The sequence below is a fragment of the Selenomonadales bacterium genome, from assembly GCA_018335585.1.
Lineage (GTDB): Bacteria > Bacillota > UBA994 > UBA994 > UBA994 > UBA994.
In genome coordinates, this window is record JAGXRZ010000010.1 from 1 (window position 1) to 56,516 (window position 56,516).

General features: G+C 57.2%; 67 protein-coding genes (1 of these 67 running past the window's edge). All 67 read left to right on the forward strand.

Features of this window, described 5'->3' with window-relative positions; all coding sequences use genetic code 11:
* The coding region (locus KGZ66_00935; GenBank protein ID MBS3984162.1) for a hypothetical protein at positions 1-304 on the forward strand (304 nt) is incomplete at its 5' end.
* A gap of 200 nt (positions 305-504) precedes the next feature.
* Positions 505-1,236 (forward strand): prepilin peptidase, encoded by a 732-nt coding sequence (locus KGZ66_00940; GenBank protein ID MBS3984163.1) that lies wholly within the window; start codon positions 505-507, stop codon positions 1,234-1,236.
* A 251-nt stretch (positions 1,237-1,487) separates the two neighbouring features.
* Entirely contained in the window at positions 1,488-1,862 is a 375-nt protein-coding gene (locus KGZ66_00945) for a prepilin-type N-terminal cleavage/methylation domain-containing protein (GenBank protein ID MBS3984164.1), read from the forward strand.
* Positions 1,849-2,334 (forward strand): prepilin-type N-terminal cleavage/methylation domain-containing protein, encoded by a 486-nt coding sequence (locus tag KGZ66_00950; GenBank protein ID MBS3984165.1) that lies wholly within the window; start codon positions 1,849-1,851, stop codon positions 2,332-2,334. The genes KGZ66_00945 and KGZ66_00950 overlap by 14 nt, the downstream gene beginning before the upstream one ends.
* Before the next feature lie 240 nt (positions 2,335-2,574).
* Complete coding sequence (locus KGZ66_00955) at positions 2,575-3,816, forward strand: pilus assembly PilX N-terminal domain-containing protein (GenBank protein ID MBS3984166.1); 1,242 nt, start codon at positions 2,575-2,577, stop codon at positions 3,814-3,816.
* Positions 3,817-3,875: 59 nt separating this feature from the next.
* A complete protein-coding gene (pilM, locus tag KGZ66_00960; GenBank protein ID MBS3984167.1) occupies positions 3,876-5,390 on the forward strand; it encodes a type IV pilus assembly protein PilM in 1,515 nt (504 codons plus the stop codon).
* A complete protein-coding gene (locus tag KGZ66_00965) occupies positions 5,387-5,908 on the forward strand; it encodes a PilN domain-containing protein (GenBank protein MBS3984168.1) in 522 nt (173 codons plus the stop codon). The genes pilM and KGZ66_00965 overlap by 4 nt, the downstream gene beginning before the upstream one ends.
* Positions 5,905-6,477, forward strand: a complete 573-nt coding sequence (locus KGZ66_00970; protein MBS3984169.1) for a type II secretion system protein M — start codon at positions 5,905-5,907, stop codon at positions 6,475-6,477. Before KGZ66_00965 ends, KGZ66_00970 begins: the two co-directional genes overlap by 4 nt.
* 11 nt (positions 6,478-6,488) lie before the next feature.
* Positions 6,489-6,959, forward strand: a complete 471-nt coding sequence (locus KGZ66_00975; GenBank protein ID MBS3984170.1) for a type II secretion system protein — start codon at positions 6,489-6,491, stop codon at positions 6,957-6,959.
* Between the two features lie 24 nt (positions 6,960-6,983).
* Positions 6,984-7,514 carry a shikimate kinase gene (locus KGZ66_00980; protein ID MBS3984171.1) on the forward strand — a complete coding sequence of 177 codons (531 nt, stop codon included), beginning with the start codon at positions 6,984-6,986 and terminating at the stop codon, positions 7,512-7,514.
* A gap of 3 nt (positions 7,515-7,517) precedes the next feature.
* Positions 7,518-8,579 (forward strand): aminopeptidase P family protein, encoded by a 1,062-nt coding sequence (locus tag KGZ66_00985; GenBank protein ID MBS3984172.1) that lies wholly within the window; start codon positions 7,518-7,520, stop codon positions 8,577-8,579.
* A gap of 250 nt (positions 8,580-8,829) precedes the next feature.
* Positions 8,830-9,387, forward strand: a complete 558-nt coding sequence (gene efp / locus KGZ66_00990) for an elongation factor P (protein MBS3984173.1) — start codon at positions 8,830-8,832, stop codon at positions 9,385-9,387.
* A 24-nt stretch (positions 9,388-9,411) separates the two neighbouring features.
* Positions 9,412-10,710 carry a class II fructose-bisphosphate aldolase gene (locus KGZ66_00995; protein ID MBS3984174.1) on the forward strand — a complete coding sequence of 433 codons (1,299 nt, stop codon included), beginning with the start codon at positions 9,412-9,414 and terminating at the stop codon, positions 10,708-10,710.
* A 24-nt stretch (positions 10,711-10,734) separates the two neighbouring features.
* Positions 10,735-11,364, forward strand: a complete 630-nt coding sequence (locus KGZ66_01000; GenBank protein MBS3984175.1) for a redox-sensing transcriptional repressor Rex — start codon at positions 10,735-10,737, stop codon at positions 11,362-11,364.
* Between the two features lie 350 nt (positions 11,365-11,714).
* Complete coding sequence (locus KGZ66_01005) at positions 11,715-12,056, forward strand: hypothetical protein (GenBank protein MBS3984176.1); 342 nt, start codon at positions 11,715-11,717, stop codon at positions 12,054-12,056.
* A 23-nt stretch (positions 12,057-12,079) separates the two neighbouring features.
* Positions 12,080-13,870: an NADH-quinone oxidoreductase subunit NuoF gene (gene nuoF, locus KGZ66_01010; protein MBS3984177.1), complete on the forward strand. Its 1,791-nt coding sequence runs from the start codon at positions 12,080-12,082 to the stop codon at positions 13,868-13,870.
* Between the two features lie 20 nt (positions 13,871-13,890).
* Positions 13,891-15,615 (forward strand): [FeFe] hydrogenase, group A, encoded by a 1,725-nt coding sequence (locus tag KGZ66_01015; protein MBS3984178.1) that lies wholly within the window; start codon positions 13,891-13,893, stop codon positions 15,613-15,615.
* A gap of 14 nt (positions 15,616-15,629) precedes the next feature.
* Positions 15,630-16,148 (forward strand): NAD(P)H-dependent oxidoreductase subunit E, encoded by a 519-nt coding sequence (locus KGZ66_01020; GenBank protein ID MBS3984179.1) that lies wholly within the window; start codon positions 15,630-15,632, stop codon positions 16,146-16,148.
* A 45-nt stretch (positions 16,149-16,193) separates the two neighbouring features.
* A complete protein-coding gene (locus KGZ66_01025; protein ID MBS3984180.1) occupies positions 16,194-16,478 on the forward strand; it encodes a (2Fe-2S) ferredoxin domain-containing protein in 285 nt (94 codons plus the stop codon).
* Positions 16,444-18,066, forward strand: a complete 1,623-nt coding sequence (locus KGZ66_01030; protein ID MBS3984181.1) for a PAS domain-containing protein — start codon at positions 16,444-16,446, stop codon at positions 18,064-18,066. The genes KGZ66_01025 and KGZ66_01030 overlap by 35 nt, the downstream gene beginning before the upstream one ends.
* A complete protein-coding gene (locus tag KGZ66_01035) occupies positions 18,063-19,232 on the forward strand; it encodes a serine/threonine-protein phosphatase (protein MBS3984182.1) in 1,170 nt (389 codons plus the stop codon). Before KGZ66_01030 ends, KGZ66_01035 begins: the two co-directional genes overlap by 4 nt.
* 275 nt (positions 19,233-19,507) lie before the next feature.
* Positions 19,508-20,407, forward strand: coding sequence for a stage III sporulation protein AA (gene spoIIIAA, locus KGZ66_01040; protein ID MBS3984183.1), 900 nt, complete (start codon positions 19,508-19,510; stop codon positions 20,405-20,407).
* On the forward strand, positions 20,391-20,906 hold the full coding sequence (locus KGZ66_01045; GenBank protein ID MBS3984184.1) for a hypothetical protein: 516 nt from the start codon (positions 20,391-20,393) through the stop codon (positions 20,904-20,906). Before spoIIIAA ends, KGZ66_01045 begins: the two co-directional genes overlap by 17 nt.
* 15 nt (positions 20,907-20,921) lie before the next feature.
* Complete coding sequence (locus KGZ66_01050) at positions 20,922-21,122, forward strand: hypothetical protein (GenBank protein ID MBS3984185.1); 201 nt, start codon at positions 20,922-20,924, stop codon at positions 21,120-21,122.
* Positions 21,123-21,125: 3 nt separating this feature from the next.
* Positions 21,126-21,512 (forward strand): stage III sporulation protein AD, encoded by a 387-nt coding sequence (gene spoIIIAD, locus KGZ66_01055; protein ID MBS3984186.1) that lies wholly within the window; start codon positions 21,126-21,128, stop codon positions 21,510-21,512.
* Between the two features lie 18 nt (positions 21,513-21,530).
* A complete protein-coding gene (spoIIIAE, locus tag KGZ66_01060) occupies positions 21,531-22,697 on the forward strand; it encodes a stage III sporulation protein AE (GenBank protein MBS3984187.1) in 1,167 nt (388 codons plus the stop codon).
* A gap of 4 nt (positions 22,698-22,701) precedes the next feature.
* Complete coding sequence (locus tag KGZ66_01065) at positions 22,702-23,241, forward strand: stage III sporulation protein AF (protein MBS3984188.1); 540 nt, start codon at positions 22,702-22,704, stop codon at positions 23,239-23,241.
* Between the two features lie 12 nt (positions 23,242-23,253).
* Positions 23,254-23,811: a hypothetical protein gene (locus KGZ66_01070; protein ID MBS3984189.1), complete on the forward strand. Its 558-nt coding sequence runs from the start codon at positions 23,254-23,256 to the stop codon at positions 23,809-23,811.
* A gap of 40 nt (positions 23,812-23,851) precedes the next feature.
* Positions 23,852-24,364: a SpoIIIAH-like family protein gene (locus KGZ66_01075; protein MBS3984190.1), complete on the forward strand. Its 513-nt coding sequence runs from the start codon at positions 23,852-23,854 to the stop codon at positions 24,362-24,364.
* 54 nt (positions 24,365-24,418) lie between these two features.
* Positions 24,419-24,811 (forward strand): Asp23/Gls24 family envelope stress response protein, encoded by a 393-nt coding sequence (locus tag KGZ66_01080; protein ID MBS3984191.1) that lies wholly within the window; start codon positions 24,419-24,421, stop codon positions 24,809-24,811.
* 104 nt (positions 24,812-24,915) lie between these two features.
* Entirely contained in the window at positions 24,916-25,452 is a 537-nt protein-coding gene (gene amaP / locus KGZ66_01085; protein ID MBS3984192.1) for an alkaline shock response membrane anchor protein AmaP, read from the forward strand.
* Positions 25,453-25,460: 8 nt separating this feature from the next.
* Positions 25,461-25,679 carry a DUF2273 domain-containing protein gene (locus tag KGZ66_01090; protein ID MBS3984193.1) on the forward strand — a complete coding sequence of 73 codons (219 nt, stop codon included), beginning with the start codon at positions 25,461-25,463 and terminating at the stop codon, positions 25,677-25,679.
* A 27-nt stretch (positions 25,680-25,706) separates the two neighbouring features.
* The gene (gene nusB / locus KGZ66_01095; protein MBS3984194.1) at positions 25,707-26,123 is read left to right on the forward strand and encodes a transcription antitermination factor NusB; all 417 of its coding nucleotides are present in this window, start codon (positions 25,707-25,709) and stop codon (positions 26,121-26,123) included.
* Positions 26,120-27,100: an O-sialoglycoprotein endopeptidase gene (locus KGZ66_01100; protein ID MBS3984195.1), complete on the forward strand. Its 981-nt coding sequence runs from the start codon at positions 26,120-26,122 to the stop codon at positions 27,098-27,100. Before nusB ends, KGZ66_01100 begins: the two co-directional genes overlap by 4 nt.
* Complete coding sequence (locus tag KGZ66_01105) at positions 27,078-27,917, forward strand: bifunctional 5,10-methylenetetrahydrofolate dehydrogenase/5,10-methenyltetrahydrofolate cyclohydrolase (protein MBS3984196.1); 840 nt, start codon at positions 27,078-27,080, stop codon at positions 27,915-27,917. Before KGZ66_01100 ends, KGZ66_01105 begins: the two co-directional genes overlap by 23 nt.
* The gene (gene xseA / locus KGZ66_01110) at positions 27,910-29,154 is read left to right on the forward strand and encodes an exodeoxyribonuclease VII large subunit (protein ID MBS3984197.1); all 1,245 of its coding nucleotides are present in this window, start codon (positions 27,910-27,912) and stop codon (positions 29,152-29,154) included. Before KGZ66_01105 ends, xseA begins: the two co-directional genes overlap by 8 nt.
* The gene (xseB, locus tag KGZ66_01115) at positions 29,108-29,317 is read left to right on the forward strand and encodes an exodeoxyribonuclease VII small subunit (GenBank protein MBS3984198.1); all 210 of its coding nucleotides are present in this window, start codon (positions 29,108-29,110) and stop codon (positions 29,315-29,317) included. The genes xseA and xseB overlap by 47 nt, the downstream gene beginning before the upstream one ends.
* On the forward strand, positions 29,314-30,165 hold the full coding sequence (locus tag KGZ66_01120; protein MBS3984199.1) for a polyprenyl synthetase family protein: 852 nt from the start codon (positions 29,314-29,316) through the stop codon (positions 30,163-30,165). Before xseB ends, KGZ66_01120 begins: the two co-directional genes overlap by 4 nt.
* A 16-nt stretch (positions 30,166-30,181) precedes the next feature.
* Complete coding sequence (locus KGZ66_01125) at positions 30,182-30,619, forward strand: divergent PAP2 family protein (GenBank protein ID MBS3984200.1); 438 nt, start codon at positions 30,182-30,184, stop codon at positions 30,617-30,619.
* 5 nt (positions 30,620-30,624) lie between these two features.
* Complete coding sequence (gene dxs / locus KGZ66_01130; GenBank protein ID MBS3984201.1) at positions 30,625-32,487, forward strand: 1-deoxy-D-xylulose-5-phosphate synthase; 1,863 nt, start codon at positions 30,625-30,627, stop codon at positions 32,485-32,487.
* Positions 32,474-33,280: a TlyA family RNA methyltransferase gene (locus KGZ66_01135; protein ID MBS3984202.1), complete on the forward strand. Its 807-nt coding sequence runs from the start codon at positions 32,474-32,476 to the stop codon at positions 33,278-33,280. Before dxs ends, KGZ66_01135 begins: the two co-directional genes overlap by 14 nt.
* Before the next feature lie 27 nt (positions 33,281-33,307).
* Entirely contained in the window at positions 33,308-34,174 is an 867-nt protein-coding gene (locus KGZ66_01140; protein ID MBS3984203.1) for an NAD(+)/NADH kinase, read from the forward strand.
* A complete protein-coding gene (gene recN, locus KGZ66_01145; GenBank protein MBS3984204.1) occupies positions 34,167-35,846 on the forward strand; it encodes a DNA repair protein RecN in 1,680 nt (559 codons plus the stop codon). The genes KGZ66_01140 and recN overlap by 8 nt, the downstream gene beginning before the upstream one ends.
* Positions 35,847-35,965: 119 nt before the next feature.
* Positions 35,966-37,315 carry a SpoIVB peptidase gene (gene spoIVB / locus KGZ66_01150; protein MBS3984205.1) on the forward strand — a complete coding sequence of 450 codons (1,350 nt, stop codon included), beginning with the start codon at positions 35,966-35,968 and terminating at the stop codon, positions 37,313-37,315.
* A 91-nt stretch (positions 37,316-37,406) separates the two neighbouring features.
* Entirely contained in the window at positions 37,407-38,186 is a 780-nt protein-coding gene (gene spo0A, locus KGZ66_01155; GenBank protein ID MBS3984206.1) for a sporulation transcription factor Spo0A, read from the forward strand.
* Positions 38,187-38,687: 501 nt separating this feature from the next.
* Entirely contained in the window at positions 38,688-39,758 is a 1,071-nt protein-coding gene (gene buk, locus KGZ66_01160) for a butyrate kinase (GenBank protein MBS3984207.1), read from the forward strand.
* Between the two features lie 211 nt (positions 39,759-39,969).
* Complete coding sequence (locus tag KGZ66_01165) at positions 39,970-40,899, forward strand: phosphate butyryltransferase (GenBank protein MBS3984208.1); 930 nt, start codon at positions 39,970-39,972, stop codon at positions 40,897-40,899.
* Complete coding sequence (gene buk, locus KGZ66_01170) at positions 40,896-41,972, forward strand: butyrate kinase (protein MBS3984209.1); 1,077 nt, start codon at positions 40,896-40,898, stop codon at positions 41,970-41,972. Before KGZ66_01165 ends, buk (KGZ66_01170) begins: the two co-directional genes overlap by 4 nt.
* Entirely contained in the window at positions 41,965-42,648 is a 684-nt protein-coding gene (locus KGZ66_01175; GenBank protein ID MBS3984210.1) for a hypothetical protein, read from the forward strand. The genes buk (KGZ66_01170) and KGZ66_01175 overlap by 8 nt, the downstream gene beginning before the upstream one ends.
* Before the next feature lie 21 nt (positions 42,649-42,669).
* Positions 42,670-42,873 (forward strand): 4Fe-4S binding protein, encoded by a 204-nt coding sequence (locus tag KGZ66_01180; GenBank protein ID MBS3984211.1) that lies wholly within the window; start codon positions 42,670-42,672, stop codon positions 42,871-42,873.
* A 10-nt stretch (positions 42,874-42,883) separates the two neighbouring features.
* Entirely contained in the window at positions 42,884-43,948 is a 1,065-nt protein-coding gene (locus tag KGZ66_01185; protein MBS3984212.1) for a 3-methyl-2-oxobutanoate dehydrogenase subunit VorB, read from the forward strand.
* 38 nt (positions 43,949-43,986) lie between these two features.
* Positions 43,987-44,700, forward strand: coding sequence for a 2-oxoglutarate oxidoreductase (locus KGZ66_01190; protein MBS3984213.1), 714 nt, complete (start codon positions 43,987-43,989; stop codon positions 44,698-44,700).
* On the forward strand, positions 44,697-45,236 hold the full coding sequence (locus KGZ66_01195) for a 2-oxoacid:acceptor oxidoreductase family protein (protein MBS3984214.1): 540 nt from the start codon (positions 44,697-44,699) through the stop codon (positions 45,234-45,236). The genes KGZ66_01190 and KGZ66_01195 overlap by 4 nt, the downstream gene beginning before the upstream one ends.
* Positions 45,237-45,296: 60 nt before the next feature.
* Positions 45,297-45,911 carry a stage II sporulation protein M gene (gene spoIIM, locus KGZ66_01200; GenBank protein ID MBS3984215.1) on the forward strand — a complete coding sequence of 205 codons (615 nt, stop codon included), beginning with the start codon at positions 45,297-45,299 and terminating at the stop codon, positions 45,909-45,911.
* A gap of 24 nt (positions 45,912-45,935) precedes the next feature.
* A complete protein-coding gene (locus KGZ66_01205; protein MBS3984216.1) occupies positions 45,936-47,123 on the forward strand; it encodes a D-alanyl-D-alanine carboxypeptidase in 1,188 nt (395 codons plus the stop codon).
* Positions 47,111-48,166 carry a D-alanine--D-alanine ligase gene (locus KGZ66_01210; GenBank protein MBS3984217.1) on the forward strand — a complete coding sequence of 352 codons (1,056 nt, stop codon included), beginning with the start codon at positions 47,111-47,113 and terminating at the stop codon, positions 48,164-48,166. Before KGZ66_01205 ends, KGZ66_01210 begins: the two co-directional genes overlap by 13 nt.
* Positions 48,167-48,197: 31 nt before the next feature.
* On the forward strand, positions 48,198-49,409 hold the full coding sequence (locus KGZ66_01215) for a pyridoxal phosphate-dependent aminotransferase (protein ID MBS3984218.1): 1,212 nt from the start codon (positions 48,198-48,200) through the stop codon (positions 49,407-49,409).
* A 69-nt stretch (positions 49,410-49,478) separates the two neighbouring features.
* Entirely contained in the window at positions 49,479-49,724 is a 246-nt protein-coding gene (locus KGZ66_01220) for a hypothetical protein (GenBank protein MBS3984219.1), read from the forward strand.
* Positions 49,725-49,816: 92 nt separating this feature from the next.
* Positions 49,817-50,704, forward strand: coding sequence for a site-specific tyrosine recombinase XerD (gene xerD, locus KGZ66_01225; protein MBS3984220.1), 888 nt, complete (start codon positions 49,817-49,819; stop codon positions 50,702-50,704).
* A gap of 16 nt (positions 50,705-50,720) precedes the next feature.
* A complete protein-coding gene (locus KGZ66_01230; GenBank protein ID MBS3984221.1) occupies positions 50,721-51,896 on the forward strand; it encodes a phosphopentomutase in 1,176 nt (391 codons plus the stop codon).
* On the forward strand, positions 51,893-53,179 hold the full coding sequence (locus KGZ66_01235; protein ID MBS3984222.1) for a thymidine phosphorylase: 1,287 nt from the start codon (positions 51,893-51,895) through the stop codon (positions 53,177-53,179). The genes KGZ66_01230 and KGZ66_01235 overlap by 4 nt, the downstream gene beginning before the upstream one ends.
* 214 nt (positions 53,180-53,393) lie before the next feature.
* Positions 53,394-54,557: a D-alanyl-D-alanine carboxypeptidase gene (locus tag KGZ66_01240; protein MBS3984223.1), complete on the forward strand. Its 1,164-nt coding sequence runs from the start codon at positions 53,394-53,396 to the stop codon at positions 54,555-54,557.
* 84 nt (positions 54,558-54,641) lie between these two features.
* The gene (locus KGZ66_01245; protein MBS3984224.1) at positions 54,642-55,001 is read left to right on the forward strand and encodes an anti-sigma factor antagonist; all 360 of its coding nucleotides are present in this window, start codon (positions 54,642-54,644) and stop codon (positions 54,999-55,001) included.
* The gene (gene spoIIAB / locus KGZ66_01250) at positions 54,998-55,438 is read left to right on the forward strand and encodes an anti-sigma F factor (GenBank protein MBS3984225.1); all 441 of its coding nucleotides are present in this window, start codon (positions 54,998-55,000) and stop codon (positions 55,436-55,438) included. The genes KGZ66_01245 and spoIIAB overlap by 4 nt, the downstream gene beginning before the upstream one ends.
* On the forward strand, positions 55,438-56,202 hold the full coding sequence (locus KGZ66_01255) for a SigF/SigG family RNA polymerase sporulation sigma factor (protein MBS3984226.1): 765 nt from the start codon (positions 55,438-55,440) through the stop codon (positions 56,200-56,202). The genes spoIIAB and KGZ66_01255 overlap by 1 nt, the downstream gene beginning before the upstream one ends.
* 61 nt (positions 56,203-56,263) lie before the next feature.
* Positions 56,264-56,446 carry a hypothetical protein gene (locus KGZ66_01260; protein ID MBS3984227.1) on the forward strand — a complete coding sequence of 61 codons (183 nt, stop codon included), beginning with the start codon at positions 56,264-56,266 and terminating at the stop codon, positions 56,444-56,446.
* Positions 56,430-56,516, forward strand: the 5' portion of a protein-coding gene (locus tag KGZ66_01265; protein MBS3984228.1) for a dodecin domain-containing protein. It continues 126 nt past the right edge of the window; the window shows 87 of its 213 coding nt (coding positions 1-87); it begins with the start codon at positions 56,430-56,432; the stop codon falls past the right edge of the window. The genes KGZ66_01260 and KGZ66_01265 overlap by 17 nt, the downstream gene beginning before the upstream one ends.

Below are 56,516 nucleotides of genomic sequence, written 5' to 3' on the forward strand. Positions count from 1 at the left end.
TATCGCCAACCGGACGATTCTGCAGTCGGCTGTCGAGCGGTACAACATTGACAACGGTAATTGGCCGGTAACAGGGCGGGCTCTGCCAACGGGAGCCACTGTAGTGCCATTGGTCGGCCCAGATTTAGCCAATTATCTACAAGGGGGTGTGTTGCCTCCCGTGAACGTTGCAAGTATGGGTGATCCTGATGGGACGGGCCCGTTGACAGGAGATACACTCACTACTCACCGTTGGGGCATTAACGCTGCTGGTGTGGTCATAATTGTGAACGCCGCCGGTGATGCAGTCGTGTGGCATCCTTAACTGCTACGAAGACCCCGACCCTGCCATGGGGCAGGGCTTTCTTTATTATGGAGCCACCTGCCTGCGGGGATGCCGTGCGTCTTACGCAGGTCTTTGTTTTGGGTCGATTCTTGGTTAGGAGGAAATGCAGGAACCTTGTCAAGCGGTGTCGAAGATTGACGATAGCGTGAAAACGCATTGCCAGGGCGGGAGTTGAGTTTGTGCCTTTTGTGTTTGCCGCAGTAGGGTCGTTTCTTAATGTGGTTATCTACCGCTTGCCGCGCGGCCAAAGCGTGGTTACGCCGCGCTCGCAGTGCCCAAACTGCGGGCATATGCTGAATTGGGTCGATTTAGTGCCCATACTTTCGTATCTGATGCTTAGAGCGCGTTGCCGCTACTGCAGGGCTAGGATTCCGCTCCGCTACGCAGCTATCGAGGCACTAAGCATGGTTAGTTTAAGTCTGGTCTGGTACAATACGGGCAATATCCTGCGCTGGCCTTATGTGGTGTTGGCGGCGCTCTTGATTGCCATCACCTTTATTGACTACGACCACTACTATATACCAGATAAGCTGCTGCTTGTCGGTGGGGGTGCGTGGGTTGGCTTACGCGCATTCCTCCCGTTTATTGACCCCCCGCGCGCATTGCTTGGGCTTGCCCTCGGCTTCGCCGTGATGTTGGTGATTTACTTGTTGGCGCGCGGCGGCATGGGCTTTGGCGATGTTAAGCTGACTGCGTTGCTCGGGTTGTACCTTGGCCCGGCACCTGTCATGCTTACGCTTCTTCTGTCATTTGTTGTCGGAGCGACAGCAGGGATTTTGCTTATGATATTGAAATTAAAGGGCAGAAAGGATATGCTCCCTTTCGGCCCCTTTCTTGCTTTAGGTGCCTTTTTCACAATGTTGTGTGGCCCTGCCATTATTTTGTGGTATACTCAAGTGATAGGGTTGTAGTGAGGGTCGCTTGTCCCTTGTCGCTTGTCGCTTGTGGGTGCCGCTAGTGAGCTGTGAGCTTTGAGCGGTGAGCGAAGAGGGGTGGACAGGTGAAAGGTGGAAAGGTCAAAGGGAAACCGGGCACCATCGCGACACCGCTCCACTAAGCACTAGGCACTGGGCACTAGGCACGCGCGCCACTCTTGCCTCTTGCTTCTCATATCTTGCCTCTTGCTTCTCATATCTTGCCTCTTGTAGAAAGGAGCCTTACCATGTCGGCATGCACGCGCTTGCGCCGCAGGAATGGTTTTACGCTGGTGGAAGTGCTGGTATCCGTGGCGATGCTTGGTATACTCGTATTGCCGCTTATGGGCATCTTTACGCAGAGCCTGCGCTCGGTGCACGCTGGCAGGGCACAGGTGACGGCGGCCTTTCACGCGCAACGGCTGATGGACGACTTTGTTTTGGCCGATGCCGCAGGACGCGTGCCGCTTGGCCGCACTGCCATTGACGGTACCTTTTCGTTTGAGCGCGCCGTGCGCACGCACCCGGGAACGGGACTAACCGAAGTAGTGATTACAGTGTTTTGGCAACAGGGAGCGATAGCGAGAACGCTGAGGGTGGTGAGCCTAGTTGCGCCGCGCTGAAGCAGGCTTGACCTTAATTGAGATGTTAGTGGCGGTCGGCACGATGGGGCTTGTGGCTGTAATTGTGGCCTCGCTCTTTGCCCAAGGGATGCACACCTACAGCGCCGGACAGGCCGCGGGCTTAGTAATTGCCGATGTGCGTTTTGCCGTCGAGCAAATCGCCACGCGCTTGAGAGAGGCTCGGCCCGATCATGTTGTGGTCGCCGACGCCGGACGTCAGATAACTTTTCAGGTGTGGGACAGAACGCTTCTTCCCCCCGGTTGGCGCACGCTGACCTATCGCTTGTCCGGGAACGATATTCGACTCAACGACCAACCTATGGCGTCTTACGTGCAGAGCTTGCAGTTTATGCTTACGGACGGAGGCCGCGCCGTAACTATCACCGTTACTACAGTAAGCTCCGTCTCCGGCGCTCGCCCCGGCACGGGTCTGCCGTTTACGTTTACGACGCGGGCGGTGCTCAGGAACTGAGGGCTGTCAGCTGTCAGCAATCAGCGAGCAGCTATCAGCTATGAGCGCTGAGCTTGAAGGCTTTAGGCGTTAGGCTCTAGGCGTTAGAAGTGCGGTGGAGCTGAGCTATCGTCCCCCTCCACTAAGTGCGAAGTGCAAAGTGCGAAGTGCGTCCACTGTTCCCCTCTGCCAGGAGCTAGGAGCCAGGAGCTAGCAGCCTCCCACCCCCCGCCCCCACCATCTCGCGAAAGGAGGCCCCCCATGCATTCGCAGCGCGGTAGCATACTCGTATTCGTCACTTTGACGGTCGCCATTCTCATGATTGTCGGCGCTACTTTTGCGACGGCTACAACCGCGGAGTACCGTTCTGCCATGCACCACACGCAGGGGACGCAGGCCTTTTATATTGCCGAGGCGGGGTTGAACTGGGCGCGTCATGGCCTTGGGAACGGCAGCATTGTGCTACCATCGATTGGCATAGAGCAGACGCATATACTGTATCGCAGCGCTGCTTTCGGCACGCCGGTGGGCACGCAGGTGCTGGCAGACATTGGCGAAATTGAGGTTGTGGTGCGGCGTCTAACCGCCTCGCGCATAGAACTGGTAGTCCAGGGGAGGCAGCAACTTGCGCGTCGCACGCTATCCATCCAAGCCGATGAAACAACCGACGTGGACGTTGAAAATGTGCTTGCTAGGCACCAAGTCGTTGGCGAAGTAAATCTCGGTGAAGAAGCTGAAATCCGCGGGGATATTTCTGCCGGTTCGTTTGTATGGGGGGAGGATGCTAGGATTATAGATGGGAAGGCCATTATTGGCCCGCCCTTGGCGTCGTTTCGACCGCCTACGTTTGTTTTCCCCAGCGGCCTTACGTCACGGGGAGCGGTGACAGTGCGCGAAGGAAGGTCGGCAAGCCTGTCGGTCAATAGCAGTTATACCGACGTGACGGTGCAGGAGGACGGCGTGTTGATAATTAACGTACCGGATGCCCGCGACGTGGTATTGAGTATCGAAAACCTTACCCTGCACGAGGACGCGCAGATAAACCGTACCGGTGACGGTACAGGGCGTGTTTTGTTGCATATCAGGCAGAGAATGATCATCGGTGAAGAAGCCCGTATCAACGGCCATATCGAGCGCATGATTGTGTACTATCACGGCACGACACGGTTAACGCTAGGTGAGGACTCTTCGCTGACGGGGATACTGGTGACCAACAACGCACCGGTAACACTGGCGGAAGGTGCGAGATTAGATGGGCATCTTATTACCGGGGCGACCGAGGTGCGTGTCAGTGAGGACGCAAGACTCGTCGGTGTGCTCTACGCGCCGCACGCGCGAGTCGATATAGGAGAGGGAGCTCTAGTAGAAGGCGTCTTGATTGCTGACCGCTTGTTTGTCGGCGAAGAGGGGAAAGTCAACCGCGCAGCCGGCGGTATAGAGAGTTTTACGCCTGCGCTTGGGCTGTGGTCGACTTATAGCTTTCACACTTGGGGCAGCAGATAATATCAACAGGCATGTAGATAGAGCATGTAGATAGAGATAGAGAGAGGGGGCCTGTGCGCTTGCACCCGGTGACACAAGAAAACCAAGAGCTAGCTAAAGTTATCACGCGGAGTGAACGCAACCGGGCCGCTCGCGTCAGGCGCAGCCGTAAGGCATGGGGAGTGGCGGGAATTGTGACCCTCGCTCTCGTCGCCGCCGTAGTCTACGCGGGCACAGAGCTAGAGAGGCTTTGGCACGCGAGCGCGCTATGGCTAACCGAGATGTGGAACAACTATGCGCACCGCTTAGACGTCTCTGTCGCGCAAAACGTTTCTGTCGCCTGGTTATGGGTATTTGCACCCCTGGCACTTATCGCCTCACTGACCCTAGGTGTGCGGTACTGGCGTCGCGTCAGGACACGCTCGGTACCTAGAGCGAGTGTTGCGTCACAAGAACCCGCACCTACTGCAGTTGCGCGCACTCGACCGGAACCCGTGCCGTCATCTCCCGCACTTACTCCTAAGAAACCGCCGCAGCGCGGTCTGTTTGCGCGACCGGTGCTAGGCATTGATGTCGGAAACTCGCAGATTAAGATGGTTGAGGTCGTGCCGGGTCAACCGCCGCGCGTCTTACGCTACGCGGTGGTGCCAACGCCGCGGGGCAGCGTAGAAAATGGTTTAATTAGGGACGCCGGAGCCTTAAGCGCCGCCATTTCCGAGGCCGTAAGTCGCGGCGGCTTCACGACACGCCGCGCCGCGACTACGCTCACGGGACAGAATTTGATGCTAAGGAAGCTCACTCTGCCCCCGATGCCCAAGCAAGAGCTGCGGGCGGCGATTGACTGGCAAATCGAGCAAGTGCTACAGCTAAACCGCGAGGATACTCTGACGGATTTTGCCGTCATGCCAGCTCGCGCGGGCGAACCTAATACCGTAATCTTAGTCGCCATGCAGCGCGAGCCCATCATTAACTTCGTAGATTTTATGGCTAACGCGGGATTTGAGATTATCCGCGTCGACATTGAGCCTTTGGCCATGTTTCGCTCCGCCCTCCTAGCGACGCAGTCTAATGTTAAGCGCGGCACGCACGTCGTCCTAGATTTTGGCGCGGGCACCACTAATCTAAGTGTGTTTCGTGAAGGTGTGCTGCAGACGGCGCGCGTGATTGCCATAGGCGGTAACCAGCTGACGCGCGCCATTATGCTGGAGCACCAGTTAGACTTCGAGCAGGCCGAGAAGGAAAAGATTGAGCATGGGCTTACGCCCGACAGACCACATTTTGCGCTGCTGGCCCCCGTGCGCGACCGTCTGTTTGGGGAAATAAACACTACGGTTAACTTCTATCTCACAGAAAATAAAGGCGTAACCATTGACACAGTGCAGGTGGCCGGGGGCAATAGTTTGCTCCCCTTCTTCACGGCCCAACTTGAGGAAAGTATCCGCCATGCGGTGCGCAGTGACCAGAAGGACTTTCGCGTGAACATCACTAATCCACTTACGCGTATGGCTCACGGCGTCTCGGCGGAAGACCTCGACTGGTACGGGGCTTCCCTGTGTGTCGCGATTGGCCTAGCGCTAGGGGAGGTTGTGCCGTGAAAATCAACCTGCTGCCGCTCGCACGGCAGAGGCAACCGTTTCCCTACCGTGCTATTCTCATTGCGGTGGTATGCGTGTTGTGTGTGGCGGCACCTGTTACTGCCTATAGCTATCGCCTGCTGCAAAACGTGCAGAGCCTCCGGAATGAGGTCGCCGGCCTGAAAGCGCGGTCAGATGCATTAGGGACGCTTGAGCCCCTGCTCTTGGAGTATGCGCGCTTGGAGCAAGAACTGCGGCGTGTGCGCGGCGAAGCTGTCCCCGAAAATGTCAAGCTGGTACCTTTCCTGGACGAGCTGGCGCGGCTTCTACCTGATCGCGTCTTTGTCACCGACTTAAGTATCGACGAAACGGGTATGCGGCTGAGTGGCGTAACGCCGTCTTACGCTTTGGCGGCAGAGTTTCTGCGAGTCTTAGCCGGCTCAGATTTGTTCGCGGAACCGGTGCTTAGCGTATTGCAGGCAGATGATCTGGGGCACCGCTTCGAGCTTACGGTAGAGATTAGGGCGGGGGAACAATGAAGCTTAACCGGCGTGAGGGCATACTGCTAGGGTTCCTGTTGGTCGTGTTAACTGGGGCATTGATTTACTTGTACTTGTGGCAGCCCCTGCTCTCCGAGCAGGCTGCTTTGCGTCACCAGCTAGAGACGCTGACAGGCACGCTCGACAGGCTGGAGCCTTGGGAAGACAAAGAGTCGGAACTTGCGGCGAGGATTGAAAATCTACGTGCGCAAATTCGCACGGTGACCGAAGAGCGTGAGCTCGGCATTCCCCTACCCGAATTCTTGACTATGCTCGAAAACGCAGCCGCCGCGACTGTCGTTAACCTTGAAAGCACGAGCATTGCGGTGGAAGACGTGGGCGCTGTTACGAACATGCAGGTTGCCGGCACCTACCATGACCTCTATCGTTTTCTCATGCTGCTGGAGGAGCAGGACGAAGCCTTAGTGCTGGAGGCACTGCAGTTTACCGGCACGGGACAGTCTCTGCAAGGGACGCTACAGGTTCGCTTGTTTAGCGGCGCGGTTATCGGTGAGCCCAAGGTGGGCGGGTTCCCCGGACGCTCGCCTTTTGCGGCGCGTCGGCAGTAGTGAGGTGCGAAGTGCGGAGCAGAGGAAGCGGCTTCACCATAATAGAACTCCTGGCTGTAGTCGGCATTATGGGGGTTCTGGCTCTGCTGGCGGTGCCGAGAGTCAGCGATGCGTTAATTAACGCAGAACTGCAGTCGACGGTGCGGCAGTTAGCATCGGATGCACACCACGTGCGCCAGCTTGCCATTATGCGAGGCGCTAATACGCGCATGGATTTTCTTAGGCTCTCCGGACACCCGCATCAAGTGAGGGTGTTTAACGAGCTCTCGCAGGAGATGAGAGAGTACCGTCGCGTATTGCCGGCAAGGATTACATTTGTTACTGCCGACGAGAACTTTGCCTTTAACTACTTAGGCGAGCCTATCGCTTTCGGCAATCCGACACCGAACTCTACTATTTGGATTCAGGCGTCTAATGGGCGCAGTATGTACCTTATCTTAAGCATTACCGGCCGCATCCGCATCTCGACTACACCGCCCTAACCAACTTGTAGGGACGTGACAACCATGATTGTGCTAATCGGCATGATGGGGAGCGGCAAGAGCAGCGTAGGTAGGGTCATCGCCCGCTCGCTCAACCTCTTGACCATCGACCTCGACCGAGAAATAGAGCGCCGCACCGGGCTGTCTGTGGCCGAGATTTTTGCTATCCATGGCGAGCCTTACTTCCGCCAAGTGGAGGAGGAAGCGCTGCTACGCTTGGCCCAGGCAGGGAAGCCGCTGGTGTTGTCGCTAGGCGGCGGGGCTGTGTTATCCGAGCGCGGTATGGAGGCGCTTAAACACAAGGCGCGAGCTGTCATCTATTTGCAGGCCTCCGTGCCGGAGCTACTCGCCCGCCTTAAGCGCAGCCGCATCAAGCGACCGCTACTTGAGAACGCGGCAGACCCCCATGCGCGCTTGGTGGAGCTATTGCACGTGCGCCGTCCGCTCTATGAGCGTTACGCCGACTTCACAGTCGATACGGACGGCAAGCTCTTGGCGGATGTAGCACAGGAAATCCTAGGGGTATTAGAATCTTACTCAAAGGGGTGTAGATAACTAATGGAAAGTAGACTAAACCGCCTGCGCGCGGGCCTGCCCGAGGGGCTTGACGCCTGTCTTATCGTCAAGCCTGAGAACAGGGCATATCTCACCGGCTTTACCGGTTCTAATGGCTATGCGCTCGTCAGCCGGGATGCGGCCTGGCTCCTTACAGATTTTCGCTATGTGGAACAGGCGGCTGTAGAGGCCCCGGAATTTACGGTGCAGGACTATCAGGCCTCGCTCTACGATTTTCTGCAGCAGTTACTCGCGGAGCACAAGCTGCAAAGGGTAGGCTTTGAGAGCGACTATATTACCTTTAGCATCTATCAGGCGCTAAAGGAGAAGCTACAGGCGGAGCTTGTGCCGCAGACCGGGCTAGTCGAAAAGCTGCGTATGGTCAAGGACGCGGCCGAGTTGTCTGCCATGCGGCAAGCTGCGGCCATAGCCGAGGAAGCGCTGCGACAGACTCTGCCTAAAATCAAGGTCGGTGTATCCGAAGCCTATATTGCACTGGAACTAGAAATAGCTATGCGCAGGCTAGGAGCCGACCGCGCTTCGTTTGACTTTATCGCGGCTTCCGGCCCGCGTTCGAGCTTGCCGCATGGCCGTGCAAGCAGCCGCCTTATTGAAGCGGGCGATTTCTTGACTCTGGACTTTGGGGCTGTATACAATGGATACTGCAGCGATATGACGCGCACCTTCGTACTTGGCCAGCCAAGTGCCAAACAGCTTGAGCTCTACAACACCGTGCTAAAGGCGCAGCTCGCCGCACTGGCAGCCGTTCGTCCCGGCGTTTTGGGCAAAGATGTAGACAAAGTCGCGCGCGACATTATCTCCGAGGCCGGCTACGGCGAGCGCTTCGGCCACGGCCTAGGCCACGGTATAGGCCGTGCCGTGCACGAGGGCCCCTCCGCCGGCACTAAAGGCGAGGATGCTTTGCAGCCCAATATGGTTATTACCATCGAACCCGGCATCTACATACCCGACTGGGGTGGAGTGCGCATCGAGGACATGGTCGTCGTGACGCCTAGCGGCTGCGAGAACTTCTATAGCTTTAGCAAAGAGCTAGTGGTGCTGTAAGCGTGCCTAGTGCCTAGTGCTCAGTGCTCAGTAGAGCCGTGTCGCAGTGGCACCCGTTCCCCTTTGACCTGTCCACCTTTCACCTTTCCACCCTTCCTACCGAGAGCTGAGAGCTGAGTGCCCTTCAAGCCCAAGCCTAGTTCACGATTCACGATTTCTGATTCATGATTGCCCCTGCTCACCGCTCCACTTTTCTTGTCTCTATTTTCTTGCTTCTTGCTTCTTGAATCTTGTACCAAGGAGGCCTCCCATGATTTCAACTAACGACTTTCGCACAGGACTAACCATTGAACTTGACGGCGCCGTCTATCAAGTAGTCGATTTTCAGCACGTCAAACCCGGCAAAGGCGCGGCTTTTGTGCGCGCTAAGCTCAAGAACGTAGAGACGGGCGCAGTACAGGAAACGACTTTCCGCGCGGGCGAGAAGGTAAACCGCGCGCACGTGGAGCGCTGCCAAATGCAGTACCTCTACGACACCGGCGATTTCTACACGTTTATGGACGAGAGCTCCTTTGAACAGGTCAACATTAACCACGATGTCCTAGGCGACGACATTAAGTTCCTCAAAGAAAACGAAAGCGTCACCATGATGATGTACAACAACCGCGTCATCGGCATAGAGCTACCGTATTATGTTGAGCTCGTGGTAAAAGAAACCGCGCCCGGGTTTCGCGGCGATACCGCCACGGGCGGCTCCAAACCCGCTACCATGGAAACGGGCCTTATTATTAACGTGCCATTCTTTATTAACGAAGGGGACAAGCTCCGCATTGACACCCGCACGCGCGAGTACCTCGACAGGGTCTAAGGCAATACGAAGGAGGGCAACGATATGCTTTTAACCGGAGCCGAGCTTAGGCAAGTTTTCGCGTTGGCATCACCGTTTACGGCGAATGGTCAGCTAAAACCTGAAGCAGAGCGCGTAACGCTCCTCGCCGCGAACGCCAACTTTCCGTTTGAACTTGAGATGCGGGCGTTTGCCATGGCCGCGGCAGCGGGAAAGGGTTCGCCTGTTATCGTGCAGCTCAGCCATAACGCCGCTGAGGCGGGCTCCGGCGACCCCGGCAAAATACCGACACTCGCCGGTGTAAAGCACTATTCACCCGACACTAACGTCGTGCGTGGCGCAGAGCTTGCCGCCGGGCAAATAGCGCGTTTCGCGGCCGAGTACGGCGCACGCTTCGTCGCCGTTTCGCTTGACCATTTTAAGGTGCCCGTCTATGCCCCGGCTAAGCTGCAGGACGCTCAGGCAGCCGACAGTCTAAGCCTTGCCCTAGCCGAGGCGCGAGTGCGCCATGCCGTCTCCTACATGCAGTCGACTTTCGGTGAAGAAGCGATGCTCGATGAAGCCACCCTAAGGCTCTACGCTCTTTACCTCACCGGCAAAGAATACATAACGTTTAGGCGCGATTTTCTGCGCGTAGTGGAGCGCGTGCGTCCCGCCTGGGGCATGATTGATACGGAAATGCTGCCGCCCGTGCTAGACTTTGTGGTTACGCGTGACATTACAGATGCGGTGCGCCATAGCCTCGGCAACCACGAAATTATCATCGAGGCTGAGTTTGGCGCCACCGGTACCGGCGGACAGGCGCTTGAGTACCGTCGTCTGACGGGAGCAGAGCTAGACAGGTTCGCGGCGCAAGTCGTGTCCTTTGTGCGCTACACGGGAGCCGACGCCATCGCCTATCCCATTGGCATGGAGCACGCCGCCAAAAAGGGCCAAAAACACGAGCCCGATGTACACCGCCTCGAGGTCGTGCAGACAGCTCTGTTTAGAGAGCTCGGACGCTATATTCCCTTTGCCCAGCACGGCGGCACCGGTGCCGCAAAAGTGGCGCGCGGGCTTGTCGGCAAGAACAATGTCAATACGCACTTTCTTGTCGCGGGTGCGCTGGCCATGGCTGAGTACGGCCTTGCACACATTGACGGAATTCGCGCGGGCGACAAGAAGTTCTGTGGTGCGACGGTCTTTAACAACTATCTGCAGGCAGTGGCCGAGGCGGCCCTGTTTAAACTCGGCGAAGTCGGGAGCCTTAACCTCGGGGCTCTGCTCGAGGAAAGCATAGGAGCCGTTCAGGGAAAAGCGTCGGTAGCTTCTGTGGGTAAGCCGCAGGGCGCGTACGACGAATAGGAGTATACGAAGAGGAGGAGGGCTATGGCCGGAAACATTCCTCGCCCCACAATTGAGAGGCTACCGCTGTATTTGCGGTGCCTGGCTAGACTTAAGAGCACCGGCGTGGACGTCGTGTCGTCGGAAGACCTTGGCAGGCTGCTTGCCATTACCTCGGTACAAATTCGCAAAGACCTCGCCTTTTTTGGTGAGTTCGGCCGCCGCGGTATCGGGTACGATGTCGACTCCCTAGCGCGGCAGGTTACCGCCATTTTGGGGGCCGATCAGCCGCAACGCGTCGCGCTGGTTGGGCTCGGGCACTTAGGGCAGGCGCTGGCGAACTACGAAGGTTTTCGCGAGCACGGGTTTAACATTGCCGTGATGTTCGATGCCGACCCTAGCAAAGTAGGTCTTACCGTAGCCGGACAACGGATACTGCCGGTTGACCGCATGTCAGACGTCGTAAAGCACACCGGCATTGACCTCGCCGTGTTGGCGGTGCCTGCACACGCAGCGCAACGCGTCACCGACATCTTGGTACAGGCAGGCGTGCGCGCCATCTGGAACTTCGCCCCCGTGCGCCTATCCGTACCCGAACACGTAGAAGTTCGCTACGAAAACCTTATCGTCGGCCTCCTCGCGCTGTCGTACTACCTGAAGGAAAGCAAACGTTGAAGCAAAAGGGACGGAGCTTTTTGCTTCACACCGGACGAACGGGGGGCTGCATGCGAGTGCCCAGTGCCTGCATTCGAGTGCTCAGTGGTCAGTGCCCAGTGCCCAGTAGAGCCGTGTCGCGCCCCGCTCACGGCTCTTCTAACGCCTCAAGCCTAACGCCTCAAGCCTAAAGCCTAACGCCTAATCCCCCTCCCCAAGCTCATGATTCGCGATTCCTGATTCATGATTGCCCCATCCGATTGACTCCACTCTTAGCACATGTTATCATCATATTGACCTCATTATTTTTTTCACAAGCCACGCGCTTTTTTTCACAAAGTTTGAATTTTTCGTTTTTAGGGGGAGACGCTGTGTTAACAATTACAGAACTCAACGAAATCCGCGCAAGAGTGAGGCAACACCTCAGTGTGCGCAAGGACGACAACGAGGTGCGGGTAATCATCTCGTCCGGTACGACGGCAATTGCGGCCGGCTCGCGGCAGCTAATGGCCGCAGCATTAGAAGAAATTGCCGCCCACGGCACCGCGAATGTTCAGGTAAGCCAGCGTGAGCTCGACGTCGAGGCCAACGAGCAACCCGCCGTCATCGTCGCCACAAACGGCAGTGAAGTGCTCTACAAGCGCTGCACGCCTGCGGAACTCCGCACCTTAATTCGCCGCTTCACGGCGAATAGAGCTGTAAACGCCAACTAGACCGACCCTTAAGGAGGATATATATGCAATACATTCGTTCGCATGTGCTTATCTGTGCCGGCACGGGCTGTACGTCTTCGGGGTGTAAGGCTGTCGAGCAGGCGATGTTAGCGGAGATAGAGAAACAAGGGCTCGCTAAGGAAGTTAAAGTAGTACAGACCGGCTGTTTTGGTTTCTGCAAAATCGGCCCGATCGTAATGGTATATCCCGAGGGGTCATTCTACTGCTATGTTAAACCCGAGGATGCGGCCGAGTTGGTGCACGAGCACCTGCTAAAGGGCCGCCTCGTGGAGCGCCTGCTGTATCGCGATGTGCAAAACCCTAAACCTACGGCCTTTTTTACGGACATCGGCTTCTACAAGAAACAATACCGCGTGGCCTTGGCCAATTGCGGCGCCATCGACGCCGAGAACATCGAGGAATACATCGGTGTCGACGGGTATCAGGCTTTGGCGAAGGTAGTCTCCTCCATGACCCCGGCCGAAGTCATTCACACCGTCAAGGCCTCCGGTCTTAGGGGACGGGGCGGCGGCGGCTTCTCTACAGGTACAAAGTGGGAGTTTGCGGCTAAGGCACCGGGAACGGTCAAATATGTGGTCTGTAACGCTGACGAGGGCGACCCCGGCGCGTTTATGGATCGCTCGATTCTCGAAGGCGACCCGCACTCTATCATTGAAGCGATGGCTATAGCCGGGTACGCCATAGGCGCCCGCCAAGGCTATGTCTACGTGCGCGCCGAGTACCCGATTGCCGTCAATCGCTTAAGCATAGCTATCGAGCAAGCCCGCAAGCTAGGCATCTTAGGGCAAGGCATCTTTGGCTCTTCCTTCTGCTTTGATATTTCCATTCGCCTCGGCGCAGGCGCGTTTGTGTGCGGCGAGGAGACCGCGCTCTTAGCCTCTATCGAAGGCAAGCGCGGCATGCCCAAGCCCCGTCCACCCTACCCAGCCATCAAAGGCTTGTGGGATAAGCCAACCCTCATAAACAACGTAGAGACGTTTGCCAACATCCCGCAGATAATTCTGCGCGGCGCGGATTGGTTTGCCTCCATGGGCACCGAGAACTCCAAAGGCACCAAGGTCTTTGCCTTAGCCGGCAACATCAACAATACAGGTCTGGTGGAAGTGCCGATGGGCACCACACTGCGTGAGATTGTCTACGATATCGGCGGTGGTATTCCTGATAACCGCGCTTTTAAAGCTTGTCAAACCGGGGGCCCGTCCGGCGGGTGTCTACCTGCCTCGCTGCTTGACACGCCGGTTGACTACGATTCACTCACCGCGGTAGGTTCCATGATGGGCTCCGGCGGTCTAATCGTGATGGACGAGAATACTTGCATGGTCGACGTGGCGCGCTTCTTTCTTGAGTTTACGCAAGACGAGTCCTGCGGCAAGTGCGTGCCGTGTCGCGAAGGCACCAAGCGCATGCTAGAGGTGCTCGAGGACATCACCAAAGGCCATGGCACTCCGGCTGACATCGATTTGCTCGAAGAGCTCGCGACGACTATTAAAGGCGCATCGCTCTGCGGTCTCGGGCAAACTGCCCCGAACCCCGTGCTTGCCTCCCTGCGCTTCTTCCGGGACGAGTTTAACGCCCACATTCACGCCAAGAAGTGTCCGGCAGGCGTTTGCCAAGAGCTATTGACCTTTAGCATCATCCCCGAGAAGTGCAAGGGCTGTACGCTTTGCAAGAAGGTGTGCCCGGTCGACGCCATCGCCGGCGCAGTTAAGACAGTGCATACCATTGATACGGCAAAGTGCATCAAGTGCGGCGCCTGTATCCCCAAGTGTCCGTTTAAGGCCATTGTGCGCTAGCAGAGGAGAGGAGAGAGACCATGGAACGCATAAAGTTAACGATTGACGGCGCACCTGTGGAAGTGGATCCCGGCTCTACCGTGCTAGATGCCGCGCGCAAGGCAGGCGTGCACGTACCCACCCTATGTTTTCACCCCGAGCTGCGCCTTGAGGGCTCGTGCAGGCTGTGCGTAGTCGAAATCGAGGGAATGAAGAGCCTAGCGGCTTCCTGTGTCTACCCCGCGACGAGCGGCATGCGGGTGCGCACTAACTCCGAAGTAGTGCGTAAGACACGTAAGTCTATAGTCGAACTGCTGCTGGCGAACCATCCGCAAGACTGCCTGGTGTGTCCCCGTCACGGGACATGCGAGCTGCAGGAAGTGTCGCACCAGCTTGGCGTACGCAAAATCCGCTTCAAGCAGGAAAGTCGCGGCGCGGAGCAAGACTTAAGCAGTGTGGCAGTAGTGCGCGACCCCAATAAGTGCATTCTCTGCGGCCGCTGCATTCGCATCTGCGAGCAAGTGCAGAAGGTCTCGGCCATCGGTCTCGCCGGACGCGGCTCTAAGGCTGTAGTTACTACTCCGTTTGGTCACGGCTTGGCAGAGGGGCCCTGTGTGGCCTGCGGCCAGTGCATTAAAGTCTGTCCGGTCGCAGCGCTTAAAGAGGCCGACGCCACTGAGCAAACTTGGCGAGCTCTAAACAACCCGGCCATACACACAGTCGTCCAAGTTGCCCCGGCGGTGCGCGCGGCGCTTGGCGAGGAGTTTGGCATGCGCCCCGGTGCCCTCGTTACAGAAAAGCTCGTTACGGCTCTGCGCAAGCTAGGCTTCAGCCAGGTATTTGACACGCAGTTTGGCGCAGACCTCACCATAGTAGAAGAAGGACACGAGCTGCTGCATCGGCTAAACGAAAACAAGCACCTCCCTCTAATCACCTCCTGCAGCCCCGGCTGGGTCAAGTACGCCGAGCACTTCTGTCCCGACATGCTCGAGCACCTGTCCACCTGCAAATCGCCGCAGCAAATGCTTGGCGCGCTTGTTAAGACGTATTACGCCGAAAAGATAGGCGTTTCGCCCGAGAAAATCTTTCATGTCGCCATAATGCCCTGCACCGCCAAGAAGTTTGAGGCCAGCCGCCCGGAAATGGGTCGCGACGGCCTGCAGGACGTTGACGCCGTGCTCACGACCCGTGAACTCGCGGCCATGCTTAAGGAAGCGGGCATTGACTTCGCCAATCTACCGGATGGCGAGTTTGACCTGCCGCTCGGTATGTCTTCGGGCGCAGGCACCATCTTTGGCGTGACAGGCGGCGTTACGGAAGCCGTGCTGCGCTCCGTCACCGAGCTTAAGACGGGTAAAGAACTAGAGGATATCGAGTTTCACAGTGTGCGCGGTTTTGCCGGCGTAAGGGAAGCAGCCATACCGCTTAACGGCCTGACGCTGAAGGTAGCCATCGTCAATTCCCTGGGACAGGCAGAGAAACTCCTGAAGAAAGTTAAGCGCGGCGAGGCCGAGTACCACTTTATCGAGATTATGGGCTGTCCGAGCGGCTGTATCGGCGGCGGCGGACAACCCTTTAGCCGCGACCCCGAGATTAAGCACAAGCGCGCCGCGGCGCTCTACAGGCAAGACCACTTAAAGCGCGTGCGCAAGTCGCACGAGAACCCGGCGATTAAGGAGCTTTACCGCACCTTTATCGGCGACCCGAACGGCGAAAAAGCGCACGCACTGCTCCATACTCACTATCACGCGCGCCCGCGCTACTAATGGGGGTGTCAGAGATGGCAGAACACAAGTGTGTCGGTTGCCCCGGCACTTTAGAGAGAGACGCAAAGTTCGACCAGCTTGACGACGTAATCGCCAAGCACAAGGCGCTTGAGGGCGCACTGATTATGATTCTGCACAAAGCCCAGCTCATTTTTGGCTATCTGCCTGAAGAAGTGCAGCGTTACGTAGCCAAAGCTTTAGACATACCACTAGCCGACGTCTATGGCGTGACTACGTTCTACTCGTACTTCTCGCTCACGCCGCGCGGCAAGCACCGCATAGCTGTCTGCATGGGTACGGCGTGTTATGTGCGCGGGGCGGGCGACCTCTTGGCGGCGTTTGAAAAAGAGCTTGGCGTCAAGGTTGGGCAGACGACTGCGGATGGCCTCTTTACCTTAGAAGCTTCGCGCTGCATCGGAGCATGCGGTTTGGCGCCGGTATTAACCGTCGGTGAGGACGTGTATGGCAACATCATGAGTGTCGAACGCGTGCCTGACATCTTGCGTAAGTATAGAACAGAAAAACAGCAATAAGAAAGGGCTGGCTTAAGCCAGCCTTTTTAGCAGAGGAGGTGCAGGGTGGTAATTATCACTGTGTGCGTAGGCAGCTCGTGTTATCTGCGCGGCGCGCACAAGGTGGCCGAAGCGCTCGAGGGGGCTATACTGCGGCACGGGCTGCGCGGTAAAATAGAATTACAGGGTGCCTTCTGCTTGAATCGTTGCCTGGAAGGCGTGGCTGTCTCGGTAAATGGGCAGCCTGTCCCGCGCGTCACCGAGGAAAATGTAGAGGACATCTTTCGCGCATATGTGCTGGGAGAGGTGAACCTAGATGCGAGCCATCCGCGTCAGACAAGGGCTCTGTAAGAACTGCTACGCATGCATTCGGGCATGCGAAGTTAAAGCGACATCTATTAAGCAAGGGCAGGCAGCAATCCTCGAGGAAGACTGTCTGGCCTGCGGAGCGTGCCTAGCGGTCTGCCCGCAGAAGGCACGCGAGATACGGCGGGACGAGCACATGGTTCATAATTTGCTGCGTGGGGCTACTCCTGTTTGGGTGAGCCTTGCGCCGTCCGCAGCACTGGGGCCCTACAGCTTGCCGCAGTGGTCTGAGATGTTAACGACTCTAGGCTTTGCCGGTGTAAGTCTAACTAGCTGGGGAGCGGCGTCCGTGTCGCAGGCTTACGCTGACTTAGCGCGGCGCGACGGCTGGGCGCTCTCAACAGCCTGTCCCGCCGCCGTTAAGCTGACGCAGAGGTTCTTTCCGAAACTGACGCGCTATCTCGCTGGTGTATCCTCGCCTATGGTGACGCACGCCGCTTGGCTAAAGCAAACCTACGGCTGTCGAGTAGTGTTTATCGGGCCGTGCGCGGCTAAGAAGTACGAAGCGGAGCGCTCCGGGCACGTAGATGTAGCTTTAACATTTCCCGAGTTTCTGCGCTTGACCCCTCCTGCCGTAGTCTCCACTGCACCGCATCTTTCTTTTGCCGGGCAGGGGCTCATGCACTTTCCTCTCGCCGGCGGGGTAGCGAACCAGGTGGATGTGCCTGTCTTAGCGCTTGACGGCATGGACGAACTTATGAAATATCTGGCGCGCGTGGAGCGGGGCGACGTGGTTCCCAAGGGAATCGTCGAGATGTCGGCCTGCCGCGGGTCTTGCCTAGGCGGAGCAGCCGCCTTTCGCGCGGAGTTGTCGCTTGCGGAAAAGCGGGCCATGGTGCTCGAACTACAGCAAGCGGCAGAGCAAGGGGCGCAGGCAGTCGCGCGCGCACACCTGCCGGAAGGCAAACGCGCCCAAGCGAGCGAGCAGCGCATACTCGAGGCCTTGCGCGAGCTTGGCAAGACAGAACCGGCGCTTGAATACAACTGCGGCGCTTGCGGTTACCATACCTGCCGCGAAAAGGCTGGCGCGGTAGCGTTGGGTCGCGCGGAACTAGAGATGTGCCTGCCCTTTATGCGCGCTAAAGCGGAGTCGCTCTCGAACCTAATTTTGGCGTCTACGCCTAACGCTATAGTCGTAGTCGACAAGAATCTCTGTGTGCAGGAGTGGAACGCTGCGGCTGAGCGCATGTTTGGCGTCCCCGCGCACAGCGCTAAGGGCAAACGTGTGGGTGAGTTTCTGCCGGAGGAGCATTTCCTCGGGGCACTAGATACGCTTGAACCTACGAGCGGCATCAAGCTTTCTCCTGCACCTGCGCTGATTACGGCGTTGTCTGTCGTCCCTGTTAAGGGCGGCGATTTGGTTATGGGTATTTACTCCGACATTACCGATATGGAGGAACAGGGGAAAGCGCTAGCTAAACTCCGGCAGGAGACGGTAGATAAGGCCCAGGAAGTTATTAACAAGCAGATGCGGGTGGCGCAGGACATCGCGAGCTTGCTCGGTGAGACGACGGCGGAAAGCAAAATGCTGCTCTTAAAGCTAATGCGGGTCGTTCAGGGTGAAAAATCGTGACCCTCTTCTTTGAGTACTACCACCGCTCCCTGCATAAGTGGGGCGAAGAGCTATGCGGCGACCACGCAGAAGTCGTGCACACGCCACACGGGCTGATTGCGGTCGTGGCAGATGGCTTAGGCAGCGGGGTGCAAGCTAGCATCCTATCTACGCTGACGGCTAAGATTGCGGTGTCGATGCTAGCGAACGGCGCCGATACCGATGAAGTAATCTCCACTATCGCCCTCACACTCCCTGTGTGTCGACGCCGGGAGCTTGCCTACTCAACTATAAACGTGTTGCGACTTTCGCCGCAGGGCGAGTGTTATCTGGCCGAGTTTGACTGCCCGGAGACGCTCATTTTTAGTGGCCACAAATTGCGCGAAATAGCTCGCTCCGAGCGGATTATAGGCGGCAAGCGGGTAAAAGAGAGCTTCTTTAGTGTCGCGCCCGGCGATATGATTTTCTTAATTTCAGACGGCGTAATTCATGCCGGTGTCGGGGCTAGCCTCAATATGGGGTGGCAGTGGGCAAACGTGGCGGCGTTTGTCGCCAAGTCGGCAAAACAAAGCAACAGCCTGCGCGCGATTGTCAGCGCGCTGTACCACACCTGCAAGCATCTCTATGTAGGGAGGCCGGGTGACGACACGACTATTCTTGGCATACGTGCGCGCGAACCGGAACCTGTCTACGTGCTGACAGGGCCGCCCAAAGACCCTGCACAGGACAGAGAAGTCGTCAGTCGGTTTGTCGCGGCGCAAGGCCGCAAAGTAATCTGCGGCGGGAGTACGGCGCAGTTAGTGGCACGTGAACTAGGCACGCGACTCGCTACCGAACTTACGACCATGGATGACTCTATCCCTCCCACGGCAGATATGGAGGGAATAGACCTAGTAACCGAAGGTATGCTTACGCTATCCGCAGCTCTAACCATCATTCGTACTTTCGCGGCTTCCCAAGACGACCTCGAAGACAGCGCGCTGCTTAAGCGCAAGGATGGAGCTTCGCGCTTGGCGAACCTGCTGCTCACGCAGGCCACGCACATCTATTTTTTGGTAGGCGGCGCAGTTAATACGGCTCACCTAGACTACACTTCGTCTCAAGTGAGCGCGCGGCGCCAGCTTATCTCAGACCTCACGCACTATCTCCGCCAGCTTGGCAAAGAAGTTGTGGTAGAGTACTTCTAAAGACGGCAGACGGTGCCAAAACATGACCACCTTTTGCTGGTAGGAGCAGGTGCGACAGAAATCCCGTAGGGACGTGCGTTTCGCACGTCCGCGGACGTGCCAAGGCACGTCCCTACACTCGAACACCCCACGCGGGGTGTTCTTTGCTTAGAACGCTCACCGCTCACAGCTCAACGCTCACCGCTCACCGCTCAACGCTCACCGCTCACCGCTCAAAGCAGGCATGTTTGCGACAGCTTGGCATATGAATGTAAGCAGAAAGGGGGAGGAGCAGAGTGGAGCGTGACCAAGACCTAAACCGCGCCTGGACTAGCCTGATGCGCTTAATGCCCCCTACCTGGAGTACAAGTCTTAGGTCATACCGCGGCATCGAACTCCGGGTGCGGATTGGCCAGCCCGTACAGCTGCTCGAAGCGACGCGTGAAGTGATGTTGCCGATAACCGCAACTGAGGCAGATATCGAGCATTTGGTGTCTGCGTGTTCCGGCAGCTCGCTTTACGCATATGAGGAAGAGATGAAACAGGGCTTTATCACTCTCCCGGGAGGCCACAGGGTTGGGTTTGCCGGCAAAGCCATGCTTGACGGGGCAGGACTAGTGCGCGGACTAAAGCACATATCCGCGCTGTGTCTTCGGGTTGCTCGCAGCGTGCCGGGCTGTGCCGACGGTGTAATGAAGGAGGTCTTAGATGCGACGGGTGCACCGCACCACACTCTGATTGTGTCGCCGCCGCAGGCCGGCAAGACTACGCTCCTCAGAGACATTGCCAGGCAGGTGAGTTTGTTGGGCAAGCGAGTCTGCATCGTCGACGAGCGATCCGAGATTGCGGGCTGCTACCGCGGCAGGCCCGAACTGGACGTGGGCCCGCGCACCGATGTGCTAGACGGCTGCCCCAAAGCGCAGGGTATGCTGATGGCGCTTAGAGCTCTCTCGCCGCAGGTGTTGGTGACCGATGAAATCGGGCGCCCCGAAGACGTTAGCGCCATTCTGGAGGCTTTGCATGCCGGTGTGCGTGTTATCGCTACCGCCCACGGCAACTCGCTCGCGGAGGTGGCAGAGCGACCGCACCTCTCGCGCCTGCTCGGGCAAAGCATGTTTGAGAAGGTTATCGTGCTGAGTCATCGCCTAGGACCGGGCACAATCGAGCACGTGGGGTCGTATGCGCATCATCGTTGACATACTGGCCTTTGGCCTCATCGTGTATGTAACAGGAGCGGCGGGGTTTGCTGTAGCCAAGCGCTTCACCGAGCGGCCGCGGCAGCTAGCTGACCTCTGCCTGGGGTTAGAAGTGCTGCGCACCGAGATTGTCTACGCCGCGACACCGCTGGCAACGGCACTGGCGACACTCCGCATGCGCGCACCTCTAGGTGAGTTCTTTGTTCACGCAGCGGAAGGTATTGCTTCACTTAAAACAGCCCGCAGCGCATGGGAAGACGCGCTCCCGGTGCTCGTTAAGCAGTCGGCGCTCCTAGAGCCTGATTTGGCGGCACTTAGACACCTAGGCGAAGTGCTTGGTACCAGTAACCGCGAAGACCAAGAGCGCCACCTGCTGGTGGTATTGCGCAGGCTAGAGAGCCTGCAGCGCGAAGCGGAAGCAGAGGCCAGACGTAGTGCTACGCTGTGGAGATACCTTGGAGTCCTTTCGGGCATTACGCTGGTAATCATCCTTATCTGATGAGGAGGGCCTGGCTTGGAGCTAAACTTTAGAGTGATTATGCAGCTGACAGCTTTCTTGTTGGCACTAGGCATCATCTACAATCTACTAAATAACTGGGACAGAAAGGAGTCGGCAGGGCTAGTAATGATCACCGGCATAGTGATGGTACTGACCTTCCTGATCTACCAGGTGATCATTTTGTTTCGCGCCATAGAAACCCTGATGCAGTTCTAGGCTATGCATATCTTCCAATACGTGTTGCTGGCGCTAGCCGCAGTTTTAGTGTCGCTCGTCTTAAAGCAAGTTAATCGTGAGTTGGCCTTAATCTTAGTCTTGGTGACCGGTATTGGCATAGTCGTAGCCCTGCTTGGTCACATCGCGCAAATCGTGCGGCTAGTAGAAGACATTGCGCGGCGGGCCGACGTGGGGAATCTGCACCTGGGCACACTGCTTAGGGTCATGGGTGTAGCCTATGTGGCGGAGTACGGAGCCCAAATCTGCAAGGACGCAGGTGAAGGCTCCCTGTCTGTGAAAGTGGAGCTAGCCGGCAAACTTGTAATTCTCGGCCTTTCCATCCCGCTTATCCTGGTGATACTAGACACGATTCTGCGCCTGATTCCCTAGCCTATGAAGATACTTGTTATGGCGGTCTTGTTTGTCCTGTTGTCAGCGGTGGGGACAGCCCATGCGGCTCCCGAAAGGCCGGGGCAGAATGCTCCCGACGTAAGCGCAATTATTGAGCAGCAGCTAAGTGAACTAGATACTGCGGCGCTCGATGAAGTGCTGGCAAAACTACAAGCGGAGTATGCAGGGTACATACCGGAAATAGGCCTGCGTCAACTTATCGGGGGACTCCGAGCAGGTGTCATGGTCGACCCGCGCGAGTTGCTTAATAGCCTGCTGCGCTATGCTTTTCGCGAGGTGGTCGCTCAGACAGGTCTGTTGACGCGTCTCTTGGTGCTAGCGGTGCTCTGTGTGCTGATGCAGAAGATGCAAGATAGCTTCGGCGGCGGTGTCGGTCAAGTGGCTTATGCGGTTTGCTTTGTCGTGCTTATGGGCATTGTGCTCACGAGCTTTTCTCTCACCGTGCGCACGGTAAGCAACGCCGTGCAGACTCTATTGACCCTGCTCTATGCCTTAATGCCCGTGCTCTTGACCCTGCTCTTGTCAATGGGTGCGGCGGCCTCGGCAGCGCTGCTACATCCCTTATTGGCTACTGCGGCCACTACGGTCAGCGCCATCGTTGTCAACACCGTGCTCCCCCTCATGTACTTTTCCGGCTTACTGTCCTTTATTAACGCTCTTTCAGACAAACTGCCCGTCAGTAAGCTCGCGAGCTTGCTCAAGCAGCTTGGGGTGGCCGTTATGGGGGTCGCGTTTGCCGTGTTTATCGGCCTGACGGTAGTACAAGGCACCGCTGCCGGCGTCGCGGACGGCATCGCCTTGCGCACCGTCAAGTACGCCGTCAAGAACTTTATCCCGGTGGTAGGCGGTTTGTTTGCCGACGTCGTCGAGACCGTAGCCGGTGCCTCCCTGTTGCTTAAAAACGGCATCGGCTTAGCCGGGCTTCTGGGGGTGTTCTTTCTCTGCGCGCTGCCTGCTATTAACGTCATGGTCACTGTCTTTATCTACCGCCTGGCCGCCGCGATTATCCAGCCGCTTGGGGCCAAGCCGGTGGTGCAGGCTTTAGACAGCTTGGCGGACATCCTGGTGGTGGTTGGAGGGGCCTTGGTGACGGTAGGGATAATGTTGTTTATTCTTATTACGATTGTCATCGGCACCGGCAACGCAGTCTTGGCGATTCGCTGAGGGGGTGGAACTTATCGTCCCATTTTTGCGCGCATGGACGCAGGAAATCGTCATATTGATAATACTAGCCACCGTCATCGACTTGGCGCTGCCAAGCGGTACGATGCGAAAATACGTCGACTACACCGTGAGTCTGGTTCTTCTCCTAGTGCTGCTTGGCCCGGTCGCGGCGCTCCTGGCGGGCGGCTTTGACTTATCTGCGTTAGAGGTCCCCGCCGGAGCTAGGGGAGGGATAGAGGAGCTGTCCCTCACGCCGCTGTCGGACCAGTCCGTCTGGCTGACATACGAGCTGCTACTGCGTGACAGGATAGCCGCTCTGGCCCGCACGGAACCGTCGGTTACGGCGGCCACAGTCGCGCTGTCGCTCGACCGGGAGACAAGAAGCCCAGACTTTGGCCGCATCGTGGCTGTGCGGCTAACACTTACGGTAGACAACGGCACTTCGCCGGCGTCTATTGAAGCACTACAGAGCCGTCTGCAGACAGCCCTACTTCGTGACTATGGTCTTAACCCCGCCGCAGTAACATTTCAAGTTGCGCGATAGGAGTGATTCCAGGTGAATGACACGGTTGTTAACACGCTACAGAAGCTCTTGGAGAACAAGAAAGTGCAGTTGCTACTCGCCCTAGCCTTAGTCCTACTCGCTTTTCGGCTTTATGCGGCGCCGCAGCCCGAACCCGATACGACGCTAGTGCATGCCGCGCGCGAGACACCGGCGGCTACGGAGGCGGCGTTCGGCTCGGCACTAGAGTATCGGAAGAGCCTTGAAGCACAGCTAGCTCTGCACCTCTCACACATTGCCGGCGCGGGGCAGGTTACAGTAATGCTGACGTTAACGGATGGGGGAAAGGCGGAGTTCGCTACCGACCGAGAGGAGACTCGCCGCGGCACCGACACGACTACAGAGGAGACGCTTTCACAGCAAACGGTGCTGCTGCAGGGCGGTGGGCGAGAAAGCGGCCTTAAGTTGCGGGAGACGATGCCTAAGGTGCAGGGCGTGGTGGTTATCGCCAGTGGCGCAAGCACAGCAAAGGTACGGGAGATGCTGACGGAGGCCGCCGTGACCATCCTCGCCCTCCCGCCGCACCGCGTCACAGTTCTGCCGGGGAGATAATGCACGCAGTTAACTTGGTCATAAAGAGGAGGAAATAGACGTGATCATTGATAAAGGCATGCTGGTTAGGTTCGTAGCGACCGTAATTGTTGTGGGTGCCGTCGGATACTTCACCATGTATACGCTATGGCCCCCGCAGCCTGTAAGCCGTCTGGAACCACCCGACACAACCATTCCGGTGGGTGGCACACCGGCCCAAACAGAAGGCGATTACTTTGCGGAACATCGTATGGAGCGCGACAGGGAAAGAAGCGCAAGGCTAGAGCTTCTGAAGAACATGATGAACAATCCACATCTCGACGCCGCGGCGCGGGCTACGGCACAGATGGAGATTATTAACGCGAGCACGCGGCGTGAACAGGAAAAACAGATTGAGCGCCTGATTATGGCGCAGGGCTTTGCCGACGCCGTCGTAGTCTTTGGCGAGGGGAACGCGGTTGCCGTAGTGCGCGCCGCAAGCTTGACCGAGGGCGAAGCTCTAACTATAGCGGAAACAGTCTGCAACATCAGCGGGCTGCATTTACGCAATGTGCGCGTGAGGTTTCGTAAATAAGCTGTTTTGGGGATTTAAGTTCTGATATAATAAGCCCGTAACAAGCAGGAGGTGATCTGTTTGGAAAAAGCTCTCCAACACGGTTCAAGCGACGCGGGTACGCTGCGCATCGAGCCGGATGTTGTGGGCACCATCGCTGGGCTAGCTGCGTGTGAGGTGCCCGGGGTGACGGGCATGAGCGGCGTATCCTTGGTCGAGATGCTGCGCAAAAGCAACCTATCCAAAGGAGTAAAAGTCACAGTAGGCGAGCGAGAGGCCGCCGTTGACGTATACGTAATACTAGATTACGGAGTCAAGATACCCGAAGTTGCGTTGCGCGTGCAGGAAAACGTGCGCAACGCCATCGAAACCATGACCGGCCTCGCGGTGGTAGAGGTCAACGTCCATGTGCAATCGGTAGCTGTTCAAGAGACTGCGCCGACGAGCAGGGTTGAGGCTGTAACCTAAAGTTGTGCGGTGCTTTGCGTATGCGGCAGAACATTGGGCTTGTAAGCACGGGTGCTGTATTGGACAAGCGTTGAGTTGTTGAATTTCGTTGGGGGAGGCTTACCATGACTATTTTTGACCGTATCATGCTGACGCTCTATACCCTAGCCGTCGCCGCCTTGTCCTTACTTGTATTTGGGGCCTTCATTGGATTTCCCCCAGGGTTCTATTCTGCCGAGCTAGGCGCATTGCTTACCCGGTGGGAGGCAATACTAGTGGCGCTGTTCTTCTTTGTTTTCAGTGTCCGCTTTCTGTTGTCGGGGATGCGCCGCGAGCGCCCATCGCGCGCAGCCGTCACCCACCACGGTGAACTAGGCGACGTCCGCATCTCCTTAGGTGCCATACGCAATTTGGCACAGCGTACAGTCATCGGCATCCGCGGCGTGCATACCGCCAAAGTAAAGGTGCACTTAGCGGACAAGGGGTTGGAGCTAGCGATTGAGCTCTCGGTGACGCAGGACAGCAACATACCGGTATTGACTACTCAGGTACAGGATGCGGTGCGCAAACACATCGAGGCGTGTACCGGGGTGGTTGTGGTGGCTGTAAAAGTGCTGGTAGTCGAGATGACGCCTGCGACTTCCCGCGTGCGCGTGCAATAGGTGGCCACATGCGAACGATAATTCGAGCGTTGTTGATGCACTACCGCGGGAGGGTCATCGGCACTGTGGCCGGCATCACGTTTGCGTTGGTTTACTTGTACTTTGGTTTCCTACAGACGCTGTTTATCGGGGCTTGCGCCCTGATTGGCTACTACATAGGCACTCGCCTAGACGCAGACGAAGACCTGCGCTCACTCCTTGAACGCATACTTCCCCCTGTAGACTAGCTCTCCCGGACAGAAAGGAGACACAGCATGAGCCGTCGCACGGCCCGAGCCGCCGCTATGCAGGCGCTCTACCAGTTAGACACCGGTCTAGTGAGCGTGAGCTCCGCACTCGAATATGCCTTTCAGGCTACTCCTCTTAGGGAGCAGGACGAGCAGTACGCGCGCGAACTAGTGGCCGGGGCGCTCTCGCGGTTAGAGGAGATAGACTCCCTGGTGAGCGAGGCACTTGCCGACTGGGCTATCGACCGTCTAGCTAAGGTCGACCGCTCCTTGTTGCGGCTAGCAGTCTCTGAGCTACTCAATCAACGTCCGGATACGCCTGTCGCCGCGATTATTAACGAATGCATTGAGTTAGCGAAGGAGTACAGCACGGAAGAATCGAGCCGTTTTGTGAACGGTATTTTGGGCGCCATTGCCCGGAAGCTCTGCGTGAATCAGCAGTGACAGGAGTTGTACTCGGCGTCGACACCAGTAACTACATGACTTCGGCGGCATTGGTGTCTCTCGCGGGAGAAGTTCTGGCTGACAGGCGCAAGTTATTGCCCGTACCAAGCGGCGCAGTAGGGCTCAGGCAATCTGATGCCCTATTTTTGCACATTAAGCAGTGGCCCGAGGTACTCGCAGGCGTGCCCTTGCAGGGCACGTGTGTTAAAGCGGTTGCGGTGAGCATAGCACCGCGACCACACGCCGAGTCCTATATGCCGGTCTTCCTCGCGGGGCACAGCTTTGCCCTCTCCCTAGCGCACGGAGCTAGCGTGCCTCTCTACACGTTTTCCCATCAGGAAGGGCACTTGCGCGCAGCGCTTAGCCAGCTGCATCCGCAACCGAAAGAGGACTTTCTGGCCGTGCAAATGAGCGGGGGCACGACCGATGTCCTCCATGTCAGCCCATGCGCGGCAGGAGGCTACTCGCTGCGGGTACTTGCCGCAAGCGTCGACTTACACGCCGGGCAGTTTATTGACCGCGTAGGCGTGGCCATGGGAGCAGAGTTTCCCTGCGGCACGTTCTTGGATAAGCTCGCCGAGAACCTCAGCGGCGCCCCATACGCCATTCCCTCAGCTGTTAAAGACGGAGAAATTAGTTTTGCGGGCCCGGCTACAGCCGCGCTACGCGCGCTAGAGCGCGGTGTGCCGCGTGAGGCGGTCGCGGCGGGCGTGTTCCGCTGCATAGCCAACTCACTAGAGAAGGTGCTGCGTAAGAGTATACAGGAGCACCGCGCGCGCACGATTGTCCTGTGCGGCGGAGTAGCCGCTAACACCCACATTCGCGCGCGCCTCGCGGCACGCATGACAGGAGCTAACTTTATAGCGGCACCTTTAGGCTTAGCGGGGGACAATGCGGTAGGGACGGCACTTTTGGGTGTGGATAGACTAGCGAATTCGCAAGGAGGCATTTTCGATGACAGCAATCATAGACGGTAAGGCGCTCGGCGAGAAGATTAGGGCCGAGGTAGCAGCCGAAATAGCAGGGAGCTCACTAAAACCCAAGCTTGCCGTAGTGCTAGTTGGGGATGACCCCGCTAGCCATACCTATGTCGGCATGAAGGAAAAGGCCTGTCGTAGCGCCGGCATCGGGTCTTCCGTGCATAGGTTAAACATTGACGTGACGCAAGCCGAACTGATGACACTGATTGGAGAGCTAAACAGCGACGACTCCGTGCACGGTATTTTGGTACAGCTGCCGCTACCTCGCCAGCTTGACCAAATGGCGGTTTTTGGCGCGGTTAGACCCGAGAAGGATGTGGACGGCTTTCATCCCGTAAATGTCGGCCTGCTGAACTTAGGCTTGCCCGGTGCCCTTGTGCCTTGCACGCCGGCCGGGGTAATGGAGATGCTTAAGTCTATCGACTACCAGCTCAAGGGCAAACACATCGTAGTGGTGGGGCGCAGCAATGTAGTGGGGAAACCCATGTCGACTTTAGCCCTCCTAGCTGACGCTACCGTTACCATCACCCACCGTTACACGGAGAACCTAGCGGCTTACACGCGACAAGCCGATGTGCTGATTGTCGCGGTAGGTAAGGTTAACCTAATCACGGCGGACATGGTGAAGCCGGGAGCCGTAGTCATTGACGTAGGCACAAACAAGGTAGGCAACAAGCTAGTGGGCGACGTAGACTTTGCCGCGGTTAAAGAGGTGGCCTCATATATTACTCCCGTTCCGGGCGGAGTCGGCCCCATGACTATCGCCATGTTGCTTAAGAACACGCTGCAAGCCGCCAAAATGCAGCATGGCTAAGCCCCTTTCGGTCTTTGAGCTCACGAGCATAGTAAGGGATACTTTGCAGAACAACGAACGGCTGACGAATGTTTGGGTCAGCGGCGAAGTTTCCAATTTTAAGGCCCATACGTCCGGGCACTGCTACTTTACGTTAAAAGACGAGCGGGCCAGTATTCGCATGGTGATGTGGCGAAACCGGGCTGCGAGCTTAACCTTTCGCCCTGCGGACGGCATGAAAGTGTTGGCGAGGGGCACGATCAGTGTTTATGAGCGGGACGGCAATTACCAGCTTTATGTCGATAGACTGGAGCCGGACGGGCTGGGGTCACTTCATTTGGCGCTCGAACAACTTAAACAGCGGCTCGCCGCCGAAGGCTTGTTTGGCACGGAGCGCAAGCGCGCGCTGCCGCGTTTCCCGCGCGTTGTCGCGGTGCTGACTTCGCCTACCGGTGCCGCCGTGCGCGACATTGTGACGGTCATGGAGCGGCGCTGGCCTCTGACGCAAGTGTTAATCTTTCCAGTGGCTGTGCAGGGGGCCGAAGCCGCGCCCTCGATTGTGAGTGCCTTGGCGGCCGTAGCGGGGTATCCCGAAATCGACGTCGTGGTGCTTGGTCGCGGCGGAGGTTCCCTAGAGGACTTGTGGGCATTTAACGAAGAGCGCGTTGCGCGTGCCATCTTCACTTGCCCCGTGCCGGTAGTGTCTGCCGTTGGGCACGAGACAGACTTTACCATTGCCGACCTAGTCGCTGACCTGCGTGCTCCTACTCCTTCGGCGGCGGCTCTCCTCGTCGTACCTGACCGACATGAGGTAGAGCGTCACTTAGTTAAGCTTGCGTCGCGCATGTCACGTGACATGGGGAGGAAAGTCTCGACCGCACGGCAATACCTTGACTACCTGTCAGTCCGGTTGCAGTCGGTTTCGCCGGCGAGCGCTATCGCCAGGAAGCAGCAGATTGCAGACAGCCTTCTGCTCCGCATGCAAAACGCCGTGCAGCGTAGAATCGAAGTAGCCGGAAGCGCACTTGCGCAACAAGCCTTGCGCCTGCAGGCCATCAGTCCGCTCAATGTCCTGGCGAGGGGTTACAGCGTGACTCGCGCGGGAGGGGTAGTCATTAAGTCTGCCGGCAAGGTCACGCTTGGGGATATTCTCACTACGACACTACACAGCGGCACGGTCTACTCTGTGGTTACCGGAAAGGAGGAGGCGCATGAATTTCGAGCAAACCCTCAAGGAAGTGGAGGAAATTGCAGCTAAACTCGAACAAGGCGACTTGACGCTAGACGAAGCTTTGTTGCTCTATGTGCAGGGGGTAGAGGCACTACAGGCGTGTCAGGCGTTGTTGACGGCAGCCGAGCAGAAGGTGGAGATACTAGTCAAGGAAACACGCAAACCTTTCGTCGGAGAAGTTCCGGCATGAAGCGGTTTGAACTCGCCCGCTATAAGCTGTTAGTTGATGAAGCGTTAGAAACGTTCCTGCCGCGGGACTCCGAACACCCCGCCGTTATCCATCAAGCTATGCGCTACAGCGTGTTCCCAGGCGGCAAACGGCTGCGCCCGGCGCTGGCTTTGGCTGTACACGAGATGTTTGGCGGTAACCCTGCGCATTTTCTGCCGGCGGCGGCGGCGATAGAGTGTGTACACACCTATTCCCTTATCCATGACGACCTGCCGGCGATGGACAACGACGACTACCGCCGCGGTCGCCTCACTACTCACAAAGTCTACGGCGAGGCCATGGCCATTTTAGCCGGAGACGCCATGTTAACGCTGGCCTTTGAGCTAATGACCAATCGCCTAGCGGAGTACTACAGCGCGGCGAGCGTGCTTAAAAGCACGGCCGAGTTGGCTCTTTCGGCAGGCACTTATGGCTTGGTGGGTGGGCAAGTGGTCGACATTTGGGCGACGAAGCGGGAAGTCCCCAATCCCACGCAGACGCTTGAGTATATTCACGCCCATAAAACAGGTGCATTGATTACGGTAGCAGCTCGTATCGGTGCTATCCTCGCCGGGGCTACAAAAAATGAGCTTACGCACATTACGCGGTTTGCCACGCACCTCGGCCTAGGCTTTCAAATTCGCGACGATATCTTGGACGCGCAAGAGAGCGAGTCGGGGAAGCTCACATATGTCAGTCTCCTAGGGCTGCCGGGCGCGGAAGACAAAGTCCGCCGCTCTTATGAGGCCTGCCTTGCCGCCCTAGAGCCACTAGGCGGCAGTTTTCCACTGCAGCAGGCAGCTGACCTTTGTCTCAACAGGAACAGCTAACTCGGGGGTGGCTGAGTTGTCTTGGATAGATATTTTGGAGACCAATCCTATTCTGTACCGTACCTGCTTGGCTTGGCTGGTTGCACAAGGCTCCAAGGTTGTTCTCGCTTGGATTAAGGCTGGCAGGTTTAGCTGGGAACGCGTAACGGGGGCCGGTGGCATGCCGAGCACGCACTCCGCAGTAGTCAGTTCGTTGGCGGCAGGCGTGATTAGAGTTACCGGTTTTAGAAGCCCATACACCGCCATAACCGTCGTTTTTGCCTTAATTGTCATGTATGACGCTACAGGCGTGCGACAGGCCGCCGGCAAACAAGCGGAGGCACTAAACAAAATGATTGGCCACTTTATGCTGCATGGCCACATTGGCGAGGAACCATTGAAAGAACTGCTCGGACATACGCGAGTAGAAGTGCTGGTAGGTGCCCTAGTGGGGATACTTATCGCTTATGCCTAGAGAGTGTGTCGGTTGAGGAGGGAACTGAGCTGCTTGAGCGCATTAATCATCCGCGCGATTTGCGGGGACTGACGGGTAGAGAGCTAGAAATCCTGGCGCAGGAAATACGCGAACTCGTCATCTCTGTTGTCTCGAAGAACGGCGGACATCTCGCCTCGAATCTCGGTGTCGTAGAACTGACTCTAGCTCTGCACCGAGAATTCGAAGCCGGGCGAGATCAAATCGTGTGGGATGTCGGACATCAGACTTATACGCACAAAATACTTACCGGGCGCCGCGAGCTTTTCGCGAGTCTGCGCCAAGAGGGCGGATTAAGCGGCTTTCCGAAGCGCCAAGAGAGCGCTTTCGACGCCTTTGATACCGGACATGCCACGACCTCCATCAGTGCGGCGCTCGGCCTGCTGGAAGCCGCCCGAGGTCTTGGGTTGCGCTCGCACGTCGTGGCCGTGATTGGGGACGGAGCCATGACCGGGGGTATGGCTTGGGAGGCCATTAACCACGCCGCACATCTGGGAAGACCTTTAATCGTTATCTTAAATGACAACGAGATGTCTATTTCCCAGAACGTCGGCGCCATTGCCCGCTATCTTAATACATTGCGCACTACGGGTCTCTACCAAAAGACCAAGCACGATGTGCAAGGCGTGCTAAAAGGCATCGGTAGCCTGGGAGATTGTGTCTGGCGATATGCTACGCGCCTGAAGGACAGCCTAAAATACCTGCTGGTGGGGGGCATGGTCTTTGAGGAGCTTGGCTTCACTTACTTAGGCCCGGTGGACGGGCACAGCATCCCGGAGCTGACGGCCGTATTGCGGCAAGCCAAGCGGCTCAATGAACCCGTGCTTGTTCACTGCCTGACGGCAAAGGGCAAGGGGTACCTGCCGGCAGAAAAGCAACCGGACCGGTACCACAGCGCGTCTCCCTTTAGGATAGAGACAGGTGCACGCCTCGACGCTGAAGCGTGCGAACGAACTTTTACGCAGTTGTTTGGCGAGTCCCTAGTTGCTTTGGCCGCGCGCGACGAACGTGTAGTGGCGACTACTGCCGCCATGCTTGACGCGACGGGCCTCAAAGACTTTGCGCGCGCGTTCCCTAGCCGCATCTACGACGTAGGTATCGCCGAAGCGCATATGGTGACGTTTGCCGCAGGATTGGCCGCGGGAGGGCTTAAGCCTGTGGTTGCGGTGTATTCGACATTTATGCAGCGAGCGTACGACCAGTTGCTGCACGACGTGTGCCTGCAGAACTTACCGGTCGTCATTTGCTTAGACCGCGCCGGAGTGGTGGGAGAAGACGGAGAGACGCATCATGGCCTTTATGATTTGTCGTATCTGCGCACGACCCCCAACATGACCATACTTGCCCCAAGCGGCGAACAAGACATGCTCCCTTTGCTGGAGAAGGCTCTCGGTCTAGGTTCGCCCGTAGCTTTGCGTTACCCGCGCGACTTTGCACAGGCATTGCCGGTGGAAGTTCCGGCTTGCGGCAAGCTGTTCTTTGACGAGGAGCCTGATTGCCTGCTTGTCGGGGTGGGGCCGCTGTTTCTTGAGTGTTACGAGGCCGCGCGGCGCCTTAAGCAGCAGGGGCTTAGCGTAGGGGTATGGTACTGCCCGCAAGTGTGGCCGCTAGAGGACGAGCTGCTAAGGCACGCGTCGCAAGCTAAGCTTGTAGTTACGGCCGAAGACAACATTCTGGCGGGGGGATTTGGCGCAAGCCTGGCCGAGGCGCTGGCTGAACTGCCGACGAAACTCGTGCGGCTTGGCTATAGTGATGGCTGTGTGTCTCATGCTCCGCGCAGTGTGCTACTTCACCGCGCCGGACTCACGGCCGAGGGTGTTGTGGCGGCGGTATGGCATGCCTTCAGTTAAAAGGCGGCTCGACGTGCTCCTGTGCGAAAAAGGCTTGGCCAGTACACGCATGCAGGCACAGGCGCTCATCCAGAGCGGCGCAGTGCGGGTTGGCGGCCAACTAGCCGATAAACCCGGGCATGCCTATCCCCCAGAAAGCGTGATTACCGTGCTTGCCGCGCCACACGCTTTTGCCTCGCGCGGCGGATTAAAGCTTGAGCAGGCGCTTAAGCAGTTTGACATCAAGCTCGCGGGCCGCGTCGTGTTAGACGTCGGCGCGGCTAGCGGCGGCTTTACGGATTGTGCGCTGCAAAACGGAGCTACATACGTTATTGCGGTTGACGTAGGGCAGGGGCAGCTAGCGTGGAAACTCCGGAACGACTCACGCGTACAGGTGCTTGAGAAGACGAACATACGCTATCTTAGGCGCGAGCAGCTGCGCGAGCAGCCGGATGCCGCCACCGTAGACGTGTCATTTATCTCGCTGTCTCTCGTCTTGCCAGCACTTAACCATTTACTGCCGGCAGGCGCAGACGTAATTGCTTTGATAAAACCTCAGTTTGAGGCAGGAAAACAGGCGGTAGCACGCGGTCGCGGCGTAATCCGGGACGCGGCCGTCCACATGGCGGTGGTCGCCGCCGTGCTACAGGCAGCAAAGAGCTTAGGGTGGGGGCTTTTTGGCTTGACATACTCGCCTATTAAGGGGCCGGAAGGTAATATCGAGTTTCTCGGCTGGTGGAAGACCGCTGCAGCTGACGGTAGAGAGGTCAGTGTAGAACAAGTTGTAGCCGACGCCCACAGGGAAGCGAAGTAGCGCCTGCGTCTATTGGAGGTGGGGAAGTTGACCCTCGGGATTATCGCCAACCTAGATAAAGACAACACGGTGGCCGTTACGCGGCAGATACTTGCGGAACTTACGGCACTTAGGCAAGAAGTTATGCTGCCTATCAGCTTAGCGGCCCAAATCGAGCGAGAGGAACTCGGATACTTAGAGCAAGAAATGGCCGAAGCATGCTCGGCCATCGTCGTGCTAGGCGGCGACGGCACACTTTTGTCGGTAGCGCGGCGCTGGCCTTTCTGGGGCATTCCCTTGATGGGGGTGAATCTTGGTCACCTTGGCTTTTTAACTGAAGTAGAGGAGAAAAGCGTTACCGAAGCGCTGCGCATGATTGTCAGGGGAGAGTTCCGGCTGCAGGAGCGCATGATGCTTAAGGCTACCGTAGTCAGGAGTAACGCGCCTCTGCAAGAAGCCTTTGCGCTTAACGACTGCGTAGTCACCAAGGGTGCGTTTGCGCGCATGATTCGGCTAGAGATTCACATCGGCAAAAGCTACCTAGAGACTTTTCCGGCCGACGGCGTAATTGTGGCTACCCCTACCGGTTCAACGGCTTATTCCCTCTCGGCGGGCGGCCCCATTGCTGACCCTGCCATGCAGTTAATGCTGCTTACCCCTATCTGTGCCCACATGCTGCAGGCGCGTCCGACAGTTATCTCGCCGCGCGAGAAGATACGCGTTCACCTGCACTCTGTCCACGATGACATTGTACTTACGCTTGACGGGCAGGAGGGTATTCGGCTTCTGCCGAATGATGAGGTAATAATTGAAAGAGCGGATATCGTGACGCGCCTGATTAAAGTGGCGCCACGCAGCTTCTATGACGTGCTCCGACACAAACTGACCGAGGTAAGGAGTTCGCCAAATGCTTGAGCGCTTGTTTGTACAAAACTTTGCCGTAATCAAAGAGCTGAGCCTCGAACTCGGGCCCGGCCTAACCGTGCTGTCCGGCGAAACCGGTGCCGGAAAATCCATTATCGTAGACGCAGTGTCGCTCTTGCTAGGCGGGCGGACATCGGCAGATATGATCAGGTCAGGCTGTGAGCGGGCAATTGTACAGGGCGTGTTTCGTACAGAGCGTCCGGAAATAGAGAGTTTCTTAGCGTCACACGGCCTCCTTAGCGAGGGTGAACTTATAGTGACGCGTGAGATTACAGAAAAGCGTACAGGCTGCCGCGTCAACGGGCAAAGCGTCACGCAAGGTTTACTGCGACAACTTGGAGCATACCTAGTCGACATGCACGGTCAGCACGAGCATCAATCCCTCTTTTCGCCCGTCGCGCAACAACAGCTAATCGACAAGTTTGCCGGTGTACGGGCAGCCGAGTTACTTGACGCGCTCGCGCGCGAAGTCACAGCCTTCGAAGCGTGTCAGCGCGAGCTCAAGGATAGCCCCGCCAGTGAAAGCGAGCGTATCCGCCTGCTTGACCTGCTAAACTTCCAAGTGCAGGAGATTGACGCAGCGAAACTTAGGCCTGACGAGGAAGACGACCTAAAGCGTGAGAGACAAGCCTTGCTTGGCTTTGAGCGCTTGCGCGGCACGATTGAACGTTGTCACGCCGAACTCTCCGGTGGTGGAGGCCGCGGGCGCGCCGTCTCCGATTGTTTGGGGCGCAATTTAGCGGAGCTTAAGGAAGTGCGGCGCTTTTCGCCTGCCCTAGAAAGTGTTTGCGAGGAACTTGAGCAGGCCGGATATTTGCTGCAAGATGCCGTACGCGAGCTAAGCGAGCTCAGGGAGTCACTTCATTTTGACCAGGGAAGGCTAGAAGAGATTGAAGAACGCCTTGAACTCATTGCCAAACTCAAGCGAAAGTACGGTCGCACACTCGAAGAAGTGTGCATCTTTCGCGAGGAAGCCAAGCAAAGCCTAGAACGCCTGCATGATGCCGCCGCGCGTACAGATGCGCTTAGGCAGAGCATGACGGCGCAACAAGAGCGCTACGCCCGGTACGCCGCGGAGCTTTGTGCTTTGCGACAAGAACGAGGGCGTGAGCTCTGCCGCCTAGCAGAAGAGAACATTCGGGAGCTCGGTATGCGGAGCGGACAGCTTACTGTCGCCTTCACACCGCACAAAGGCGTAATGAATCCGCGCGGCACGGAAAGTGCGGAGCTCCTCTTTTCGGCTAACCAAGGAGAAGAACCGAGGCCGCTCGCGAAAATTGCCTCAGGCGGCGAGATATCGCGCGTGATGCTAGCTCTAAAGGCCGTCTTCAGTCAGCTCGATGACATTCCCACGTTGGTGTTCGACGAAATTGACAGCGGTGTGGGCGGGAAGGCTGCGCTTGCCGTCGCAGAAAAAATCGCGGCGGTGAGCAGACACAAGCAAGTTCTGTGTGTCTCGCATCTCGCCCAGATTGCCGCGCTCGCCGAGCATCATCTTTACGTGCGCAAGGAAGATGAGGGAGAGAGGACGGTTGTCAGCATAGACCGCCTATTTGACCAAGCGCGGGTACGCGAGCTCGCCCGTATGCTCGGCGGCAGAGAGACTGCCGCAGCTTTAGAACACGCCGAAGAGCTTCTTTTAAGGAGAACGATGCGTCCATAGCACTTTTCAGAGACATGCCAATCGTGGTAGTTCGTTCTGTTATGTTAACTAGCGGGGATAGCGACTTTGCGGCTAGGTTAACTTAGAGACAGATTCGACTTCACGAAAGGAGTGCACCGATGCGCAGGCGAAAGTACAAAGCGCTGTTGGGATGGTTTCTTTCGGCGTTAGTGCTTGCGGTCTGCCTAAGCCCGCAAGCGAAAAGTTTCTTTGGTTTGCCCCCTCTATTGCGCGTTACAGAGGGCGTAGGTTTCGCCCTCCCTCTACAGCTACCCTTTGGTCTTGATTTGTCGCTTAACGAGGCCGACTTGTTTAAAGTCAACGGCGCGGAGGTGGGTCCGTCAGTGCGCAGGTTTAGCCTAGCGGAACCGCTATCCTTCCAGCCGCTTAGGCCCGGGAGCGCAGAGCTCCGGCTCAGTTTGTTTGGCGTGACGATACGGCGACTTTCCTTGCAGGTGTTGCCGTCGGTTTCGCTGGTCGCCTCCGGCCATTCCGTGGGTGTATCGCTGCGCTCGCGAGGCGTCCTAGTGGTAGGCTTCGCGACAATCAACAACGATGCCGGGGCTTTTTCGCCGGGCAGGGAGGCAGGTTTGCGCCTTGGAGACCAGATTACGGCGCTTAACGGCCACACGGAGCTTGACGGGGCGACCATCGCGCGGCTAGTGGACGAGCGCGGCAGGCACAACCAAGAGGTAGAACTCTCTGTGCTGCGCGGCACGGCTGAGACGACGCTCCGAGCGGTGCCTCAGGCTTGTCGGGAAACCGGCAAGTATCGCTTAGGTGTATTCGTGCGCGACACGGCGGTAGGTATCGGCACCCTTACGTTTGTCGACCGCGAATCTATGACTTTTGGCGGTCTCGGACACGTGATCGCCGATCCCGATACCGGGCAACCGATCGCGCTTGGCAGCGGTAGAATCGTGCGCGCAACAGTCACCTTTATTCAGGCTGGCAGAAGAGGCGCACCGGGAGAGAAGCGAAGCGTCTTCGTGGATGAACAGACCACCCTAGGGACAGTTCTGAAAAACACCCCCTTTGGCATATTCGGCCATATGCTGCAGGACATCACCGCCGGGGCATCACCGATGCCAATTATGCTGCGAGATGAAGTCGAAGAAGGGCCGGCCGAAATCCTGACTGTTATCGCGGGCGAGCAGGTAGAGCGGTTTGCGATTGAGATTCAGCGCGTTTCGCGCCTGCAGCATGCGCCCTTAGGGAAAGGGCTGGTGATTCGCGTCACAGACCCGCGTTTGCAGCAAAAAACTGGCGGAATTGTGCAAGGCATGTCCGGCAGCCCGATTATACAGAGAGGGCGACTAGTCGGCGCGGTAACGCATGTTTTCGTCAACGACCCGGCGCGAGGGTATGGGGTTTTTATCGAGTGGATGATTCGTGAGTCCGACCTCTTGGAGAGGCGCGAGGAGCACGCCCCAACTTTCTTTTATCGGCGGTTTTTCCGTGCATCTTGAGAAAAATTGTGCGAGGGAAGCAGGAGAAGGTTGGCAAGTTGTTGAAAGAATAGTGTAAGTGTTTGCTCGGGACTGAGGAGGAAGATTAGGTTTGGGTGAGAGAATCAAGGTTTTGATTGTAGACGACAACCGCGACTTCTGCGACCTGCTGCACGAGTTTCTTTCCAAGCGTTCGGAGTTCCAAGTGGTGGGAGTAGGGCATAACGGCGTGGAAGCACTAGAGCTTATCAACTCCGTCAAACCGGACGTATGCGTGCTTGACATTATTATGCCCCATTTGGACGGCATCGGTGTCTTAGAGCGCTTGCCGGCGGTGGTGGCCGGAGGTGCCATGCCAAAGACCATCATGCTGACCGCGCTTGGGCACGAGGAAATGACCAAGCGAGTACTAGAGCTTGGCGCGAGCTACTACATTCTCAAGCCTTTTAACCTCGAAACCCTCGCCCAGCGCATCCATCAGTTGACCACCAACGGTGTGGCCGCCTCTCCCCTGCAGTTCGAACAGCAGCGAAGCGCTAACCGCAATCTCGAGATTAAGATATCGGATTTCCTGCACGAGCTCGGCGTTCCAGCTAACATCCGCGGCTACGTATACCTCAGGGAAGCTATCTCCATGGTGGCAGAGGAAATGCAGCTGCTTAGCGCAGTAACTAAGATTCTCTACCCCATGATTGCCGAGAACCACGAGTCGACGCCAAGCCGTGTGGAACGCGCTATCCGCCACGCCATAGAGGTAGCCTGGAGTCGCGGCAATGTAGATGCCCTAAACAGGATGTTCGGGTTTACCGTGGACCATCGCCGCGGCAAGCCAACTAACAGTGAGTTCATCGCCATGGTGGCGGATAGACTGCGCCTTGAGCGCGCGGGATAGGAACAAAAGAGGGCCTAATAAGCCCTCTTTTTGCGTGCAATCACGTAATTTTCGCTAAAAAGGTTTTGTGCATGGCGAGAAGAATAGAGAAGGGAGAGCGCAGGGCGAGCGCACTTAGCACTTAGCACTTAGCACTTCGTAGAACGGAGGGCTGCTGGCTCCTGGTTCCTGGTAGAGGGAAGTGCCCAGTGCCCAGTGCCCAGTAGAGCGGTATCGCAGTGGTACCCGTTGCCCTTTAGCCTTTTACCTTGTACCTTTCTACCTCGTCAGGCTTACAGCTTACAGCTTACAGCTTACGGCCCACGGCTCTTCTAACGCCTCAAGCCTCAAGCCTAAAGCCTAGCCCCCCTGAGTGCTGAGTGCCGACCGCTGAGTGCCCTCAGTTCACGATTCACGATTCATGATTCACGATTACCACAGCTCACCGCTCACCGCTCACAGCTGGCGGCCGGCGGCTGGCGGCTGGCGGCTCCCACAAGCGACACGCTAGCACAAGGAGGCATCCGCTTGCATAAATTTAAGGTGCTTGTCATAAATCCAGGCAGCACGTCAACCAAAGTGGCTTGTTATATCGGGAACGCGTTAGAGGCGGAGGAAAACCTTACGCATTCTGCAGACTCACTCGCCGCATATGCGGAGATTATGGACCAGTTTCCCTTGCGCTTAGACGCGGTGATGTCGTTCATGGGAAACAACGAGGTAGCAGCGGGACTTGACGCCGTCGTCGGCAGGGGTGGTTTGCTGCGGCCTTCAGAAGGCGGAACCTATGCCGTCAATGAAGCGATGGTTGCAGACTTGCGACAGGGTTTGCAGGGGCAGCACGCATCTAACCTTGGTGGCTTGTTGGCCAAAGCGATAGCTGATCCGCTCGGGCTACCTTCATTTATTGTAGACCCGGTAGCGGTAGACGAGTTTGAGCCTGTCGCGCGCATTGCGGGACATCCGCTCCTCGAACGCAAGAGCCTCTCGCATGCACTCAGCATGAAAGCTGTGGCGAGGCGCGCAGCTAACGAACTCAACATTGCGTATGCCGACAGCAGGTTTGTAGTAGCTCACCTGGGAGGCGGCATCTCCGTCGGGCCTATGGTAGGCGGCCGCGTCATTGACGTGAACAACGCCAATGAAATGGGGCCTTTCTCGCCGGAACGCACGGGTGGCCTTCCCTCCGGTGATTTAGCCGCACTGTGCTTTAGTGGGCAGTATACAGCCAAAGAAATGAAGCGCCAACTTAACGGGCAAGGGGGTATGGTGGCCTACCTCGGCACAACCGATGCGCGGGAAGCGTACAGGCTCGCCGAGACAGGAGATGCTAAGGCAGAACTGGTGATGCACGCTATGGCGTATCAGATTGCCAAAGAAATTGGCGCGATGGCTACAGTGCTAAAGGGACGAGTCGACGCCGTAGTCCTTACGGGGGGACTTGCGCACGCTGACAGAATGTGCAACACTATTGCGGGTTATGTCGGTTTTATCGCCCCCATGATTGTCTACCGCGGAGAAGACGAAATGTTAGCGTTAGCTGAAGGTGCCTGCCGCGTCCTCGCCAGCGAGGAAGAAGTGAGGGAGTACTAGGACCTTGCACTTAGCACTTCGCACTTAGCACTTCGTAGAACGGAGGGCTGCTGGCTCCTGGCTGCTGGTTGAGGGGGGCTTACAGCGTACAGCGTACAGCGTACAGCTTACAGCGTACAGCTCACGCTCACCGCTGGTGGCTGGCGGCTGGAGGCTCCCACAAGCGACAAGCGACAAGCCACATGCTACAAGCCACAAGCGACACGCTACAATACAAAGGAGGGTCCCACTATTGAACAGCTTTTCTGCGATTCTAGCTGCCGCTAAACAGGGTCCGGTACGCCGCGTGGCGGTGGCGGTAGCGGCAGATGCCGAAGTGCTCGCTGCCGTGTGCGACGCGCACAAGGCGGGTATCGCCGAGGCAGTACTCGTCGGCGACGAAGCCAAAATCCGCTCCATTGCGGCCGCACACGGATACAACTTACAGGGCATGGAAGTAATCAACCTGCCGGACAACCTGCAGGCTGCGCGCGAAGCAGTGCAGTTGGTACGGCAGGGACGCGCGCATATGTTAATGAAGGGCCTCATTAGTACGGCCGACATTTTGAGGGCTGTATTAGATAAGGAACAGGGGCTTAGGACAGGCAGGGTGCTCAGTCATGTCGCTGTGCTTGAGGTGCCGACCTATCACAAGCTGTTGTTCCTAACTGACGGGGGGCAGAACATTGCGCCGGACGTAACACAAAAGGCCGAGATTCTGCAAAACGCCGTGGAAGTGGCGCGCGCGCTAGGCGTCACTCTGCCGAAGGCAGCGCCTATCTGTGCCGTGGAGGTCGTAAATCCTAAAATGCAGGCTACCGTAGACGCGGCTGAGCTAGCGGATAAAGCTCACCGTGGGGAGATTGTGAACTGCATCGTCAGCGGACCGATTGCCTTTGATGGCGCCATCAGCGCCGAAGCGGCCGCACACAAGGGAATTAAGTCCGACGTTGCCGGCGATGTGGACATACTGCTGATGCCGGACATCGAGGCAGGAAACATTCTCTATAAGACATTGGTTTATCTCGCGCAAGCCAAAGTCGCCGGCATTATCGCCGGAGCTGCCGCACCCATTGTGCTTACTTCCCGCTCCGACAGCCCGGAGGCTAAGCTGCTGTCCATTGCCTGCGCATCGGTTGTAGCGGGGGGGAATGCTTCATGACGGAGTATTTTCAGCTATGTATTAACCCTGGCTCAACCTCGACTAAAATCTCGGTATTTAAAAGTGAAGAGCTCTTCATAGACGAGTCGCTCTCGCACAGCACGGAGGAGCTTGCTCCTTTCCCACGCATCGGAGACCAGTACTCCTTTAGGCGGCGTGTCATCACCGAGTTCTTGGCCTCGCGAGGGTTTGATATTAAGCGGTTGAGTGCGGTAGTAGGCAGGGGGGGCTTACTCAAGCCCATCCCAAGCGGCACCTACCGCGTAACAGACGCCATGGTGCGCGACCTCAAGGAGGCCAAGCGAGGAGAGCATGCCAGCAACTTAGGCGGTCTGCTCGCGCGTGACCTAGCCGATACGTTAGGCATACCGGCCTTTATTGTCGACCCAGTGGTAGTAGATGAATTGGAGCCCGTAGCGCGTATTTCCGGCCACCCCGAAATCGCGCGGCGCAGTATATTTCACGCGCTCAACCAAAAGGCTGTGGCCAAGCGCTTTGCGGCTGCGCAGGGGAAGGACTACCGCGATATTAACGCGATAGTAGCCCACCTTGGCGGAGGCATCTCAGTCGGCGCTCACTGCCGGGGTAAGGTCATTGACGTAAACAACGCACTTGACGGCGAAGGCCCGTTTTCACCGGAGCGCAGCGGTGGCCTGCCGTCCGGCGACCTCGCCAGACTATGCTATAGCGGTAAGTACAGCCACGACGACATTAAGAAGATGATCACAGGTCAGGGCGGCTTGGTCGCGTACCTCGGCACAAACGACGGGCGCGAAGTGCGGCGCCGCATGGAAGCCGGCGACAGCTATGCGGGCTTGGTGTTTAGGGCGCTGGCCTATCAGGTAGCCAAAGAGATTGGGGCGATGGCGTCAGTTCTCTCGGGCAAGGTGGACGTCATTATCCTGACGGGTGGGCTAGCTTTCGACAATACCTACCTAGTGCCGTGGATAAAAGAAGCTATTTCCTTTATCGGTCCCGTGGAGGTTATGCCCGGTGAGGGCGAGATGACGGCACTATGCGCCGGAGGACTACGCGTTCTGCGCGGTGAGGAGATAGCCAAAGACTATGAATGAACCCGCTCTCAACCGGATATCGGTTATTGTGGGCGGCTATGGTAGCGGCAAAACGGAAGTTGCCATTAACCTAAGCCTACTCAAGCGAGCGCGGAGTGCAGCTTCCACACCTGTGGAGTTAATCGATCTCGACATTGTCAACCCCTACTTTCGTAGCCGCGACCAAGCCCTAGAGCTTTCTAAGCGCAACGTCGATATCGTGGCACCGGCGGCGTGGATACGCCACGCTGATTTGCCGGCGCTGCCTGCTGCGGTAAGCGGCAGTATCTACAGCCGCGAGAAACAGGTGGTCATTGACGTAGGAGGTGACCCCGCCGGTGCAACCGCACTTGGGCGCTACAGCCGCGAGATTGTAGCAGAACAGCATGATGTGCTTATGGTAGTCAATCCCTACCGACCGCACACGCAGACGGTCAAAGAAGTCTTAGTGCTACAGAAGCTCATCGAAGAAAAGTCGCGCCTTAAGGTTACAGCCTTTGTCAATAACGCTAACCTCATGTCGTTCACCGAACTAGCTCACCTCGAACGGGGGAGGCGCCTGCTCGATGAGCTGTATGCAGAAACGGGCATCCCCACGGCGTTTACTTGCTGCGTGCCGTCGCTTATGCCTGCGGTCAACGAGAAGTGGCCGGCAAGTGCCGTGCTTCCTTTGTACTTGACTACCGATTTCCTTTAGAATAACGAGGAGGTTCACGCTGTGGCAAAAGTAACTTTCAACGAAGAAAGGTGCAAGGGCTGTGAGCTCTGCACCGCAGTCTGTCCGGTCAAGATTGTCGTGATGGCCGACCGGATTAACCGCCGCGGGTTTCGCCCGGCAATGGTCATCGAAATGCACAAGTGCATAGCTTGTGCGGCTTGTGCGCGCATCTGTCCTGATGCCGTCATTGAAGTAGAGAGATAGGAGGCTTCACATGGGCGAACGTGTCTTAATGAAGGGAAATGAGGCGATTGGGGAAGCAGCCATTCAGGCTGGATGCCGCTTCTTTTTTGGCTACCCCATTACGCCGCAGAACGAGTTACCGGAGTATATGTCTCGCCGCATGCCGCAGGTGGAAGGCACCTTCGTGCAAGCCGAAAGCGAAGTTGCCGCTATCAACATGGTGTACGGAGCTGCGGGGGCCGGCGCAAGAGCTATGACCTCATCCTCTAGCCCCGGAATTAGTCTCAAACAGGAGGGCATTTCCTACCTCGCCGGTGCGGAACTGCCGGCGGTAATCGTCAACATCGTGCGCGGCGGCCCCGGGTTAGGCAGCATTCAGCCGAGCCAAGGCGACTACTTCCAGGCGGTGAAGGGCGGCGGGCACGGAGACTACCGCTTGTTGGTGTTCGCGCCCGCTAATTTGCAGGAGGCAGTTGACCTAGTGACAGAGGCCTTCGATTTGGCAGACTTGTATCGTAACCCGGTGTTAATCCTAGGCGATGGCCTGCTTGGGCAGATGATGGAGCCGGTGGAATTTCGCAAGCTGCAAAGTCGTGAGCTGCCGCCTAAGACTTGGGCCACCACAGGCATGCGCCATCACCCAGGCAAGAACATCGTTAACTCGTTAGTGTTAGACGCACCGGGCCTTGAGAAGCACAACCTGCACCTGCAGGCAAAGTACGCCCGCATGCAGCGCGAAGAACAGAGAGCAGAAATGCTCCACTGCGAGGATGCCGAGGTAGTTATTGTCGCTTACGGTTCTACGGCTCGCATTGCCAAGACCGCAGTGGCAAGTCTGCGTCAAGCAGGGGTTAAAGTGGGCCTCTTTAGGCCGATCACCCTCTGGCCTTTCCCGACTATGGCCCTCGGTCAACTCGTGCCTCAAGTCAAAGCTCTGCTCACGGTGGAGATGAGTGCAGGGCAGATGGTTGAAGACGTCAGGCTGGTAGTTAACGGCGCTAAGCCTGTGCACTTCTACGGGCGCATGGGCGGCATGGTGCCGACACCTGAGGAGATTAGCGCGGAGTGCTTGAAAGTGATAGGGGGTGCTAGGTAGTGGCGAAGGTTTTCGCGCGTCCCGAATCTCTGGTGGATATGCAGAGCCACTACTGTCCGGGCTGTACGCATGGTATTATTCATCGCTTGATTGCCGAGGTTATGGACGAGCTTAAGTTTACCGACCGTGCCATCGGAGTGGCTCCCGTGGGATGTGCCGTGCTCGGCTACATGTATTTTGCCTGCGATATGCAAGAGGCGGCGCATGGCCGTGCCCCCGCCGTGGCTACAGGCATTAAGAGAGTGGTTCCCGACGGCGTGGTCTTTACCTATCAGGGCGACGGCGACCTCGCGTCCATCGGCTGCGCCGAGATTGTCCACGCTGCCGCTCGCGGGGAGAACATCACTACTATTTTTGTCAACAACGGCATCTACGGCATGACGGGGGGCCAGATGGCACCCACGACTTTGCCAGGCGACAAGACCTCAACCTCGCCCTACGGGCGCGATACCAGAAAGCAGGGTTTCCCCATTAAGGTCGCGGAGATGTTGTCCACCCTAGATGGCCCTGCCTACATCGCCCGCGTCAGCGTACACAGTGTGCCAAACATCGTGCGCGCGCGGCGAGCCATTAAGAAGGCGTTTGAGTATCAAATCGCGGGGAAAGGGTTTACCTTAGTCGAGGTGCTCTCTACCTGCCCGACAAACTGGGGCCTGACGCCGCTTGAGGCGTTAGATAAGGTGACGAAAGACATGCTGCCGTACTATCCGTTAGGCGAGTACAAGGACGTCGAGGCAGGTGCGAAAAAATGACTTATGAAGTTGTGATGGCGGGTTTCGGCGGACAGGGCGTAATGCTCATGGGACAGCTCTTGGCGTACGCAGGTATGGTGCATGGCAAACAGGTGTCGTGGATGCCTTCATATGGGCCGGAAATGCGCGGCGGCACCGCGAACTGCACCGTTATTGTCGCGGATGAGGTAGTGGGGTCACCGGTTGTGGCACAGCCTTATGCCGTGGTGGCGCTCAATCGCCCGTCGCTCGACAAGTTTGAAGGCGCAGTGCGACCCGGCGGCGTGCTTATCTACAATGAATCGCTTATCAGTACGCCTCCCACCCGCAGCGATATTACGGTAGTACCAGTGGCGGCTAACCACATTGCCGACGAGCTGGGCAACGTGAAAGTAGCCAATATGGTTGCGCTGGGGGCATTGCTCAAAGTTACCGACCTGGTTCCTATGGACTGCGTGGTCGCGGCGCTTAAAAAAGCGCTGCCGGCACATCGCCAAGACATGGTGGCCGTTAACCTCGCGGCCATCGAGCGCGGACAACAAGCCGCCGAAAGGTAATCTTCGCGTCTCCTTGGCGCATACCATTGTAGTAGTGTCCAAGGAGAGGGAGGGGATCCTGTGATCCCAAGGGCTGTGCTAGATCATTGCCGTGAGCGGTGGCTCGCCTATTGCATTGCCGTCACTGCCTTTGTCGCAGGTTCTGTCGCCGGAGCAGTGGCTGTCAGGGCCATGCCGCCGAAACAGCAACAAGACCTTATGGGGTATCTCGACAAGTACATTGAAGGCATACTAGTAGGAAACATAGAGCCTGCGGCATGGCAGAGCGTGCAGATAGCTAATCTGCAGGCAGTGGCCTTCCTCTGGCTCTCTGGTCTTATAGTGGTAGGAGTGATAGGCATACTTGCCGTTCTCGTTCTGCGCGGTTTCGTCATTGGCTTTAGCGTAGGCTTTTTGGTGGTGGAAATGCAGGCGGAAGGGCTGCTGTTTGCGGCAGCGGCAATTCTCCCGCACAATCTACTGGCGGTGCCGTCATTGATCGTCATTGGAGCTTTGGGCATCGCGTTCTCCCTGCGCATGGCCTTTGGGCAGAAGGCGCGTGGGACAAGGGAGCGGCGTCCGGTTGCTCACTACACAGTAAGCGTTTTGTTTGTCGCGCTGTTTATTGCGGCGGCGGGCCTAATCGAAGCATTCGTTACACCTGTCTTTATTAGGGCTATCGCCGCTTTGCTCTAGGACATTGCCTGGGAAATAGACTTAATGCGACAGGAATCCGCCATATCCGACAACAAGGAGTCGATTATGGGAAGTAGAGCCAAATTCGTTGTGGCGCTCTTGCTGGTGATTTCGGTGATGACAGGCAGTGCAGAAGCCCTGGCCATTAACAGCCCACGGGCCGTACTTGTCACGCCTGAACGAGCAGAAGCCCTCTGGAGCAGAGCGGCCACAGCCCGCCACGCCCCGGCAAGCTTAACTAAGGTGCTGACAACCGTCTTAGCCGTTGAGTCCGGCAGGCTACATGAGCAAGTCGTGATTAGCCCTCGCGCCGCGGCCGTAGGCGGTTCTGCACTGCATGTGCGCGCGGGTGAAAAATACACTCTGCGCGAACTGGTCTATGCCGCCATGCTAATCAGCGCTAATGACGCGTCAGCCGCCATTGCCGAGCACTTAGGTGGTAGCCTCGCCGGGTTTACGGCGATGATGAACACAAGGGCGGCGGAGCTTGGCATGACTAACTCGCGGTTCGCCAATGCGCACGGACTACCTGACCGTGAGCAGTTTTCCACAGCGGGGGATTTAGCTCGCCTGGGGTTGCATGCGGCTACCCTGCCTGAGTTTCTTGCGATTGCAGGACGGGAACGCTTTACGCTAGCTAACGGACGGGTCCTAATAAACCAAAACAGGCTGCTTGGGACCCTCCCGGGAGTAGTAGGAGGTAAGACCGGCTTTACAGATGAAGCAGGGCAATGCCTGCTCCTCATTGCCAAACGCGACAACCTTACCTTAGTTAGTGTGGTCTTGGGTGCCCAGGGCGCAGAAATGTGGTCTGACAGCACGGCCCTCATGGAGCATGGGTTTGCTGGCTTCCTGCGCGAGGTTCTCATTCGCGGCAGACAGACGCTCGGCGTCATAGATATCCCACTGGCGGGGCAAGTGCTCTTAGTGGCAGAGCGCGAGCTAACCCGCACGATTGCCCGTGCCGAACGAGGGGAGTATAATACTGAGCTTAGGGTACTGCCACGCCTGTTCCCACCATTGCGCCCCGGCGCGAAGCTAGGCGAGGTGGTTGTTACGCAGGGAGAGCAAGAGATTGGGCGCGTGAACATTACCGTGCCGACCCATATTCCCCTATTAACTTCCACTCGCGCCTTAGGAATCGCCGGTGCGGTTAGCCTGGGCCTTGCCCTAAAGGTACTGATGCGGAGGCGAAGAAAGTGCAGAAAGTGATAGTCCTCTTTGGTGGTCGCTCTGCCGAACACGAGGTTTCCGTCCGGTCGGCTGCTTCAGTGCTGGCAGCTTTAGACGTCACTCGTTACGTGGCCCTGCCTGTGGGCATCAGTAAGTGCGGGCGCTGGCAAGCCGGGCTAGACCCCCGCTCTATCTTGGCGGCAAACGAAACAGCCGTACCCGAGCCGCATGGCGACGAGTATATGGGCCCTATCGCCCGCATTCTGGCGCAGGCGGACGTCATTTTCCCCGTACTCCATGGGCCTTTTGGGGAGGATGGCAGTATGCAGGGCTTGTTCGAGGTAGTTGACAAGCCTTATGTCGGCTCAGGCGTGACTGCCTCGGCCTTAGGTATGGACAAGGTGTTTCAAAAGACACTGTATCGCTGTGCAGGTCTTCCGGTAGTAGACTTTGTCTGGTGCTCGCGCAAAGTATATACAGGGGAACCGGATGCGTTCCACCTAGAGGTAGAACAAGCAGTAGGCTTCCCGTGCTTTGTCAAACCGGCCAACATGGGCTCGAGCGTTGGCATTAATAAGGCCAACAACCGCGACGAGCTCAGGCAAGCCATCGCGGTAGCCTTGCGTTACGACAATAAAGTAATGGTGGAGCGGGCCGTTAAGGGACGCGAAATTGAGTGCAGCGTGCTGGGGAACGAGGATTTAAGTAGTTCGTTGCCCGGTGAGATAGTGCCAAGCGGGGAGTTTTACGATTACACCGCCAAGTACTTGCAACCATCTACTCTGCATGTGCGGGCGGAGCTTTTGCCCGAGCAAACTCACCGTGTAAGAGAACTGGCGATGCGCGCGCATGAGCTTCTCGGCTGTGCCGGCCTCTCCCGCGTAGACTTTTTCTTACTAGAAGACGGCACCGTCTACGTGAATGAACTCAACACCATGCCCGGCTTTACGAGTATCAGTATGTACCCTAAGATGTGGGAGGCTTCCGGCCTGCCTTACACCGAGCTAATCACCCGCCTCATCGAACTAGCCTTTGCCAGACACCGGGATGGGTGCAGGATTTCCGTCGACTATCGCGAATAGGAGCACATTGAGATTACGTGGGAGGTGCGTTATGAGTTTATCCCTATCGCGGCGCGGGCTTCAGATTCCTGCGTCGCCTATCCGCAAGCTGGTACCGTTCGCGGACGAAGCTAAGAGCCGCGGCACGAAGGTGTACCATTTAAACATCGGACAGCCGGACATCGAAACGCCGGCTGAGATGTGGGACAAGATCAAGAACTACGACGAAAAGGTGTTAGCCTACGGCCCTTCTAACGGTCTCCTGGAGTTTCGCAAGGGGCTCGCGCAGTACTACGCACGCTTCGGTGTTAATGTCTCCCCGGCCGAGATTATCGTGACGACCGGTGGCAGCGAAGCCCTGCTGTTTGCGATGCTCGCTACGTGCGATGCGGGCGACGAAGTCTTAGTGCCTGAGCCCTTCTATGCAAACTACAACGGATTTGCGGTTTATGGCGACATCAAGGTAGTGCCGGTAACAGCACAGGCTGAGGACGGGTTTAGGCTGCCGTGTAAATCGCGCTTTGTCGAGAAGATTACCCCACGCACTAAAGCCATCTTGCTTAGTAACCCCGGCAACCCAACCGGTGTTGTCTATACCCAGGGCGAGCTAGAAGTATTGGCAACACTCGCGCGTGAGCACGACCTCTACATCATTGCCGACGAAGTCTATCGTGAGTTTGTCTACGACGGGGAACGGTATACGAGCATAATGTCTCTGCCCGGCATTGACCAGCATGCCATTATTGCCGACAGCATCAGCAAGCGCTTTAGTGCCTGCGGTGCGCGCATCGGCAATGTCGTGAGCAAGAATAAGCAGCTGATGGACTCGATTATGAAGTTTGCGCAAGCGCGCCTATGCCCGCCGACACTCGAACAAATCGGTGCCGTCGGGGCTCTCAGTGTGCCTGATTCTTATTTCGAAGCAGTTTTGACGGAGTACCAGGAACGCCGCAACATAGTCTATAACGGGATTATGCAAATCGAGGGCGCCGTATGCAAGCCTCCCAAGGGAGCCTTCTATGTCATCGCCAAGTTACCTATCGACGACGGGGATGCTTTCGCGGAGTGGATGCTAAGCAGCTTTTCCTTAGATGGGGCGACTACCATGGTCGCGCCTGCCGCCGGGTTCTATGCCACAGAGGGGTTGGGTCGGGATGAGGTTCGCTTGGCCTACGTCTTAAACACCGACGATTTAAAACACGCCATGCAGATACTTGCCGCGGGTGTAAAGGAGTACAGAGCGAAAGTAATGCGCGTGAACTAAGCCGTTCTAGCCCCCGCCTTGGCGGCATACGCTGTATTAAACAGTGTTGGCGCCAAGGAGGGGAATGGCGTGTGGGTGGTGACGGTTGGTCCCTTCCGGGGGAAGCGGGCGCGTACCGCGAAGATTCTAGGCATGGCCGCGCTCTTGATTTTGCTGACTGCTCTCTTGTGGCAGGCGCTTGATGTAGTGTTGGCACCGACGCCGCCTCCCCACCCGGTTGTGGGTACCGGCGCAGGTGCGGAAGAACCCCTAGTCGAGACGGTGTTTCAGCGCATACTCACACATCTGCGCAACTGGTATACCGACGGCTTTTGACCCCTGTTTAGGGGGTCTTTGTTTATCTAGGGGAAGGAATTGCTCGCTCTGTGTGGAATACTAAGAGAGAGACTATTCTTAAGGGGAACGTTATGGAACAGCATATTGAGGACTACCTAGACTACCTGGGGCTAGAGCGAGGACTAGCCGAGAACACGCTCGAGTCTTACGGCAGGGACCTCCGCCAGTTCTCTCGCTTCGTCAGCACTCACTACGCCAAATCATGGGAGACTCTGGAGCGCGGCCAGATATTGCTCTACCTCGACAGTCTAAAGCGACAGGGGAAGTCTGCTGCTACGGTCTCGCGCAGCTTAGCTTCGATTCGTTCCTTTTTCCGCTTCTTAAACAGGGAGGGGACACTTCCTGCCGACCCGGCGGCCCACTTGGACACGCCTAAAATCGAGAAGCGGTTGCCTCGGGTCTTGAGCACTTCTGAAGTCGAGACGCTCCTTCTCCGACCCACACTCTCCACTCCGTCAGCCCTGCGGGACCGCGCTATGCTTGAAGTCCTTTATGCCACAGGCATTCGCGTTTCCGAACTTGTTTCGCTGCAGGTCGCAGACGTCAACCTGTCCGCAGGTTTCATCAAGTGCACAGGCAAGGGCGGGAAAGAGCGCATGGTGCCGCTAGGGTCTGTGGCCATTAAGGCCGTAGACAGCTACTTGGTCATGGGGCGGCCCCAGTTAATTCGCTCGCGCGAAGTACGGTCCTTATTTGTCAACCATCACGGGCGGCAGATGACGCGGCAAGGGTTTTGGAAGCTCCTTAAGAAGCGAGTCAGAGAGACAGGTATGGAGGCCGATGTGTCGCCGCATACACTCAGGCATTCCTTTGCCACACATTTACTGGAGAACGGTGCTGACTTGAGAGCCGTACAGGAAATGTTAGGGCACGCCGATATAAGTACAACTCAGATCTACACTCACGTTACGCGCACGCGTTTGCGCGAGATTTACGACAAGGCTCACCCGCGGGCCTGAGGCAGGAGGCTACCGGATGCACACGACCGTCGTCTTGATTGTGCTAGATAGTGTAGGCATTGGGGCTCTGCCCGATGCCGACCGCTACGGAGACCTTGGCAGCAGTACGCTGCGAAGCGTACTGGACTACAACCAGTCTCTGACACTACCTAACCTCACCGCGCTTGGTATGGGGTCCATTCTTCCCCATCCCAGGCTTGTTTCATTATGCCCGCCGCTGGGTGCTTTCGGCCGGGGCATGACAGCCTCTCCCGCCAAAGACACCATTACGGGGCACTGGGAGATGGCCGGAATCGTCTTAGAACACCCCTTCCGCACTTTCCCCGACGGGTTTCCGCCTGCCGTCGTACAGGCCCTCGGCGAGCGCACTGGCAGGCAGTTCTTAGGCAACGTGGCTGCTTCCGGCACCGAAATTATCCGCGACTTCGGTCGCGAGCATCAGCTTACCGGAGCGCCCATCTTGTACACGTCGGCGGACAGCGTAATGCAGATTGCCGCGCACGAGGCCGCTTTGCCGCTCGCGGAGCTCTACCACATTTGCCAAGTTGCGCGGGAACTGATGCAAGGCGAGCTCAATGTGGCGCGAATTATTGCGCGGCCCTTTACCGGCGAGTGGCCCTATGTCCGCACGCCTAACCGCCGCGATTTCGCCGTGGCTCCGCCTGGGCAGACTATGCTTGACATTATCGCGAACAGCGGCATGCCGGTCATCGGTATCGGCAAAATTTGCGATATCTACGCGGGGCGCGGTCCCACGCGGTGCTTAAAAACCAAAAGTAACAGCGAGGGCATGGCACTGACAGAGAGTGTCTACCGCGGAGCGCCGGGCGGACTTGTGTTCACCAACTTGGTTGACTATGATCAGCTCTACGGCCACCGCAATGACGCGGTCGGCTACGGACGTGCGCTCAAGGAGTTTGACGACTGGTTAGGCGGGTTTTTGCCCACACTTGGGCCAAGCGACTATCTAATTCTGGCCGCAGACCACGGCTGTGACCCGCTGTATGCCGGGACGGACCATACGCGTGAGTATGTCCCCATCCTCGCTTACTCTAAAGCCATGAAGTCAGGCCGGTGTATCGGCGACCGGACGACGTTAGCAGACATTGGCGCTACCATTCTTGATGTGTTAGGGTTTAGCGAGCGCCTCGCCGGAACTTCGTTTCGCGCGGCAGGGGAGGTTTTGCCGTGAAGATGTACGACATCATCAAGAAGAAACGCGACGGACAGGAACTTAGCGCCGCCGAGATTGCCTATGTGGTAAACGGAGCAGTAAGCGGCGGTGTTCCGGATTATCAGCTGACGGCGCTACTTATGGCCGTCTACTTTAAGGGCATGAGTGAAAGGGAGACGGCAGAGCTCACTACTGCTATTGCCGCGTCGGGTGCACAGATCTCTTTAGGACTGCCAAAAGCCGTGGACAAGCATTCTACCGGCGGCGTCGGCGACACAGCTACTCTAATTGTAGCTCCCGTGGTCGCGGCATGCGGCGTTCCCGTGGCTAAGATGACCGGGCGGGGCCTCGGGCACACCGGGGGCACAGTCGACAAGCTCGAAAGCATCAGCGGCTTTTCCTGTGTCCTCACACCGGAGCAGTTTAAGGCGCAAGTAGCGCGGGTCGGCCTGGCGCTTATATCCCCCTCGGCCGAGTTAGCGCCGGCAGACAAAGTGCTCTATGCCTTGCGCGATGTCACCGCTACGGTGGAAAGCATACCGCTTATTGCCACTTCAATCATGAGCAAGAAAATCGCCGCCGGTGCTACCCACATTGTGCTCGATGTTAAGTACGGGCGCGGCGCCTTCATGCAGGAACGCCTCGCTGCCGAAGCGCTCGCCACCGCCATGGTAGATATTGGTAGGAGGGTAGGGCGACCGACTACGGCCCTCTTGACGAGCATGGATGCGCCGTTAGGCAATGCTATCGGCAATGCCCTAGAGATTAAGGAGGCGCTCGCGGTGCTCGCGGGCAGCGGCGGCTCGCCTGACTTAAAGACGGTAGCGCTGGCGGTAGCGTGCGAGATGGTGCTGCACTATTATCCTGAACTTAGCCACGCTGACGCAGAGCGCAAGGTAGGCGAAGCGCTAGACTCAGGTGCCGCCATGAAGAAATTCGCCGAGGTAGTCGCCGCGCAGGGCGGGGACTTAACGCAGCCGCTCCCTGTCGCGGGCTTCTCGCGCACAGTTACTGCCCAAGCGGCGGGATTCATTACCGCAATTGACCCACTCGCCCTAGGCGGCCTTGCGGTCGACCTCGGTGCAGGGCGCCGCAAAAAGGACGATGTAATCGATTACGGCGCGGGGATAGTTCTACACGTTAGGGTAGGAACTCGCGTAGCCCTCGGTCAACCTTTGTTGACTGCGTACGCAGCGGAGCCTATCTCCTCGGCGACAGCTCACGCTTTGCGTGATGCCATTAGCATCGGGGACAAACATGTCAACCCGCCTGCTCTGATTTTGAAGACGCTAGGGGTGTGAGTCGCTTGTCGCTTGTCCCTTGTCGCTTGGGGAGAGGGCACTCAGCGCGGTTAGGCGTTAGTCTTTAGTCTTTAGGCGTTAGAAGAGCTTTGAGCTGTGAGCGGTGAGCCGCACTTCCTCCGTTCCACTGAGCACGAAGCACGAAGCACGAAGAACGGAATTAAAAGCCCCTCGCTTGGCAAAGCTATGAAAAACATGCCAAGGAGGCTCCCCGATGCGAAGGATGTTTCTGCGCAGTACTGCCGCCGCCATGTGCTTTGTGCTCACGCTTTGCACAGCCGGCTATGCCTCTGTCAGCGTACCCGCACTTGCTTTAGAGCAAGCGCTGCGGGCGCAAGCGGCTTTGCTTATGGACGCCAACACGGGAACCGTGTTGTTGGCGCGTAACGAGCATGCGGCCAGACCGGTTGCCAGCCTGACCAAGCTGATGACGATGTTACTCGTTTTTGAGGCCGAGACCGCCGGCCGCATTAAATGGGAAGATAGAGTCACAGTCAGCGCACACGCCGCCGGTTTTGGCGGTTCGCAGATTTGGCTGGAAGCAGGGGAGACACTAACTCTCGAGGAGCTGTTTCTCTCGGTCGCCATCGAGTCGGCTAACGACAGCGCGGTGGCTTTGGCGGAGTTTGTGGCGGGCAGTGAAGAGAGCTTTGTCGCCCTGATGAATGAGCGCGCCGGAGAGCTTGGCATGGCCAATACTCGCTTTACCAGTGCCACCGGCTTAGACATTGGTACGCCTCACTCCAGCGCCATGGACATGGCGCTCCTGTCACGGGAAGTTCTGCGTCACCCACGCGTGCACGAGTTTGTAACCATCAGAACGCATACGCTTGAACGTGCCCGCACTAGGACGATACTGACAAATACTAACCGCGAGCTTTTGGCGACTTACCTAGGCTACGATGGCTTAAAGACGGGCTGGACAAGGTTGGCCGGGCATAATTTGGCTTCGACCGCCAAGCGCGGTGAGTTGCGCTTAATAGCGGTAGTGCTTGGTGCCGCCTCTGCGGCGGAGCGGCGGAGCGACATTGTGAGACTCCTGGATTTTGGCTTCGCCAATTTCGAAGGGCGCCGAGTAGTCAGGCAGGGTGATAGCGTCGGTGCAGTGCCTGTAGTGAAGGGCTCACGCCAAGTAGTTGAGGCGGTCGCGGCAAATGACTTCCATTTGCTGCTCGCCAAGGGGCACCGCGCTCCAATCGAGACCAGAACCGAGCTGCTCCGCACCGTCGCTCCGGTCACGGCGGGGCAAACAGTAGGGCGCTTATGGGCCACGACCGAGGGGCAGGAACCAGCCTACGTCTTGCTGGTAGCCGGAGCGCCGGTGGGGCGAGCCTCGTGGTGGTTAAACTTTCGGCGCCTGTGGGAGTCCTTACACTGAGCCTCCGCACGGAGGCTTTTGTTCTTTCCTTAGCAGGATTTTGCTGCCATAGGGAGAATAATAGCAGCGTGGGGGGATGAAAGTATGGGTTTTAGCACTCGCTATCGCGGCAATATTCTCGTAGTGTCACTCAGCGGCGAACTTGACCATCATACAGCTGACGAACTGCGCACAGCCTTGGAAAAAGAACTTGATAAGGACATCGCACGCCACATGTTACTCGATCTCTCGCAGCTAGCTTTTATGGATAGCTCCGGTGTAGGCGTGCTACTGGGTCGCTATCGCCGCATTCACGCCCAAGGCGGGAAAATGGCGGCCTACGCACTGCACCCGAACCTAGAACGCCTGTATGAGTTAGCCGCTCTGTCTCGCGTCATTCCGGTCTTTGCCCGAGAAGAGCTCGCGGTCAATGAGCTCAAGAAAGACGAGGTACCGGGGCGATGAATGACTGGTTTCTGCTAAGAATTCCCGCTGTATCGCAAAATGAGAGCTTTGCGCGCTCGGTGGTCGCCCTCTTTGCCTTGCAGGCAGGGGATTGGTCGGTAACGGAGCTAAACGAAATTAAGACAGCTGTCTCCGAGGCTATAACCAACTCCATTATTCACGCCTACGACGGCAACGCGGCGAGCGGTGAAATCGTAGTACAGGGGAAAGTGACGCCCGGCGCTCTGGAAGTGACGGTCACCGATTTCGGGCAGGGTATCGGGGATATTGCCCTCGCCAGAGAGCCTTTGTTTACTACCAAGCCGCATGAAGAACGCAGCGGGCTAGGGTTCACCGTGATGGAGAGCTTTATGGACGAACTGACCGTTAGTTCCGTACCTCTCCAAGGGACTACCATTAGAATGGTCAAGTATCTTCGCGCTACGACGGTTCAGTAATGGAGGGGGTCAACGCTAGGCAGTTAGCTCGCGCGCGAGTCCTTAGCGAAGTGGAGACGGAGGCCTTACTTCTCTGCCTGCGAGCAGGCGACACTGCGGCACGCGAGCAGCTCTTTGTGGGCCACGCCCGCCTCGTGTACTCAATCGTGGCGAGGTTTCTTAACTCCGGGCATGACCCGGAGGACCTGTTTCAAATCGGGAGCATCGGGCTGCTAAAGGCTATCGATAAATTCGACTTATCCTACGGCGTTAAGTTTTCGACCTACGCCGTCCCGCTTATTATCGGGGAGATTCGGCGCTTTCTGCGCGATGACGGACTCATTAAAGTGTCGCGGTCGCTGAAGGAAACAGCCTCTAAGCTCAGGCACGCACAAGAGAGCTTGCGACGGGACTTAGGCCGTGAGCCTACGCTGAAAGAGGTCGCACAACTGCTTGACATCAGCGAAGACCTCGCCCTTAGCGCCCTAGAATCCATGCGCGCTCCCTCTTCGCTAGAGGAATTAGTGCACCAAGATGAGGGACAGCCCATCTACCTAGTAGACCGCATTAAGCAGCCTGAAACCGAAGAGGACGGCCGTGTTCTGCGACTTGCACTGCGCCAGTTACTCTCATCACTGCCTAAGCGTGAACAGCATATTCTTGCCGCGCGGTATTTTCAACAGAAAACGCAGGCGGAAGTAGCGACTGAGCTAGGCATCAGTCAAGTACAGGTTTCACGCTTGGAAAAAGCCATATTGCAGAGACTGCGGCAGTTCTTGCTTTAGTGAATCAAACTTCTGGCAGCTGTCGATACTAGGCTTAGACCAAAGGAGGAGGGCGAACGAGATGCGCTCTGTGCGCAGACTAGGAGTATACGCCGCAGTCTTAGCTCTGATCGGAACAGCTCTGCTGTCTTGGCTCTACTTTGCCTATTGGTCGCGAGACGAGCAGCCTCAGGGCGCAACGCTAGTATACTTAGTCACGTCGCCGTCACCGCAAAAGGAGGTGCAGCATGGCGCAAATCGTTAAGGTTTTGGAGCTGGTCGGTGAATCACCCGCAAGTTGGCAGGATGCTGTCGAGAGCGCTGTACAAGAGGCC

Excerpts from the sequence above, each read along its gene's own strand:
- KGZ66_01045 (MBS3984184.1), top strand. The coding sequence starts at position 20,391 with ATGCGCATCATCGTTGACATACTGGCCTTTGGCCTCATCGTGTATGTA.
- KGZ66_01135 (MBS3984202.1), top strand. The coding sequence starts at position 32,474 with ATGCCTTCAGTTAAAAGGCGGCTCGACGTGCTCCTGTGCGAAAAAGGC.
- KGZ66_01020 (MBS3984179.1), top strand. The coding sequence starts at position 15,630 with ATGGCAGAACACAAGTGTGTCGGTTGCCCCGGCACTTTAGAGAGAGAC.
- amaP (MBS3984192.1), top strand. The coding sequence starts at position 24,916 with ATGACTATTTTTGACCGTATCATGCTGACGCTCTATACCCTAGCCGTC.
- KGZ66_01090 (MBS3984193.1), top strand. The coding sequence starts at position 25,461 with ATGCGAACGATAATTCGAGCGTTGTTGATGCACTACCGCGGGAGGGTC.
- KGZ66_01255 (MBS3984226.1), top strand. The coding sequence starts at position 55,438 with ATGGAGGGGGTCAACGCTAGGCAGTTAGCTCGCGCGCGAGTCCTTAGC.
- spoIVB (MBS3984205.1), top strand. The coding sequence starts at position 35,966 with ATGCGCAGGCGAAAGTACAAAGCGCTGTTGGGATGGTTTCTTTCGGCG.
- xseA (MBS3984197.1), top strand. The coding sequence starts at position 27,910 with ATGGCTAAGCCCCTTTCGGTCTTTGAGCTCACGAGCATAGTAAGGGAT.
- KGZ66_01230 (MBS3984221.1), top strand. The coding sequence starts at position 50,721 with ATGCACACGACCGTCGTCTTGATTGTGCTAGATAGTGTAGGCATTGGG.
- KGZ66_00995 (MBS3984174.1), top strand. The coding sequence starts at position 9,412 with ATGCTTTTAACCGGAGCCGAGCTTAGGCAAGTTTTCGCGTTGGCATCA.
- KGZ66_01240 (MBS3984223.1), top strand. The coding sequence starts at position 53,394 with ATGCGAAGGATGTTTCTGCGCAGTACTGCCGCCGCCATGTGCTTTGTG.
- KGZ66_00970 (MBS3984169.1), top strand. The coding sequence starts at position 5,905 with ATGAAGCTTAACCGGCGTGAGGGCATACTGCTAGGGTTCCTGTTGGTC.
- buk (MBS3984209.1), top strand. The coding sequence starts at position 40,896 with ATGACGGAGTATTTTCAGCTATGTATTAACCCTGGCTCAACCTCGACT.
- KGZ66_01195 (MBS3984214.1), top strand. The coding sequence starts at position 44,697 with ATGACTTATGAAGTTGTGATGGCGGGTTTCGGCGGACAGGGCGTAATG.
- efp (MBS3984173.1), top strand. The coding sequence starts at position 8,830 with ATGATTTCAACTAACGACTTTCGCACAGGACTAACCATTGAACTTGAC.
- xerD (MBS3984220.1), top strand. The coding sequence starts at position 49,817 with ATGGAACAGCATATTGAGGACTACCTAGACTACCTGGGGCTAGAGCGA.
- KGZ66_00945 (MBS3984164.1), top strand. The coding sequence starts at position 1,488 with ATGTCGGCATGCACGCGCTTGCGCCGCAGGAATGGTTTTACGCTGGTG.
- KGZ66_01000 (MBS3984175.1), top strand. The coding sequence starts at position 10,735 with ATGGCCGGAAACATTCCTCGCCCCACAATTGAGAGGCTACCGCTGTAT.
- spoIIIAD (MBS3984186.1), top strand. The coding sequence starts at position 21,126 with ATGCATATCTTCCAATACGTGTTGCTGGCGCTAGCCGCAGTTTTAGTG.
- KGZ66_01015 (MBS3984178.1), top strand. The coding sequence starts at position 13,891 with ATGGAACGCATAAAGTTAACGATTGACGGCGCACCTGTGGAAGTGGAT.
- KGZ66_00955 (MBS3984166.1), top strand. The coding sequence starts at position 2,575 with ATGCATTCGCAGCGCGGTAGCATACTCGTATTCGTCACTTTGACGGTC.
- KGZ66_00980 (MBS3984171.1), top strand. The coding sequence starts at position 6,984 with ATGATTGTGCTAATCGGCATGATGGGGAGCGGCAAGAGCAGCGTAGGT.
- KGZ66_01260 (MBS3984227.1), top strand. The coding sequence starts at position 56,264 with ATGCGCTCTGTGCGCAGACTAGGAGTATACGCCGCAGTCTTAGCTCTG.
- KGZ66_00985 (MBS3984172.1), top strand. The coding sequence starts at position 7,518 with ATGGAAAGTAGACTAAACCGCCTGCGCGCGGGCCTGCCCGAGGGGCTT.
- nuoF (MBS3984177.1), top strand. The coding sequence starts at position 12,080 with ATGCAATACATTCGTTCGCATGTGCTTATCTGTGCCGGCACGGGCTGT.
- nusB (MBS3984194.1), top strand. The coding sequence starts at position 25,707 with ATGAGCCGTCGCACGGCCCGAGCCGCCGCTATGCAGGCGCTCTACCAG.
- KGZ66_01185 (MBS3984212.1), top strand. The coding sequence starts at position 42,884 with ATGGGCGAACGTGTCTTAATGAAGGGAAATGAGGCGATTGGGGAAGCA.
- KGZ66_01030 (MBS3984181.1), top strand. The coding sequence starts at position 16,444 with ATGCGAGCCATCCGCGTCAGACAAGGGCTCTGTAAGAACTGCTACGCA.
- KGZ66_01120 (MBS3984199.1), top strand. The coding sequence starts at position 29,314 with ATGAAGCGGTTTGAACTCGCCCGCTATAAGCTGTTAGTTGATGAAGCG.
- KGZ66_01190 (MBS3984213.1), top strand. The coding sequence starts at position 43,987 with ATGCAGAGCCACTACTGTCCGGGCTGTACGCATGGTATTATTCATCGC.
- KGZ66_01175 (MBS3984210.1), top strand. The coding sequence starts at position 41,965 with ATGAATGAACCCGCTCTCAACCGGATATCGGTTATTGTGGGCGGCTAT.
- KGZ66_01105 (MBS3984196.1), top strand. The coding sequence starts at position 27,078 with ATGACAGCAATCATAGACGGTAAGGCGCTCGGCGAGAAGATTAGGGCC.
- KGZ66_01245 (MBS3984224.1), top strand. The coding sequence starts at position 54,642 with ATGGGTTTTAGCACTCGCTATCGCGGCAATATTCTCGTAGTGTCACTC.
- KGZ66_01205 (MBS3984216.1), top strand. The coding sequence starts at position 45,936 with ATGCGACAGGAATCCGCCATATCCGACAACAAGGAGTCGATTATGGGA.
- spoIIIAE (MBS3984187.1), top strand. The coding sequence starts at position 21,531 with ATGGCGGTCTTGTTTGTCCTGTTGTCAGCGGTGGGGACAGCCCATGCG.
- recN (MBS3984204.1), top strand. The coding sequence starts at position 34,167 with ATGCTTGAGCGCTTGTTTGTACAAAACTTTGCCGTAATCAAAGAGCTG.
- xseB (MBS3984198.1), top strand. The coding sequence starts at position 29,108 with ATGAATTTCGAGCAAACCCTCAAGGAAGTGGAGGAAATTGCAGCTAAA.
- KGZ66_01215 (MBS3984218.1), top strand. The coding sequence starts at position 48,198 with ATGAGTTTATCCCTATCGCGGCGCGGGCTTCAGATTCCTGCGTCGCCT.
- spoIIAB (MBS3984225.1), top strand. The coding sequence starts at position 54,998 with ATGAATGACTGGTTTCTGCTAAGAATTCCCGCTGTATCGCAAAATGAG.